The following is a 57,671-nucleotide window of genomic DNA, read 5'->3' as shown; positions in this document are numbered from 1 at the left end:
CAACATGCCGAAATGGTGGCTGCCTGCCATCAGCGCCATCAACAATAGCAATACCAGCATCAGATGCAGAACCAGCATCCAGGCAAAGCGCCGCTGAAAAGATGGCTTGGCTATTTTATGCCGCAGCAGCCGGTGCGCCAGCCATGCGCCCGGCCAGCCGCCCAGCAGACTCAACAGCAGCAAGCGGCGCTCACTGATCCGGTACTGGCGCCGGACAGCAGCGCGTTTATCGATGACATACGCCAGAAAGCAGTATGTGCTGATCACGCCGTACCAGCCCAGGAGCAGCAACCAGCCGGGAAACATCTGCATCAGCGCCTCAATCACTCCAAATATACTCCCCTCCAGTATTTATAAAAACCCATTATTGACGCGGGCATCAGCTCATTTTTATAAAAATTGAGGGGGAGTATGTTTAAAAACAGCGTGACAAACTCAGAGCATACGCGCCAGCAACGCCTTTTCATATTTTGCATCCAGCGGGATGCGAACTTTGTGACCGGCGCCACCGATGATATTCAGTGCCTGATTATCGGTATTACGCATTTCGGCGAGCGTCACGATCTCATTGCCGTTCGGGGAGATGATTTCAATCCGGTCGCCAACGGCAAAGCGGTTTTTGACTTCCACTTCAGCCCAGCCGTCGGCAACGTTCAACACTTGCCCGACGTACTGGCTGCGATGCGCCTGCGATACGCCTTCCATGTAATTCTGATGATCCTGTGTGTGATGGCGCTGGTAGAAACCATCGGTGTAACCACGATTCGCCAAACCGTTTAACTCACCCAGCAATTGCGGGTTAAACGGACGACCAGCTACCGCGTCGTCGATGGCACGGCGATACACTTGCGCAGTGCGCGCCACGTAGTACAGAGATTTGGTGCGGCCTTCCACCTTCAGCGAATCGACGCCGATTTTGGCAAGTCGTTCGACGTGTTCGACCGCACGCAAATCCTTGGAATTCATGATGTAAGTGCCGTGCTCATCTTCCAGAATCGGCATGAACTGACCGGGTTTGCCGCTTTCTTCAATCAGGTACGGGCGGTCGGCCAGCGGATGCCGCGGCATATCGCCCATTGCCGAGAATGACTGGTTCGCCTCTTCCAGCGCTTTATTGAAATCAAACTTGATGGTTTCGACCGGAATGCGCTGCAGGTCGCCGGTTTCATTTTCGGCCGCATTTTCAACCTTGTAATCCCAGCGGCAGGAATTGGTGCAGGTACCCTGATTCGGGTCACGGTGATTGAAATAGCCGGACAACAGACAGCGACCGGAATAGGCGATGCACAAAGCACCATGGACGAAGACTTCGAGTTCCATGTCCGGACATTCCTGACGGATTTCCTCAATTTCATCCAGTGACAGTTCGCGCGACAAAATCACACGGGTCAGACCCATTTTTCTCCAGAATTTCACGTCGGCCCAGTTCACTGCATTGGCCTGTACCGACAGATGTACCGGCACTTCCGGCCATTTTTCGCGCACCATCATGATGAGACCAGGGTCGGCCATGATCAGCGCATCCGGTTTCATGGCGATCACCGGCTCCATATCGCGCAGATAGGTTTTCAGCTTGGCGTTATGCGGAAAAATATTGGAGGCAACAAAAAACAGCTTGCCGCGCGCATGCGCGCCATCTATCCCCTGCTGCAGAACGTCCAGCGTGGAAAATTCATTATTCCGGGCGCGCAGACTGTAGCGTGGCTGGCCGGCATACACTGCATCCGCGCCGAAATCGAACGCAGCATGCATTTTTTCCAGCGATCCGGCTGGTAACAGGAGTTCGGGAGATCGAAGGGAGGAAGTACTCATGGCAAGGCAATCTATAAAGAAAAATGTTCGCGATTCTATAATTTACGAAGAGATACTGCAAATGTTCCGCTGCTGATTTTTGCGCCAGATCAAGAATGGGGGCGCGCTTTCCGCTCCATGCTCAACTCATTGAATATCAAAGAAATTAACACGATAGCGCCGCCCGTCAATGTCGCTCCGCCAGGTACCTCACCCGCGCCCAGCCAGGCCCAGACTGGCGCCAGCAGCACCTCCAGCAAAGACAGCAAGGCGATTTCCGGCGCGCTCAGGCTGGCAGATGCCCTGACCAGCATCGAGCACGGCAACCCCAGCTGAAAAAATCCGAGGATCGCCAGAATCGCCATATCATGCCAGGACGCCTGAAACGGAAATGCAAACGGCAGCATGACCAGAGCGGAAATTGCTCCGCCCACCAGCACCGCCGGAATCAGATCCACCGTATGCGCACGCTTCTTGAGCACAATGGTGTTGATTGAGGAGGCAACCGGTACACCCAGCCCGATCAGCATTCCCAATAACCCGCGACTATCAACCGCAGACAGGCTGCCCGCAAACATCCATCCCATGCCAACTGCTGCAGCAGCAATTGCCCACCAGGTGCGCACTGCAATCCGTTCGCGCAACACCAGCCAGGCGAGAAATGCAGTGAATAAAGGTGACAGACTTTCCATGATCGAGGTATTGGCAACGGTCGTCATCGTCAGCGAGATCATGAAACAGCTGTACATGGTGGCCCACATGCAGCCGGACACAAAACCCAGCCGCCCGAGGAGGCGCAGACGTGGCACAAAAGCACGGCCATACTGCCTGAGCATCACACCGGCGACGAAAACGGCGGCAAAAAAACTGCGCCAGAACGTAATCTCAAAGCCGCGCGCGCTGTCCAGATGACGCGTGAATACCCCGGCGATACTCCATAAACTGGCAGCACAAATCATCCATATCACGGCGTGGCGGTGACTTAATTTATTCGACATAGAAAATCCGGTAGCGCTGTACCTTCTGGCAGAGGCCTGCTCCGAAAGCCAGTACTGAATTCTCCGGAAAATAAACATCCGGCGAAATGAACAACAGAAAAATAAAAAACCCGTTTGACTCCCGCCTGGCGGCAAGAACGAAACGGGTCGTTTTCATGCGCCGCAGCGCATGAATCATGCAGGCGATTACGCTTCGCGGGAAGCTTTCTTACGCTCATGCTCCTTCAGGAAGCGCTTGCGCAGACGGATGCTCTTCGGTGTGACTTCAACCAGTTCGTCGTCCTCAATGAATTCGACTGCGTATTCCAGCGACAATTGAATCGGCGGAACCAGACGCACTGCTTCGTCAGTACCGGAAGCACGCACGTTGGTCAATTGCTTGCCTTTTACCGGGTTCACGACCAGATCGTTGTCACGGGAGTGAATGCCGATGATCATGCCTTCATAGACAGGATCATTGTGGCTGACGAACATACGACCGCGGTCCTGCAGCTTCCAGATTGCATACGCCACCGCTGCGCCGTCTTCCTGGGAAATCAGTACGCCATTACGACGGCCAGCCATTTCACCCTTGCTGTTATCGACGGGTGCATAGTCATCAAACACGTGACTCATCAGACCGGTACCACGAGTCAGGGTCATGAATTCACCCTGGAAGCCGATCAGACCACGCGCAGGAATGCGGTATTCGAGACGTACGCGGCCTTTGCCGTCCGGTTCCATATTTTGCAGATCACCACGGCGGCGACCCAGCTCTTCCATCACGCCGCCCTGGTTGGTTTCTTCCACGTCGACAGTCAGATTTTCATACGGTTCGTGGCGCACGCCGTCAACCATCTTGAATACTACGCGCGGACGGGAAACCGCCAGCTCGAAACCTTCGCGGCGCATGTTTTCAATCAGAATCGTCAGATGCAATTCGCCGCGACCAGATACTTCGTAGCAGGAGTCATCACCTTCAGCCTGCACTACACGCAATGCCATATTGGATTTCAGTTCGCGTTCCAGACGGTCACGGATCTGACGGGTGGTCACAAACTTACCTTCACGGCCGGCCAGCGGCGAGCTGTTGACCATAAAGTTCATGGTCAGTGTCGGCTCGTCGATCTTCAACATCGGCAAAGCCTCTGGCGCATCCGGTGCGCAAATGGTGGAGCCGATGCCGATTTCTTCGATACCGTTGATCAGAACGATATCGCCAGCCTGTGCTTCTTCAACCTGTACGCGGTCCAGACCTTTGAACGTCAGCACCTGGTTGATACGCGCCTTGGTTGGTTTGTCTTCCGGACCGTTCATCCAGACAACATCCTGCAGGCCGCGGACACGACCGCGCAGGATACGACCAACGCCGATCTTACCAACGTAGGAAGAATACTCAAGGGATGTGATCTGCAATTGCAGCGGGCCATTCGGATCATCTTCACGTGCCGGAACGTGCTTCAGAATCGCATCAAACAGCGGCTCCATATTACCTTCGCGGACGGTGTCTTCCAGACCTGCATAGCCCTTGAAGCCGGATGCGTACACGATAGGGAAATCGAGCTGCTCATCCGTTGCACCAAGTTTGTCGAACAATTCAAAAGTAGCATTCACCGCTTTTTGCGGATCAGCGTTTTCGCGGTCAATCTTGTTGACGACAACGATCGGCTTCAGACCCAGTGCCAGGGCTTTACGTGTCACGAAACGCGTTTGCGGCATCGGACCTTCCTGCGCATCGACCAGCAGCAAAACACTGTCCACCATCGACAATACGCGCTCAACTTCACCGCCAAAGTCAGCATGGCCCGGTGTATCAACGATGTTGATATGCGTGCCCTTGTATTCGACTGCGCAGTTTTTGGAGAGAATCGTGATACCGCGTTCTTTTTCGATGTCGTTGGAATCCATCACGCGGGTATCGACCTGCTGGTTTTCACGGAAAGTACCGGACTGGCGCAGCAATTGATCAACCAGCGTGGTTTTGCCGTGATCAACGTGAGCGATAATGGCGATGTTGCGTATAGCGCGTTTTGTATTGGACATGGTAACGTTTGTTTTTGGGGTAAATCGGATAACCTGCGATTATAGCATGCTGCAACGCAAAAGCAGAAAACTCCTATTATTTCAAGGAGTTGCTACGGCTTGATGACGTTCTGCAGCGAAACGTCATCCTGAATTTTTATAGAGGGGACTGCAATAGGCCATCAGAGCGTACTGGCAATCACCCGCTCCGGCGCCAGCAAGCCCGTTTCCTGCATCTGCCCAGTTCCGAGCAGATTATGGTCTGTGCCATATACCCGGACCCTGCCCGCTGCAGGAGCACTGATCCCGAATTTATACAAAGGCAGGCGCTGCCCCTGTAAAAAACGCTGCGTCAGCTCCTGCGTGAGCTGCACCGGCGGGAAGGTGGAAAGCAGGCTGTCAACCGGTGCCAGCAAACTGGCGCGCTCTGCTTCCGGCAATGCTTCCAGCGTTTCCAGCGTACAGGTATGCTGCAAATCCAGATGCGCCACTCCCGTTCTGCGCAAGGCATTCAAATGCGCTCCGCATCCAAGTGCCGCGCCAATATCCTGCCCCAGTACCCGGATGTAAGTTCCTTTACTACAACGCACGTCCAGAGTGAGGTAAGGCGCCTGATAATCCAGCAACTCCAGCGATGCAATGCGCACCTGCCGCGCCTCGCGCTCCAGCGTGATTCCCTGACGGGCATATTCATACAGCGGTTTGCCATCACGCTTCAGCGCAGAATACATCGGCGGAACCTGCTGTATCTCACCCCGGAATTGTGCCAGAACGGCATGAATCTGCTCCAGCGTACAATGCACTGGCTGAGTACTGACTACCTGCCCTTCGGTGTCTCCGGTATCGGTCGTGATACCCAGATGGACGACGGTGGTGTATGTTTTATCAGCTTCCAGCAAATCCTGAGAAAATTTGGTGGCCTCACCAAAGCACAATGGCAACAACCCTGTTGCAAACGGATCAAGCGTTCCCGTATGTCCGGCTTTCATGGCATTCAGCAAACGCTTGGCCTTGATCAGCGCATCATTGCTGGACCAGCCAACCGGCTTATCCAGCAACAGCACTCCGTGCACCGGGACACGGATTTTTTTTACACGTGGAATATTCATCGGCTTCATGCATGCAGTGCATGCTCATGCGGCAGTTGCGCTACCTGGTCAGACAGGTTCTTCGTCGTCTTTCGCACGGGTTGCATTGGCTTCGTCAATCAGTTTCGACATCGCCATACCCCGCATCGTGGATGTATCATGCACAAAGTGCAATTGCGGCAAAGTGTGAATGCGCAGGCGCAAACCCAGCTGAGAACGCAGAAAGCCCGCTGCTTTGGTCAGACCATCCAGTGTTGCCTGAATTGCCTGCATATCATCAGCCAAAGTAGTGAAATACACTTTGGCATGGGCGTAATCAGGCGTGAGCTGGACTTCTGTCAGCGTCACCATACCAACCCGGGGATCTTTCAGTTCGGACCAGATAATCTCGGCCAGATCTTTCTGAATCTGATCTGCTACACGCAAACCGCGACCGGGAATGTTTTTACTATGTTTTGCCATAAATCCTTTTGCCCTCTATAAATCAGAACCCCGGCCATGGCCGGGGTTGGCTTGCATTACAGAGTACGGGCAATTTCCTGAACTTCAAATATTTCAAGGTTGTCGCCAACCTGAATGTCGTTGTAGCCTTTGAGCGATAAGCCGCACTCCATACCGGCGCGCACTTCTTTCGCATCATCTTTGTAGCGCTTGAGCGAATCCAGCTCACCGGTCCAGGTCACGACATTATTACGCAGCAGACGGACAGAAGATGTGCGCTTGACCACGCCATCGGTCACCAGACAGCCGGCAATCGCGCCAACTTTGCTGACCATGAAGACCTGCTTCACTTCAACCATACCGATGATCTGCTCACGCTTCTCTGGTGCCAGCATGCCGGACAAGGCTGCCTTCACTTCATCGACAGCATCATAAATGATGTTGTAGTAACGGATATCCACACCATTTGATTCAGCCAGCTTGCGCGCAGATGCATCCGCACGGGTGTTGAAACCAATAATGACTGCTTTCGAAGCAACCGCCAGATTGACGTCGTTCTCGGAAATACCGCCCACGGCTGCATGCACCACCTGTACGCGCACTTCGCTGGTAGAGAGTTTCTGCAACGACTGCACCAGCGCTTCCTGCGAACCCTGCACATCGGTCTTGACGATGATAGGCAGGTTTTTGACTTCGCCCTCACCCATGTTTTCAAACATGTTTTCGAGTTTGGCAGCTTGCTGCTTGGCCAGTTTGACATCACGGAATTTACCTTGGCGGAACAACGCGATTTCACGCGCCTTGCGTTCATCGGCCATCACCATTACCTCTTCACCGGCAGACGGAACTTCTGTCAGACCTTGAATTTCCACAGGAATAGAAGGACCGGCCTCCGTAATGTTGCTGCCGTTTTCATCCAGCATCGCACGTACACGACCATACGAAGTACCCGCCAGAACAACATCACCACGACGCAATGTACCGGACTGCACCAGAATAGTCGCCACCGTACCGCGACCTTTATCCAGACGCGCCTCAACAACCAGACCTTTCGCCGGCGCATCTTTCGGTGCAGTGAGCTCCAGAATTTCAGCCTGCAGCAGGACGTTTTCCAACAGGGAATCAATACCCTGACCAGTTTTCGCAGAAACAGGAACGAACGGAGAATCACCGCCGTACTCTTCCGGCACAACACTTTCCGCCACCAGCTCTTGCGTCACACGATCAGGATTGGCTGCTGGCTTATCGATTTTATTGATTGCCACGACCAGAGGCACGCCGGCTGCTTTCGCATGCGCAATCGCTTCTTTGGTTTGCGGCATGACACCGTCATCAGCAGCCACCACCAGAATCACAATGTCGGTCGCCTTCGCGCCACGTGCACGCATTGCCGTAAAGGCTTCGTGACCCGGCGTGTCCAGGAAAGTGATCATGCCGCGCGGCGTTTCTACGTGATAGGCGCCGATATGCTGCGTAATTCCGCCCGCTTCACCAGAAGCGACTTTGGCACGGCGGATATAATCGAGCAGCGAAGTCTTACCATGATCAACGTGTCCCATGACTGTAACAACAGGTGCCCGCGGGAAGGACTCATAGTCAGCATGCTCGGCAGTATCCGTCAACAATGCTTCCGGATCATCGAGCTTGGCAGCAAATGCCTTGTGCCCCATTTCCTCCACCAGAATCATCGCCGTTTCCTGATCCAGCACCTGATTGATGGTGCACATCTGCCCCAGCTTCATGAGGTGCTTAATCACTTCCGATGCCTTCACAGACATTTTGTGCGCCAGTTCGGCCACCGTCAGCGTCTCAGGCACATACACATCCTTGACAATCGCCTCTACCGGAACCTGGAAATTGGATTCACGGGCATCGTCGTGATGCGCATTCCGGCGGCCTTTTGGACCACCTTTCCAGCCATCGCGTCCGCCCGATGTATCACCACGTGTTTTCAGGCCGCCACTGCGCTTCTTTGCTGCATCATCCTGCCAGGTTGAGGAGACATTAGCCGATTTAATGGCTTTCTTATCACCAACAACTTTTTTATCATCTTTTTTCTCAGCGGCCGCAGCAGGCTTCTTCTCTGCCAGCTTTTTATCCGCAGGCTTATGCAAAGTTCCTTCCGCCACTTTAGAGGCAGGTGCTGCAGCAGGCGCCGGTGCCGGCTTCGCCGGACGACGGGCTGCATTCATCATCTCTTTGATCTGAGCGACTTCATCTGCAACTGCCTTACGGGCTTTTTCCGTTGCGGCAGCACGCTCTGCCGCTTCCTTCGCATCCTGGGCAGATTTTTTCTTTGCTTCTTCCGCGTCCAGACGCTTCTTATCTTCATCAGACTGAGAAGGTTTAGCTTCGACTGATTTTGCCACCGCTGCAGCCTGTTCAGCCTTCAGTCGCTCTGCTTCCGCCTTTGCTTTGGCAGCCTCAGCTTCAGCTGCCTCACGCATCGCTTGCGCCTGAGCTTCTTTTTCCGCTTCCAGCTTTGCCAGATGCTCCTGCTTTTCACGCAGTTCAGCCTCCTGGCGTGCCATCAGCTCTGCCTCGCGGCGCGCCTCTTCTTCCTGGCGCGCTATTTCAGCTGCATCCACGACTATTGCTGCAGGGCGTCCGGCTGCATCATCCGCCATTGCCTCATCACGTTTGACAAAAGTGCGTTTCTTGCGCACTTCAACCTGAATGGTGCGAGATTTACCCGTAGCATCCGCCTGCTTGATCTCCGTGGTCTCTTTACGAGTCAGAGTGATCTTTTTCTTCTCAGTGTCGACAGAAGATCCGTGGGAACGACGCAGATGTTCCAGCAGCCGGTCTTTATCTTCCTTTGTCAACGAATCTGATGTCGAATTTTTGTTTACACCTGCAGCGCGCAGTTGCGTGAGCAGTAAATCTGCTGACATTTTCAGCTCGGTGGCAAATTGGGCAACGTTGTTACTCGCCATTCAGTCCTCTTTTTCTATGTGCGCGTTATGAATATGAAACCCGTAATTATTCAGCTTCTACGAGTTTCCAGGCTGTGGCTAACAAAGCCTTGGCCTGATCATCATATTTAGCGTCGATGAGTTTCATCTCATCATCGGTCACATCTTCAAATGCTTCTTTAATCAAATGGCGGGAACGTTCGGCTGGTAATGCCAGGATCGCGCCAAATTCGTCGTATGCCAGAGCAGCAAATGCTGCCAGCGTTTTAATACCGGCCAAACCCAGTTTGCCAGCAGTCACGCGTGTCATACCTTCGAGATTGATCAGTTGATCTTCCATGCCTTCCAGTCCTTCTTCGGAAGCAATTGCCTCTGTCAGAAGTGCATCGCGTGCACGGTTACGCAATTCATTTACTGTGTCTTCATCAAATGCTTCAATTTCAAGCATTTCGGTGATAGGCACATAAGCAATTTCTTCCAGGCTGGAGAAACCTTCATCAACGAGGATTTCAGCCACTTCCTGATCGACATCGAGTTTTTCCATGAACAGGGCACGGATACCTGCAGTTTCCTGCTCGGCTTTGCTGGCGGATTCTTCCGCCGTCATGATATTGATCTGCCAGCCAGTCAATTCGGCCGCGAGGCGCACATTCTGACCACTGCGACCAATCGCAATCGCGAGATTTTCCTCATCGACGACTACATCCATGCCATGCTTTTCTTCATCGACCATAATCGATGAGACATTTGCAGGTGCCAAGGCCCCGATCACGAATTGCGCCGGATCTTCAGACCACAACACGATATCCACACGCTCACCACCCAGCTCACCAGTCACAGCCTGTACGCGCGAACCGCGCATACCAACGCAGGTACCGATAGGATCAATCCGTTTGTCATGTGTGTAGACTGCAATTTTTGCACGAATACCAGGGTCGCGGGCAGCAGACTTAATGATCAGGGAGCCCTGCTCAATCTCAGGCACTTCCAGCTCAAACAGTTTCATGATGAATTCCGGCGCAGTGCGGGATAAAATCACCTGCGGCCCGCGGGCATTGCGATCAATCCGAAGAATATAGGCACGCACGCGATCACCAACACGCAGATTCTCTTTCGGAATCATCTGATCGCGGGGCAGACGTGCTTCGATCTTGCCGGATTCGACGATGGCATCACCACGCTCCATGCGTTTGATGGTGCCGGTCACGAGGGAGTCACCACGCGCCAGGAAGTCCGCCAGAATCTGCTCGCGTTCCGCGTCACGGATACGCTGCAAAACCACCTGTTTGGTATCCTGCGCAAAACGGCGGCCAAAATCCATCGACTCAATTTCTTCTTCGATGTAGTCGCCAACCTGAATTTCAGGATCATCCTCGACAGCTTCAAAGTGCAGAATTTCCTGATCCGGCAACTGCAGACCTGCCTCATCCGGAACAACATGCCAGCGACGGAAAGAGCGGAACTCGCCGGTATCCCGGTCAATCTCTACGCGGATATCCACTTCACCGGGAAAACGTTTCTTGGTCGCCTGCGCCAAAGCATGCTCCAGCGCACCGAAAACAACCTCTTCATCGACGTTTTTTTCGCGTGCCAGCACATCCACTAATAACAACAAATCACGACTCATGCTTTGCGACTCCTAAAATCCACTTGCGGCACCAGGCGTGCCTTATCCACATCGGCGAGCGTAAACTCCAGCATGGCCGACCCATCTTTTACTTCAAATTCGAGCTTCAGCGTATCGTTTTCCGGCGCGTGCAAGACACCCTCGAAATTTTTACGGTTTGGTGTTCCTGACATCGGCATACGCAATTTAACGATTACCTTTTCGCCAGTAAAACGCACATAGTCAGCCATTTTTTTCAATGGCCGGTCAAGCCCCGGCGAAGAGACTTCGAGGCGGTTGTAATTAACGTTTTCGACCATCAGCACATGCGACAACTGATGACTGACCTTCTCACAATCCTCGACTGTGATATTGCCCCTCTCCAGATCCGCAGGCAAAAAATCAATGTAAACCCTGAACAAACCGCGTTCGGCCTGCTCAAAGTCGACCAGATCATATCCGGTGCCATTGACGGTCTTTTCAATCAATTCCAACAAAGCCAAACCACTCTCCAATCTCATATTTCACCGCCCGCCACAACCACAAAGATTGCGCACAAGCCTGACAGCAAAACCAAAAAAAAATGGGCACCAAGCCCATCTTTTATCGCATCAATCCTGCAGCCACCAGGAAAATCTGCTAACTACAGGATTATAAACGATTATTTACCCGGTCGCAATGGAAAAGCCGGGAAAAAGGGCAACAATTCAATCCTGAAATTATCCACCGCGAGCACGCCGGCGCGCTGCGATTCCCTGGCCAATAGCCTGCCCGCTGCCACGCACGGTCGCCCCCCGGCGCTGCTGACCGACATCAGGAAAACCGAGCGCCGTTTGCAAAGGATCCGGCTGACGGCTGCGTTTTTTAGCAGCGCCCCCCTGCCCCTGACCATATCCTGCAGACTTATTTCCATTCCCCGCGGCCCGTCCAGCACCAAACTCGGCACGACCACCAGCCATCGGGAAGGAAACTTGCTTCTGGGTAAACGGACTGACAGGCATCGGCGCGCGTCCTTGCGCCGATTTGTTTGCAGACGCCTTGCCACCTTTATCAGCAGCCGCTTTTTCAAGCCCGCTCAACTTCATCAGGCTGCGGACAGCATCTTCATCGAGCTCATCCCAGCGACCACGCCGCAAACTGGCCGGCAGAGTGAGCGCACCATAACGGGTACGGATCAGGCGGGACACAGTCAACCCAACTGCCTCAAACATACGACGGACTTCACGGTTGCGTCCCTCGCCGATTGTCACGCGATACCACTTATTAACCCCCTCACCGCCACCATCCGATATTTTAGAGAATTGCGCCAGACCGTCTTCCAGCTCAACGCCGGCCAGCAAACGCTGTCGCATTCCCTCTTCCAGCTCGCCCAGTGTGCGTACCGCATACTCGCGCTCAATTCCATAGCGCGGATGCATGAGACGGTTTGCCAGATCGCCGGATGTTGTAAACAATAGCAAGCCTTCCGTGTTGTAATCCAGACGACCGACCGCCAGCCACTTACCCACTTTCATATTGGGCAAACTGTCAAACACTGAAGTACGCCCCTCCGGATCATTGGTACTGACGATCTCCCCTGCCGGTTTGTGATAAATCAAAACACGAGGCGGTTTCTTACTGATCTTGCGCTGAATCGGCTTACCGTTAATACGAACCTGGTCGGTCGGCAAAATACGCTGACCGATGTGAGCCGGCTCACCATTAACAGACACCCGTCCGGCAACGATCAGCTCTTCCATATCACGCCGGGAACCCAGCCCGGCTTCAGCCAGCACCTTATGCAATTTAGGCGCATCGTCGTCCGCCGTCAGATCACGGCGCACAGCCTTGTTCGGACGTCCCTTACCCTGAAATTTCGCATCCTCCGGAGCATCGAAGGCATCCGAAGTAACGAAAGAAAATACATCATCAACGACCTGGCCTTCCCGGCGCCCGCCTTTATTCTGCTGAGGACGCTTACTTCCATTGTTGCGCTTTGCATACGGACCCCGTCCACCCCGATCTTGTCCATCTGGAGGCACCACACCCTGAGCAGCATCGCGCTGTGGGTTTTGCTGACGCGGACGCGCCGCCTTCGCCGGACGCCCGACAGCCGCCTCACCTGTCGGTGCTGCAGCGGAAGTCGCAAAATTACCTGACGGAGCTGTACCCGGTTCCGCACCATCCGCCGCCTCCGGCCTTCTGGAGCGGCGCATATTACGCGGACCGCGGACACCACGTTTTACCGGCTTACCGCCATCACCATCGACAGCCACTTTTTTTTGCTCTGTACTTACATCATCAGGATTCATTGGATTCATTCTTCTATTCTATTAAGGCTGCCGATCAGATTCAGCATCCGGATCACTCTCTGACGCAGAGATTTCCGCAGCCAGATGACTTGTTTCTTCCACTACCATTTCTTGCGATACGCCGGCAATCAAGCCCTCATGTTCAGTCTCACTGTCTGCGGAGACATGCACCGGAATGACATCCGTCATCCCGGCGACTTCATTCAATCCCACCAGCTCAGGTCCGCGCTCATCCACATCACCCTTCGTCAATTGCTGCAAGGGAGGCAGCTGATCAAGAGACGCCAGGCCCAGATCACTCAAAAACTGGCGAGTCGTTGCAAACAGCGCAGGCCTGCCGGGAACATCCCTGTGACCGATCGTCTCTATCCACCCCCGGTCTTCAAGGGTTTTAATCATCTGGGAAGCCACAGTCACGCCGCGGATTTCTTCAATATCACCGCGGGTCACCGGCTGACGATATGCGATGATAGCGAGCGTCTCCAGAGTCGCCCTGGAATATCTGGGAGGTTTTTCCGGATTCAGTCGATCAATATAAGCGCGCATTTCCGGCCGGCTCTGAAAACGCCACCCGGTTGATAACCCAACCAGCTCAATTCCCTTGCCAGACCAATCCTGACGAAGCTCTTCCAAAATGACTTTGATAGTATCCGCACCAACCAGCGCGTCTTGATCATCCGCATCCTGGAACAGCTTTTTCATGGTGTGTACCGACAACGGTTCAGTTGCGCACAACAAGGCTGTTTCGAGGACTCGCTTTGCCTCAGCAGTATTCATGCAATAGTAGTTACACGGGTTTAATTGATGTCACAGAGGGAAGAGCCGGGTATGTCCGGCATTTCAGCCCACGCCGTTATGCATATCATTCTGTTGTTCGCCGCATTCTGGCGACAACATCCGCCCGGAAGGCGGGACAAGGCGATTGCGGGCGCAGATTACTGGCCCTGCCTGTCAAATCAGTAGATACCGGATTGTATTCCAGAATATCGGTGACAATCAAAAAAAATTTCCGGACTAATAAAAAAGCCACGTAATAACGTGGCTTTTTTAAAAATCTTGGTTGCGGGGGCAGGATTTGAACCTACGACCTTCGGGTTATGAGCCCGACGAGCTGCCAGACTGCTCCACCCCGCGTCTGAAGAATGAGACTATACACTGTTTTGCTGCCCTGCGCAAATTCTTTCTGTTTCCATAGGAAGGGAAACGCCACCAGCCGCTGATGTTACACTTATCGACTGATCCGATAACCAGCTGATTACCGCCCTGCCCACCATGAAATTCTGCCCCGAATGCGCCGCCCCGGTGATGCTCAAAATTCCTGAAGGCGATACGCGCGAACGCCACGTCTGCACATCATGCGGAACCATTCATTACCACAACCCGAAAATGGTGGTGGGCTCAATACCAGTCTGGGAAACGAACGGTGAAATCAAAGTGCTGCTGTGCCGGCGCGCAATTGAACCGCGCTACGGATACTGGACGCTGCCCGCCGGATTCATGGAAAACAATGAAACCACCTCCGATGCAGCCAAACGGGAAACCGAGGAAGAAGCCGGCGCCCACATTGCCCTGCATGAATTATTCTCCATCCTGAATGTTCCCCACGTTCATCAGGTGCATCTGTTTTACAGGGCAACCCTGCTGGATCTGGATTTTCAGGCCGGAACGGAAAGTCTGGAGGTGCAATTATTCAGTGAACAGGAAATTCCCTGGGATGAGATCGCATTTCCGACCATTAGTCACACGCTGAAATTCTTTTTCGCAGATATCGCCGCAGTCCGTCATGGCGGCCAATTCAACCTGCATGCCCACGACATCATGCACCCCATGCGTCACGGATAAAGCTCGCGCCAGAGCACATGGGAACAACATGCACTGCAAAAAAACGACCGCCAGATATCGCGGTCGTTTTTTATTTTGAAGCCAGTAAAGCAACTACCTCTGACATCTGACCTCGCCCCCCCCTGACATCCATCCGATGCCGGAGACTGCATGGATACGACCTTACCAGCTGGTTTCCCGCTCCGCCGTGGAGGAAATTTTATGAATCGATAAATCGGCTCCCTCAAATTCCTGTTCAGGATCGAGACGGATTCCCACCAGCTTTTTCAGCAAGCCATAAATCACCACACCACCAATAACCGCAATCACGACACCTATTAAAGTGCCAATGAGTTGCGAGGCAAAACTGACACCGCCAACACCGCCCAGGGAACGCAGTCCAAAAATGCCAGCTGCAATGCCTCCCCACGCGCCGCACAAACCATGCAAAGGCCAGACACCCAGCACATCGTCCACCTTCCATTTATTTTGCGTCCAGGTAAACATCTGGACAAAAATAGCGCCTGCCACACCACCCGTCACCAGCGCGCCGAGCGGATGCATCAGGTCCGAGCCGGCGCACACAGCCACCAGTCCTGCCAACGGACCGTTGTAGACAAATCCGGGGTCATTCTTTCCCATCACCAGCGCCACCAGCGTGCCGCCCACCATCGCCATCAGTGAGTTCATTGCCACCAGTCCATTCATTTTGTCCAGCGTCTGCGCACTCATGACATTAAAGCCAAACCAGCCAACCGTCAGCACCCATGCGCCCAGTGCCAGAAAAGGAATACTGGAAGGAGGATGCGCAGCAATGGCACCGTTTTTCATATACCGGCCGCGGCGCGCGCCCAGCAACAATACTGCCGGCAATGCCACCCAGCCCCCAAAAGCATGCACCACCACCGAACCGGCGAAATCATGGAATTCTTCAGAAAATGCCGACTTCAACCAAGCCTGCATACCAAAATGCTGATTCCAGGCCATACCCTCAAACAAGGGATACACCAGACCAACCAGCAAAGCTGTCGCGATCATCTGGGGGTAAAACTTTGCACGCTCCGCAATACCGCCGGAAATAATTGCAGGAATCGCCGCCGCGAAAGTCAGCAGAAAAAAGAATTTGACCAGCTCAAAACCATTTCTGGCCGCCAGCACTTCGGCACCGGAATAAAACTGCACGCCATACGCCACCCAGTAGCCGACAAAAAAGTAAGCAATCGTGGAAACGGCAAAATCGACTAAAATCTTGACCAGTGCATTCACCTGATTTTTCTTGCGGACTGTACCGAGCTCCAGAAAAGCAAATCCGGCATGCATTGCCAGAATCATGATGGCGCCCAGCAAGATGAACAATGCATCCGCGCCACTGTTTTGAACACTCATGACTATTTTCTCCCAATAAAAGTGCAAATCACATCGACAATGCACCAATCAAGCAAAAACCATTCCAATATAGTGCAAACCGGTAAGGCATTGATTTATTGCATGATTTTAAAATCAGAATATGCACTATTTTCGGACAATGCACCAAAAAAGCTCACCTTTTTAGCGCAAACTGGGAGTGCGTCTTGATTCCGTGGCTGGAAGCCGACACACCGTTCCCCGATGTGTCGCAGGCATTAAACGCCGCGCAAGGTGCGGCGGGATTGCTGGCGGCGGGAGCAGATCTGTCTCCCGAACGTCTGCTGATGGCTTATCGGCAAGGAATTTTTCCCTGGTTTTCAGAAGGTCAGCCAATACTCTGGTGGTCCACCGACCCACGTATGGTACTCAATACCCGGGAATTCAAAATCTCTCTCAGCCTGCGAAAGCATCTGCGTCAAATCAGCAATGACCCGCGCTGGCAGATCCGGTTTGATACGGCTTTCGAACGAGTGATGCGCGCCTGCGCTGCGCCACGCAGGGATGGTGGAGGAACCTGGATTTCGGAAGAAATTATTGCAGGATACTGCGGACTGCACCGTATGGGACATGCACACTCCAGCGAAGTCTGGTTCGACGGTGACCTTGTCGGCGGGGCGTACGGCGTGGCAATTGGCCGCATGTTTTATGGCGAATCCATGTTTACCCGGGTCAGTAACGCTTCCAAGGTCGCTCTGGCGCATCTGGTATTTTTCTTGCGTGAGCAACAGGTGGAAATGATAGACTGCCAGCAAGAGACTTCGCATCTGGCGTCACTGGGAGCACATCCGGTTTCCCGTACTGAATTTATACGCCACTTGCGGCTTGCCACACAGATGCCGGCCATCACCGGCTGGCATCCGCTGACTAACCCTGACTTCTGATTGCATGATTCACTCGTGACGCAGCTTAATGACCTTCCTTTTGCCAGCGTGCAGTTTTACGCGACAGCGCCATATCCGTGCAGTTATCTGGATGGTCTGCAGGCGCGCTCCCAGGTTGCCACGCCAGCGCATCTGATTAATGCAGATACGTATTCCGAACTGGTCAAAAGCGGTTTCCGGCGCAGCGGCATTTTCATTTACCGGCCACACTGTGACAGCTGTCGCGCCTGCACGCCGGTCCGCGTGCGGGTTGCTGAATTTCTGCCGAACCGCAGTCAGCGCCGCGCTTTCAGAAAGCATGACGACCTGACAGCGCGCGTGATTCCGCTGGCCTATTCCCATGAGCACTATGAGCTGTATCAACGCTATCAGGCGCACCGGCACGCCGGTGGCGGCATGGATAACGACAGCCGGGAGCAGTATGCCCAATTCCTGCTGCAGAGCCGGGTGAACACCCGGCTGGTGGAGTTCCGCGATGCGCATCTGGCGCTCAGAATGGTCAGCATCATTGACATCCTGACCGATGGCCTGTCATCGGTTTACACCTATTTCGATCCGGATGACGTCACAGCATCTTACGGCACCTATAATGTGCTGTGGCAGATACAACAGACCGCCGCGCTGAATCTGCCCTACCTGTATCTGGGCTACTGGATTGCCGCAAGCCCTAAAATGGCCTATAAAACCAACTTTAAACCGCTGGATGCACTCATGCATGGTCAATGGCAGGCACTGACATCCTGATGGAGCATTAAATATACTCCCCCCCAGTATATAAAAAGCCCCTTGATTTACCTGAACGATCAACGTTTTTTCTTCTATACCCCCTATTTTTACGTTTACCATGACTGATAAATTACTTTATTCACTGGCCCGTCCGCTGCTGTTTTCGATGGAGCCAGAAAAAGCGCACCACTTCGCCCTGCCAGCTTTACAACGTATTGCCAAAATGGGTCTGGGCGGCCTATGCAGCAAGCCTGCGGATGATGTGCGGACAGTCATGGGCATCGCCTTCCCCAACCCGGTCGGACTGGCTGCAGGACTGGATAAAGACGGGGCGTATATCGACGGTCTGGCGACGCTCGGTTTCGGCTCGATCGAAATCGGTACCGTCACACCACGCGCCCAACCCGGCAATCCGCAGCCGCGCATGTTCCGCCTGCCCAAAGCAGATGCCATCATCAACCGGATGGGTTTCAATAATGGCGGAGTGGATGCGTTTGTGCGCAATGTGCAATCCTCCCGCTTTTATCAGGACAAACAAGGGGTATTAGGACTGAACATCGGTAAAAATGCCGATACGCCGATCGAGCGGGCAGCAGACGATTACCTGCATTGTCTGGAAAAAGTGTATCCGTATGCCAGCTATGTCACGGTCAATATTTCTTCTCCGAATACAAAGAACCTGCGCCAGCTGCAAGGCGCCAGCGAACTGGATGCTCTGCTGGCGCAACTGAAAGAGGCGCAGCAAAGGCTGGCAGACCAGCACCGCCGCTATGTTCCGGTGGCGCTCAAAATTGCCCCCGACATCGATGCCGAGCAAATCAAAACGATTGCCGATGCGCTGCTGCGGCACAAAATAGATGGCGTGATTGCCACCAACACCACCATCACCCGCGATGCGGTGCAGGGGCTGCCCCATGCGGAAGAAGCCGGCGGTCTCTCCGGTAAACCTGTATTTGAATTATCGAACCGGGTCATTCGCGCGCTGAAGGCGGAAGTCGGCGATGCGTTGCCGATTATCGGCGTTGGCGGCATCTTCTCCGGGGCAGATGCCGTCACCAAGGTGCAGGCAGGCGCCTCATTGGTGCAACTGTATTCCGGTCTGATTTATCAAGGCCCCGGCCTGGTCAGGGAATGCGGTAACGCTCTGCATAATGTCCGGCCTTACTAGGAGCCAGCCTGATGAAAATCGCCACCACCACACTCGGTAACAGCGGCCTGCAGGTATCGAAAATCTGCCTCGGCACCATGACCTTCGGCGAACAGAATTCCGAAGCCGAGGCACATCAGCAACTCGACTACGCGTTCAGCCGTGGCATTAACTTTATCGACACTGCCGAAATGTATCCCGTCATGCCGCGGGCGGAAACACAGGGACGGACGGAAGCGTATATCGGCAGCTGGCTGCGTCATTCAGGGCAGCGTCAGAACGTGGTACTGGCCAGCAAAGTTGCCGGGCCGTCACGCGGCATGCACTGGATCCGCGGCGGCGACAATGATCTGAATGAAAAAAATATCCGTGCGGCGCTCGACGCCAGCCTGCAACGACTGCAAACGGATTACATCGATCTATACCAGCTGCACTGGCCAAGCCGGAACGTGCCGGTTTTTGGGCAAACCCGTTTCGACCCCGCGCTGGAGCGTCCGTATACGGCGATTGCCGAAACGCTGGAAGTGCTGCAGGCGCTGGTGAAAGAAGGAAAAATACGCGCTTTCGGCGTTTCGAACGAGAGCTCCTGGGGCGTCAGCGAATTTGCGCATCAGGCATCCCGCCTGCAGGCGCCACGCATCGCATCGATCCAGAATCCCTATCACCTGATGAACCGCGCATTTGAACAGGGACTCGATGAAACCTGCTACCGTGAACAGGTCAGCCTGCTCGCCTACAGCCCGCTGGCATTTGGCCAGCTGAGCGGCAAATACGCCGATGACCCTGCTGCGCAGGGTCGCCTGACGATTTTCCCGCCGACCTGGAGTCCACGCTATACCCGCCCTGCCGTACTCGACATCAGCCGCCGCTATGCAGCACTGGCGCGACGATATGGACTGACACCGGCCCAGATGGCGCTGGCGTGGTGCTATTCGCGCTGGTTTGTCGCCAGCACAATCATCGGCGCCACCAACCTGACGCAATTGCAGGAAAATATCGATACCTGGAACATGACGTTAAACGAGGACATCCTGCGGGAAATCGAACTGATCCATGCGGAACATCCCAACCCGGCGCAGTAAATTTCACCGACACCGGTAATCCGGTGACGCCTTCAAAATTTCAAAAAATATCCTCACAAAAAACAACATACGCCTGTAATTTCAATATTAATAAAAACATAAATATTGCAATAAATATTAGAATAATATCTCTTTCTGAAAGGAGAACTCCCCATGAAATTACTGGCTATCACCGCGTTACTCACAGGTATATTGTCTCAATCGGTGGCTGCGGCTCAGGAGACCAGCCCGGTGCCTCAGGCACAGGCGGCTGTCAGCCAGTGGCTGGCTCTGCTGGATAAAGACCAATTTGCTGAAAGCTGGGAACAGTCTGCAACTTTGTTACGACAGTCAGTCCCCCAAAGTAAATGGCAGGAAGCAATGACAGGCATCAGAACCAGCCTCGGCACCGCCGTTTCACGCAAGCTGAAATCGGCTGATTTCAAGTCAAGCCTGCCGGGTGCGCCGGATGGTGAATATGTCGTGATCCAGTATGAAACCCGTTACACCAATAAAGCAGCCGCAATTGAGACCATCACACCGATGAAAGAAAAAGATGGCAGCTGGCATGTATCGGGTTATTACATCCGCTAGGCCAGGTAAACACGGGCTGCCGCCCTCATTCGACATCGCTATTGATCAAAAAAAAACGTAAAGGGCGCAAATGCATGCGCCCTTTTTTCTGACAGCTTTCTCACATGGCAGCGGGCATGACAGTCGGCATCATGCCCCGTAAGAGATCCCTGTTCATTTCTGCGGCCGCACAGGAATCGGGACATTGCACAGATCGATGTACCCTGCCGGCACTTTATACCAGTCGCCGCCACGGTTACGCTGCGCAGCCACCAGCGCTTTGAATGCCGCCGTATCGGTTCTGAACACTTCCAGTTTGCTGCGCTCACTTTCAGGCACATCAGCAGCCAGCCGTACCGATCTGATCGGCATACGCTCTTCGGCTTTTTCATAAAAACCCAGCGCTCCGGTACCACGCGGCAAGGTAGTCAGCAACGTCATGCCATCCACGACACGACCAACCAGAGTGATATTCCGGTCCAACTGGCGCGGCGCATGTCCGGTCACTACATACAGGGAACTGCCATTACCGCTGTTGGATTCTGTACCGCGCGCCACGCCGACGGCGGCATAACAGTGTGCCAGCCAGGCAGTACCTTTTTTCGGATCGCGGCCAGCCGGAAATCCATTGGCATGTCCGACTTCAGGCGCATAGCCATCCATGTCTGGCAAACGCGTGAATGGCAAACGACTGGAATAAGCTACGGTGAATTCACCCTCGATCAGTTTTTTGGCGGTCTTAATTTCCCGCTTTTCATCCGGATCAGCCCATTGCACCACATAATTTTCCTGAGAGCGGACAATCGCCAGGCCGTCGAAATAGTTTTCCCTGACCAGCGCTTTGATATTGGCGATATTCCCTGGTGCAAAATCCGGAGCCAGTTCAATCACAACACGGCCTTTGGGTAATTCCAGATACAGCGTGTTATCCGGATTCAGGCTGCGCCAGTCGGTTGCAGAAGAGGCCTTCAGAATATCGGCCATCATCAGCTTCGACTTGACCGGCAGCTCTTTCGCCATGAGCGGTGAGGACAGCATGATTCCGGCACACAACGCACCACTGCAACAACGCGCGAACAACCGGATCAAAGAACGTGGCACAACAGAAACGGTACGGGACAGCAACATATTCAGACTCCAGATCAGATGTAAAGTAATCACAGAACAGGTGATAAGCAGTTCTGCCCATCAGCGGATGCCCCGATAACAAGGACATATGACCATACGTGATGACTTGTCATTTGTCCATGTTTTTAAAGCATTAGAACTTACGCAAACCAGCCCCGGCGGCATTATGGCTCCTAGCCGTACTTTCGTACTGTCTTCGTCACCATGCCTTGCCGGAGCAACTTTGCGTAAGTCCTAAGCATGAAGAAGGCGGTTGCCAATCTGCTGTTTCAGGTAACAATCAGTTCAGATACCGTTGGCGGTGACGCACTCAGTTTGCGGAAAATGCGTTTATCCGGTCACCAGCGATAAATGTCTGGCACGAACCGGTGCATGAGACCGGCGCCTGACCTGCAGTGCATTTTGCAAAGACGTAATCGCAGCACCAGCCCGGTACTGAAAGCTGACTTCCAGCACATCGCCGGCCCTGACTGCCAGCGGCTCCGCAAGCGGCAACACCATGTAATCATGAAGCCAGTCAATCGTTGAACAGGTTTCCATCAACACCGCCAGAATGCTTTTTGTCACAAAACGCAGGGCATTGAGGGTCGCTGTCTGTTCGATCACGAAGCTCCCCTCCCAATGAATCCGCATCGCATTTGGCTGACTGAAATCAATGACACTGTACAAGGCAGGCTCAGCCAGTTCACGGGTATCGGCCGAAAATACGCCGGCTGGCTGAAACTGGATTACCGGTGCCTGATATCCCAGAAAATCATAAGCCTGCTGCAAAGGCTGCACTGCCATCACCACCGCTTCAGGCACAAAGACAGGTAAAGGAGCGCCAAATTTTTCCAGATAGCGTTGCTTGAAATTCTCAATCAGCTCGACCTGTTTTTCGCGCAGCATCGCCACATGCAGCATTTCACAAATCACCACATCCACCGGCTCCGGCGGCAGATACTCGAAAGCATCCGCATGAATAACCTCAACTCTGTCTCCGTGCCGGTTCATCGCCAGCAGACGCCTTGCTTCGGCGACCATATCGGAATTCCACTCGACGCAATACACTCTGGCGGCGCTCTGCGCTGCAAACCAGGACAACACACCCGTACCGCCACCGAGCTCCAGTACCTTCGCCCCTTCAAACACCTGACGCTGAATGGCTGCCTTAAAGCCATCCATGCGGCTGTTGTTCGCCAGCATATGATGGTGGTACTGCACCGGAAGAAATTGCCCCAGATAACAACTCTCTGCTTCGCGTTCGTTTAACACAGCCTGTCCTTGAATGATCCTGCCTGATCCGCTTACCCCTGCCCGCAGGAGAGTTTCTTGATTGCGATCCACTGAACAGATTTCAGTTAATCGATGTCTGATTATCCTGCCCTGAGGAAAAAATCATGCGGGGAGTAAAACGGCAATTGGCCATCAATTCCGGCTTTTGTCGCCACATCAACGGACACAGGCAACCACAGAGGCTGCGAAAATGTGGAGAACCGTGTCTGCGTTTTTTTGTTCGCTGAGATTGTCAGTTTTTACCTGACGACAATGCGGGATAAGAAACTGCTTTCTTCCGTTTCTGACAATGCGCATCGCTGAACGGCCCCGCCACTTTGTCCCAGGCATCACCGGGAGAGGTCTGGGAGCAGACCTCAGCATCGGAAGTCTGGCTCTTCCAGCGATACCATGCGGCGGGCTCTGCCAGTGCGTTCGTCATCATCAGGCAACTCAGCAAAGAGCCAATAACGTTACGGATCAGAGATGTCAGCATATACAGGGAAATATCGTGTATCGAATAAAACCGATACAATAAAATAACAAATTAGCAAAAATACAGGGATGCAAATTAAACAAGCTCTGTCAAACTATCTGACATCTTTGCCACCTTCCTGGTTCATCCTCGAACATCAATTTTACATATACCAAATACACATATAAGCAAATAAATACTAAGTAGTTTGGAATATAGGGCGATGTCATTACGATTTCATTTACTTAAAGTGAACTGATATGACCCTAACTTATATATTCTCAGGTTTTGCCGTAGGAACACTGGTCGGGCTGACTGGTGTTGGCGGCGGCTCGCTGATGACACCTTTGCTGACAATACTGTTCGGGGTTTCTCCCTCGGTTGCAGTGGGGACGGATCTTGCATTCGCCTCCATCACCAAGGCGACCGGCACCTTCACGCACCGGCTGCGCGGCACTGTCGAATGGCGCGTCGTCCGCTTATTGTGTTACGGGGCTTTGCCTGCGGCGCTGGTGGCAACGCTGGGTCTGAAGTATATCGGCAGTCTCAATAAGGAAATCGGCCAGATCATCCGTTATTCGATTGCGATTTCTGTCATGCTGACAGTGATTGCATTGCTATTCAAAAGTAAAATGCTGGACTGGCTGAACCGGCATCCGGAAAAGCAGTTGCATGGCCGCCAGCTGGACATCGCGACGATTGCTGCCGGACTGTTATTAGGTACTTTAGTCACAATTTCGTCGATCGGTGCCGGAGCAATCGGCGCCACCTTGCTGGTGATGCTGTATCCCCGCATGTCTGCTGCCCACATCGCCGGGACCGATATTGCCTATGCAGTGCCGCTGACCGCGATTGCCGCATTCGGTCACTGGTGGCTGGGTTCCATCGACTGGGCATTGCTGGGGGCGTTATTGCTGGGTTCCATGCCGGGAATCACGCTGGGCTCCATGGCAGCCCGCGCGGTTCCGGAAAAATTTTTACGCGGAATTTTGGCGACCACACTGACACTGGTTGCCACCAAATTGATTCTTTAATTTTTAATCGACTTATCAGTCTGTTCAGCGCCCTGAAAAGCGCTTATTGAGGGTATAAAAGATGTATCGTTACGACCAGCATGATCACCAGATTATTCAGGAGCGGATCGCTCAATTCCGCGATCAGGTGCAGCGCCGTCTGTCAGGTGAATTAAGCGAAGATGAATTCCGCATTCTGCGCCTGCAAAACGGCCTGTACATGCAGCGTCATGCCTACATGCTGCGGGTGGCAGTTCCTTATGGCATGCTGTCTTCCGCCCAGATCCGCAAATTTGCCCATATCGCCCGGCGTTATGACCGGGGTTACGGCCATTTCACCACCCGTCAGAATATCCAGTACAACTGGATCAATCTGGAAGACGCGCCGGACATTCTGGCCGAGCTGGCCACCGTCGAAATGCACGCAGTCCAGACTTCGGGCAACTGCATGCGCAACATCACATCTGACGAATTTGCAGGGGTTGCTGCCGATGAAATCATTGATCCTCGCCCTTATGCAGAAATCCTGCGCCAGTGGACAACTTTTCATCCGGAATTTGCCTATCTGCCGCGCAAATTCAAAATTGCCATCAATGGCGCCAGAGAAGACCGCGCAGCCATCGCCGTCCACGATATCGGCCTGACTGTCGTCCACAATGAGCAGGGAGATGTCGGATTTAAGGTCATGGTCGGCGGAGGCATGGGGCGCACACCAATCCTGGGCAGCGTCATCCGGGAATTTTTGCCCTGGCAGCATGTGATGACATATCTGGAAGCCATTCTGCGCATTTACAACCAGTATGGCCGCCGCGACAACATCTACAAAGCCCGTATCAAAATTCTGGTCAAAGCACTCGGCGCTGAGGAATTTGCCCGGCAGGTCGAAGAAGAATGGCAAGACATTAAAGATGGCCCTGCCACACTGACCGAAGCCGAACTGCAACGCGTTGCCAGCTTCTTCAGCAAGCCTGACTATGTCACCCTGCCTGCCACGGATGCGGCTCATGAACAACACCTGGCTGATAACAAAGCATTCGGAAACTGGGTCAGACGCAACGTCAAGCCGCACAAGGTCAGTGGCTATGCCTCCGTTGTTCTGTCATTGAAAAAACCGGGTGTACCGCCGGGCGATGCCAATGCAGAACAGATGGATTTCATCGCTGCTCTGGCAGATAAATACAGCTTCGGCGAATTGCGCGTCACGCATGAGCAGAACCTGGTGCTGGCCGATGTACGGATCGCCGATTTGTTCACGCTCTGGCAGGAAGCCAAATCACATGGACTGGCGACACCGAACATCGGTTTGCTGACCGACATGATCTGCTGCCCCGGTGGTGATTTCTGCGCACTGGCAAACGCAAAATCAATTCCGATTGCACTGGACATCACAGACCGCTTCAACGATCTGGATTATCTGTACGATATCGGTGACATTGAACTCAATATGTCAGGTTGCATCAATGCCTGCGGCCATCACCATGTCGGCAATATCGGCGTGCTCGGTGTGGACAAAGACGGCAGTGAGTGGTATCAGGTTTCAATTGGCGGCGCTCAGGGTAACAATGCGGCAATAGGCAAAATCATCGGTCCCTCTTTTTCTGCCGGTCAGATGCCGGAAGTGATCGAGCGCATCATCCAGGTGTATGTGCGGGACCGCCACAACGATGAGCGATTCATCGATACCGCGCAACGGATTGGCATTGCTCCATTTAAAGAGTACGTCTACGCCACGCCAATCAAAACGACGGAACATCACGGCGAAGACGCCGGTTCTGCCGTCGCATATTAAGCTAATGACAGAGAAAACATCATGCGGCAAATTATTAAAAATAAAGTGATTGTGCAGGACGACTGGAGCGTACTGCGCCCTTCAGCAGAAGACAATCCGGCAACCGTCACGGTGCCGGCAGGTAAAGTGATTATCCCGCTGAAGGTGTGGCTGGCGCAGCGGGAAACCTTAAAAAGCAGAACCGATCTTGCCGTCTGGTTTGCCAGCGACGAACAGGCGAAAGAGCTGAAAGAAGATATCCGGCACTTTGCTTTGCTGGCTGTCGATTTCCCCAAATTTGCCGATGGCCGCGGCTATTCGATTGCCTACAATCTGCGCAGCCGCTTTGGTTTCACCGGTGAGTTGCGTGCCATTGGTGACGTATTGCGCGATCAGTTGTTTTACATGCAGCGCGTCGGTTTTGATGCCTTTGCAACCCGTGAAGATAAAAGCATCGAAGATGCGCTGAAAGGATTGAGCGTTTTTTCTGAAAAATACCAGACTTCCTGGGATGAAAAAAATCCCCTGTTCCGTCGTGCAGAACGTGCAGGAGCAACTGTATGAGTGATTTCGAGAGCCGCCTGGCAGTAACCCGGTCAACGCTGGCAAAAATCGCCAGCGAATACGCGCCGGCAGTGTTTGCTTCCAGCCTGGCGGCAGAAGATATGGTGCTGACTGACCTGATTCTGAAGAGCCAGTTAAATATTGGTATTTTTTCGCTCGAAACCGGTCGCCTGCACGCAGAAACACTGGGGATGCTGGACAAAATCCGTGCCACCTACGGTACAGAAATCCTGTTGTACAAACCAGACCCGGCAGCAGTCGATACCTATGTGCAGCAGCACGGACTGAATGCTTTTTACGACAGCGTGGAACTGCGCAAAGAATGCTGCCGCATCCGGAAAGTAGAGCCGCTGAAGCGGGCGCTGACCGGAAAAAAGGCCTGGATTACCGGCCAGCGCCGGGCGCAATCCGCCACCAGAACCGAACTGGCCATGCAGGAAGATGACGCTGCACATGGTATGCAAAAATTCAATCCGCTGGCTGACTGGTCCGAAGATGATGTCTGGCACTATCTCCGCAGTAACAATGTGCCCTACAATCCCCTGCACGACAAAGGTTATCCGTCCATCGGCTGCGAACCATGCACCCGTGCCATCCAGCCAGGTGAAGACATCCGTGCTGGCCGCTGGTGGTGGGAAAACCCTGAATCGAAAGAATGTGGTTTGCACGTTGTTGACGGCAAACTGGTACGCATTAAACAAACAGACTGAGCAAATTTATGAACACAGTTGTGGAACATCCCGCGATTGATGCGGCAAGCAATCGCCATCTGGACTGGCTGGAATCGGAAGCGATTCACATCATGCGCGAAGTGGCGGCCGAATGCGGCAATCCGGCACTGCTTTTTTCCGGCGGCAAAGACTCCATCGTCCTGTTGCGTCTGGCAGAAAAAGCCTTCCGTCCGGGTAAATTCCCGTTTCCTCTGGTACACATTGATACTGGTCACAATTTTTCCGAAGTTATCGCTTTCCGCGACAAGCGGGTGGCCGAGCTGGGCGAGCGCCTGATCATTGGCTCGGTGGAAGATTCGATCCGACGCGGCACGGTACGCTTACGTAACCCGGCAACGGATTCCCGCAATGCGGCACAGGCAGTCACCCTTCTGGAGACGATTGCCGAATATCAGTTTGATGCCTGTATCGGTGGCGCCCGGCGCGATGAAGAAAAAGCACGTGCGAAGGAGAGAATATTTTCTTTCCGTGATGAGTTCGGTCAATGGAATCCCAAAGCGCAGCGTCCGGAATTGTGGGATCTCTACAATACCCGTGTTCATCCGGGTGAAAACATGCGGGTGTTCCCGATTTCTAACTGGACCGAGCTGGATGTCTGGCAATACATCGCCCGCGAAAAACTCGAACTGCCATCGATTTACTTTGCTCATCAGCGTCAGGTCATTCCACGCAATGGCTTGCTGGTGCCGCTGACCGATCTGACTCCGCCGCGCGAAGGGGAAACCGTAGAAACGCAGATCGTGCGTTTCCGGACTGTTGGCGATATTTCCTGCACCTGCCCGGTGTCCTCTGATGCGGCAACGGTAGAAGCGATTATCGAGGAAACCGCAATCACGCAGATTACAGAACGCGGCGCGACCCGCATGGATGATCAGACCTCTGAGGCATCGATGGAAAAACGTAAAAAAGAAGGATATTTCTGATGACAGCCGTAGCACAAACCCATACTGGACTCACCCAGGAACGCGGCTTATTGCGCTTTATCACTGCTGGTTCCGTGGATGACGGCAAAAGCACACTGATCGGTCGCCTGCTGTTTGACAGCAAGGGTATTTTTGCAGATCAGCTCGATGCCATCTCACGCGCCAAGCATAAGCGCACCGTCGGGGATACGATTGATCTGTCGCTGCTGACAGACGGACTGGAAGCAGAACGTGAGCAAGGCATCACGATCGACGTGGCCTATCGCTATTTTGCTACCCCCAAACGGAAATTCATCATTGCCGACACACCGGGACATGAGCAATATACCCGCAACATGGTCACCGGTGCCTCCACTGCCGATGCCGTCATTATTCTGATTGATGTCTCCAAGGTCAAACTGAATGACGACGGCAGCGTCGATCTGCTGGTGCAAACCAAACGACATTCCACGATTGCGCATCTGCTGCAAATCGAACATGTGGTAATCGCTGTCAACAAAATGGATCTGGTTGACTATGATCAGACTGTTTATGACCGGATCGTGGCGGAATACCGGAAATTTGCTGCCCAGCTGGGTCTGAAAGATATTCATGCTGTGCCGCTGTCTGCACTGGCAGGCGACAACGTCGTCAGCGCAACGGATAACATGCCGTGGTACCAGGGACCGACACTGATCGATCTGCTCGAATCCCTCAGTGTCTACGACGCCTGTCATGATGAGCCCTTCCGCTTTCCGGTACAGCTGGTCGCACGCCACAATGGTCATGAAGCCAATGATTTCCGCGGTTATATGGGACGCATCGAAGCCGGTAAAGTCAGCAAGGGCGATCAGTTGCTGGTCCAGCCTGGTGGGCAGACCGCGACCGTCAAAGACATTCTCACGCTTGATCGTTCGTTAGACAGCGCAGTCGTTGGCCAGTCCGTCACCATCTTGCTGAACGAGTATCTGGATATTTCCCGTGGCGATATGCTCGTCAGTGCCGAACGGCCTGCCAGCCTGCTGAAAACCGTCAAAGCCGATTTATGCTGGTTGTCAGAAGATGCGCTCGACAGCCGCCGTAAATACTGGCTGAAACACACCACCCGGCAAGTCGCCGCACGGGTGAGCGCAGTCGAATCCCTGCTGGATATCAACACACAGGAACGACGTCCTGCCGATACGCTGAAGCTCAATGATATTGCCACGGTCTCCATCAATGTCCAGCAACCGCTGGCGGCTGATGCTTATGATCAGTTGCGTTCCACTGGTGCATTTATCCTGATTGATGAAGTTACCCATCAGACAGTTGCAGCAGGTATGATCCGGATTGAGACGAACTAAACTGAATCGAGATGAGTGATATCAAGGCACCTTCCGGAAAAGTGTATTTGGTCGGTGCCGGACCCGGAGCCGCCGATCTGATTACCGTACGCGGCGCCCGTTTGTTAGCGCAGGCAGAAGCGGTACTATACGATGCGCTGGTGACGCCGGAAATGCTGGAACTGTGTAGTCAGGCAGTCAGAATTCCGGTGGGGAAACGCAGCGGACAACGTTCCGCAGCGCAGGAGGACATCAATCAGAAGATGATTGAATGTGCGCATCAGTATCGGCTGGTCATCAGGTTAAAAGGTGGTGATCCGATGTTGTTTGGCCGCGCCGATGAGGAAATGTCTGCGCTGGAACGTGCAGGTATTGATTACGACGTCGTGCCAGGTATCACGACGGCACTGGCAGCGGCTTCCAGCGTGCGCCAACCGCTGACAAAGCGCGGCATCGCCCGCAGTGTCGCCTTGTTCACTTCCAGTACCGCACCGGGAGAAAATGCCGATACCCGCATTCCTGACTGCGACACGCTGGTGCAGTATATGGGCGGCCGCGAGGCGATGCTGACGGCACAAAGGATGTTGAATGCCGGTTTTTCTTCTGACCTGCCTGTGATGGTGATTGAAAACTGCAGCCGTACAAATCAGCAATCACGCTCACTCACATTATCTGCACTGGCTCAGGGTCTGCCCGTCAGCGAGGGACCGGTGCTGGTGATGATGGGAGAAGCCATGCGCGCCAGGTCCGGATTTTCAAATTCTCAGTGCTAAATCTCAACTCTTCACGGCGAAAAATACTGCTTACCGGTCACGCGGAACACGGATGCCATATTTGTATGCCAGACGTTGAAAATCCTCCTCAGCAAGCAACTGCTCAAAAAGCTCGTCGTAACGCAGCTGCAATTTTTTGCAGTGATGTGGGCAGTATGCGAGATAACCGTCCTGCATATCAATCACTGGCTCCAGCGGCAACAAACCAGAATAGCGCCCGTTGCTCTTGCGTATGATGGCATCCGTATTCCTCAAATTGGTCGCCAGCAGATCTATATGCTTTGCTTCCAGCATATTGAGGCCATTCAGCAGAGAATTCACCATCTCAGGTTTCAAGGTGTTTTTAGATACCTCAAATTGCGCGCCGTATGCCCACCCGTGAATCACGCCAATTTTTGCATCATGTAAATCAGCATAACTTCCGGTCCAGCGCCGGCTGTCATTTTGCCGGGCATAGAACACCATAAAATCGCGGTAAAACGGTCGTCTCGCAAAAGTGAAGCGCTCTTCGCGTTCCGGATTTTTATATGGCCCGATCAGAATTTGTGCCTGCCCGTGCTCGACCATCCACTGCGCCCGGCTCCAGGGATAGATTCCGAAACTGACCTGATCGCCATTCCGTTTAGCCAGCAGTCTCAGAATCTCCATCGCAAACCCGGTATATTCTCCTTCCCTGGTTTGCTCAAAGATGTTCGCAAACTCTGCACCCACAGCCAGAATCTGTTCCGCGCCGGAAGTCGGCGGAAAACTCAGCAATCCCAAAAGAAGTACAGAAAAAAAGGTTCTCACTGTTTTCATGATCCGCCAGGATAGTGCAGTAAAAACTCAGAAAGAGACCAAAAAAGAGGTCAATAATTTTGTAGCTGTTGCAGGCAATAATTGCTGATGGCGTTGAGCACGCTTTCATCTTCCCCGACTGCCTGCACCTGCCGGATCTGTATGACAGGAAAATCTGTGCGGAGCTGCTCCAGCATCAGGGGCAAGTCACGCAATACATGCCCTCCCTGTCCTAAAAAAACCGGAACAATGCTGATTGTGCTGACACCGTCGGCAACCAGTTGCGCCACCAGTTCAGGCAAAGACGGTGTCATGAATTCAAGAAACGCCAGCCGTACGATGGCTCCCCCCGCATTCTGCTGTGTCATTTCCCGCAAACGCTCAAACGGACTCGCCCAGCGGGGGTCTCTGGCGCCATGCGCAAACAGAATCAGTGCAGATTGCCTCATCAGTGTCTTTCAAAGTAACGAATACCTGCCAGCGCAATTCCTAAAAATAAAATACTTGGCACCAGTGCAGTTACCATCGGTGGCCAGGTATTGAGCAGGCCGAGGTGGGAAAATAAGCGGTTGATCAGGTAAAAAAACATTCCGATCATAATACCGCTGAAAATTTTCAGGCTGATGCCACCGCTTCTGACATGCAGATATCCGAAAGGTAATGCCAAAGCCATCATGACCAGCGTCACGAAAGGATAAGTCATCTTTTTCCAGAAAGCGATTTCATAGCGTTCACTATCCTGTTTATTGTCGTTCAGATGTTGTGTATACGTCGCCAGATCAACGGCAGACATGCGGTCAGGGTCGGCAAAAAGCACCGATAAAATATCCGGCGTGACTTCGGAGATCACATCCAGCCCCGGGACTTTCTGACTTTTCACATTAGCAATGTCTTCGCTGGACAGCGTCTTGGGAAACGAGGTTTCTGACACATCAGAAAGACGCCAGATATTTTTCCCCATATACTCCGCATTTTTCGCGGTGACTTCGCGCGCCAGATGAAAATTTTTATCGAACTCATACATCCGCACATCTTTCAGCTGCCGGTTGGGCAGAATTTCCTTCACGTTCAGGAAGCGTGATCCGGTGATATCGCCGCTCAGTCCGTGTTCACGAATCAGGTCTTTGGTCCACAAACCGGTCCTGAATTCCTGGGTTTCCGAGGCACCCAACGCAGTCAGCTTCATCCGCTCGGCCAATTTACTGGTATTCGGCGCGATCACTTCACCAAATAAAAAAGTGAGTAATACAAATAGCAAACCAATTTTCAACAACATGGCACCTGCCATACCCGTCGACATACTGGCTGCGCGCATAATGGTAAATTCTGAATTGGAGGCGAACTGCGCCAGCACGTAAATGGTACCAATCAGAACGGCGATCGGCATGAATTCATAGATATAACCAGGCATTCCCAGAAATACATATAACATGGCATGCTGCAGGCGATAGCCACCTTTATTTACCGTTTGCAATTCTCCCATCAGATCGAAAAAAGAAAACAGCGCCAGCAAGGCCACCATCACGAACAAGACGGCACGCAAAATCTCGGCCGCAAAATATTTTTGCAAAATTCTCATGCCACTACTTCCTTTTTCCGGAGACCGGCTTTCAGCCTGGACCAGAGAACCAGCGGATGCCAGCGGTGATTCACTTCAAGTCGCCACATAAATAATAAGCCAATCAGAAGCACCACCAGCGCATGCACGGGCCACCATGCCATAGCAAACTGACTGCGCCCCTGCGCCACCAGTGCCTGGGAAATGTTGACGCCATTGAGATAAATGACTACCGACAATAAAGCCACGATCAGATTGGCAGAACGCCCCACCCGGGGATTGACGTATCCCATAGGAATGGCCAGCAACATCAGGGAAACGCTCATGAATGGCAAGGAAATGCGCCATAATAATTCTGCCAGTTTGCCGTTATCCGGACTATCCAGCAGCGACATCAGCGGCATGGACTTGGCAGAGTGATCGCCATCCAGCGGACCGTTCTGGCTCGATACCAGCACACCATATTTTTCAAATTGCATCATCTGAAAATCTGGCGCTGTCGGCAATCCGTCATAACGGCGCCCCTGACTCATGACCAGAAATTTGTCGCCCAGTTTGTCGATTTCTATCATGCCCTCTTTGGCCACCACCACGCTGGATTTCCCGTCGCGGATCGTATTGATGAAAATGTTTTGCACTTTACTGAGATCACCGGCCACTTCCTCGACGAAGAATACCCGGTCGGACGACGAGGATTCCTGAAATTTGCCGGGCGAGACTTTGGCAATATCCGACCGTTTCTCGTAGCGCTCGCGGAATTCAACGCTTTGCTGATTGGCCCATGGTGTCACAACCAGACTCAGAAGACCAGTCAGAATGATCCAGGGCGCCCCAAACCGAAGCACTGGTCCGATCCACTCAGTCAGGCTGAGGCCGGATGCAAACCAGACGACCATTTCAGAGTCCTGATAAGAGCGTGTCACCACCAGCAGCACGGAAATGAACCCGGTCAGGATCAGCAAAATCGGCATGTTAATCAGAGAAGTAAAACCGATTAATGCCACCAGATCCGATGACGCAACCTTACCATCGGCTGCCTGACCAAGTATTTTGATCAGCATCACTGAAATCGTGATGGTGAATAATGTCGTAAAGACTGCGCCTGCTGCACTGAGCAATTCACGTCGTAGCGCGCGTTGAAAAATCATGAGAAGGATTATAATGTCCGTTTTACGAGACTTACCAAGAGGAGTAATACGTGGACTTTAGCATAAAAATAATCGACGCCAAAAGTACATCAACAGCCCACAAGGCTCAGAAGACAGCATGTATCGTCGTCGGCGTGTTTGAAAAAAACAAACTTTCCACCGTTGCCGCAGGTCTGGACAAACAGGGAGCGATTGCCGCCGCATTGAAATCCGGCGATATCTCCGGCAAACCGGGCTCTTCACTGCTACTGCGCGGCATCACGGATATTGCTGCTGAACGTGTTCTCATGGTTGGTCTTGGCGAAGAAAGCGCTTCCGTCTCAGAAAAAAATTATCAGTCTGCAGTGCAGGCTGCCGCCCGCAGCCTGGCAACACTCGGCGCAGGCGACGCGCTGATTGCGCTGCCTGCAGTCAAAGACCGCGATGTATCCTGGTCGATCAGAACAACCGTCATCGCTTTCCGCGAAAGTATTTTCCGTGCAGACGGGCTGAAAAGCAAAAAGGAAACACTGTCGACCGGCGTCAAGAAAGTGGCTATTGCCGTCACTAACGGTGACAGCGCGGTTGCCAAAACAGCTTTAGCGCAAAGCGTGGCGCTGGCCAACGGTATGGACCTCACGAAAGAACTCGGCAATCTGCCTCCGAACGTCTGCACGCCGACCTATCTGGCAAATACTGCAAAGACCATTGCCACCGACTATAAAATGGGCGCGGAAATTCTTGACCGAAAGCAGATACAGGCGCTCAAGATGGGCAGTTTTCTGTCCGTCACCAACGGTACTGCGGAGCCGCCTAAATTTATCGTGTTGAAACACAACGGCGGCAAGGCCAAGGATGCTCCGGTCGTGCTGGTCGGCAAAGGCATCACCTTTGATTCAGGTGGTATCTCACTGAAGCCGGGGGCTGGCATGGATGAAATGAAATACGACATGGGCGGTGCAGCCTCGGTGCTCGGCACCATGCGTGCAATTGGTGAGATGAAACTGAAGCTGAATGTTTACGCGATTATTCCTACCTGTGAAAACATGCCCTCCGGCACAGCAACCCGCCCTGGCGATATTGTGACTTCCATGTCGGGCCAGACCATCGAAATCCTCAATACCGATGCGGAAGGCCGTCTGATTCTGTGCGATGCACTGACTTATGCGGAACGCTTCAATCCTGCCGCAGTAGTGGATGTCGCAACGCTGACCGGTGCATGCGTCACTTCGCTGGGTCATCACAATTCAGGTTTGTTCACACGTCATGACGACGCACATGACAAACTGGCTGCAGAATTACTGGCTGCTGGTAAGCAAACCGGAGACACTGCATGGCGTATGCCGATTGAAGAAGCTTACAATGAGCAGCTGAAATCCAATTTTGCGGATATGGCGAATATCGGTGGTCCGGCTGGCGGCAGCATTACAGCGGCATGTTTCCTGGAACGCTTCACGAAGAAATATACCTGGGCGCATCTGGACATTGCCGGTACTGCCTGGAAATCTGGCGCAGCCAAAGGTTCTACGGGCCGGCCAGTACCTTTGCTGACAACCTTCCTGATCAACCGGGCCGCTTAACACCCGTCAGGAATCTTCACCGGCATGCCGGTGTCTTGATACAACTTGCCGTGCTCTGGTGTTACAGAGTACGGCTTATTTTTTCAACTTGATGCTCGCCTGCCATGAAATTAAGTACCTGGAACGTTAATTCCCTGAAAGTCCGGCTGCCACAAGTGCTGCAATGGCTGGAAACCAATCCGGTCGATGTTTTATGCATCCAGGAAACGAAGCTGACTGATGATAAATTTCCTCAGTCTGAGATTGAAGCCGCCGGTTATCATGTCGCGTTTACCGGTCAGAAAACATATAACGGCGTAGCGATTCTGTCACGCCATCCGATGTCGGATATCCAGAAAAATAATCCGCAGTTTGAAGACGAACAGCAGCGCATCATCGCAGCAACCATCAACGGCATGCGCATCATCTGCGCTTATGTCCCGAATGGCCAATCGCCAGACTCCGAAAAATTTCAATACAAACTGAAATGGCTGGCGTCGCTGGAAAACTGGGTACGCTCAGAGCTGCATCGCCACCCGGAACTGGCATTGCTGGGAGATTACAATATTGCGCCTGAAGACCGCGACGTTCATGATCCGGCGGCGTGGGAAGGTCAGAATCTGGTGTCTCCGGAAGAGCGCAGCGCCCTACAGTCTTTGCTGAATCTGGGCTTATCTGACAGTTTCCGACAATTTGAACAAGCCGAAAAATCTTTCAGCTGGTGGGATTACAGAGCGCTGGGCTTCCGGTTAAACAAAGGTCTGCGCATTGATCACATTCTGCTCTCAGCGCCACTGGCGCAACGCTGCACCGCCTGCATGATTGACCGGGTACCACGCAAGTGGGAGCAACCATCCGATCATGCACCGGTGGTTGCCACCCTGACACCCTGATACTGATTTAATTCTCGTACTCGAGACTGGGAGTACCCTGCGCGGCGGCTGGCTTTTTGACAGCAGCCATCCGTACTGCAGGCTGATGGTGCTCTGTACGGAATGCAGACATAGCGGTTTTTAACAAATTCGCCTGTTCTTCGAGCGATCCGGCAGCGGCGGCAGCCTGCTCTACCAATGCCGCATTTTGCTGTGTCGCCTCATCCATGTGTGCCAGCGCGACATTGACCTGCTGAATACCATCGCTCTGCTCTGCCGATGCCGAAGTAATTTCATTGATGATGGCAGCCACCTGATCGACAGCAGCCACGATCCGCGTCATAGCTGCACCGGCTTTATCGACCAGTTCTGAGCCCTCGTTCACTTTGCTCACAGAGTCTTCAATCAGCGTTTTAATTTCCTGCGCTGCCGCTGCACTGCGCTGCGCCAGCGTACGAACTTCACTGGCAACCACCGCGAAACCTCTGCCCTGTTCTCCGGCCCTGGCTGCTTCGACCGCTGCGTTCAAGGCCAGAATATTGGTCTGAAACGCGATACCTTCTATCACGCTGATGATGTCCACAATTTTGCGGGAGCTATCGGATATTCCCTGCATTGTCGTGACCACCTTACTGACAACATCACCGCCCTGAGTTGCCACATCCGAAGCGTTCACTGCCATTTTATTGGCTTCCCGGGCATTATCAGCATTATTCCTGACGGCCTCAGTCAGCTCCTCCATGCTGGCAGCAGTTTCCTCCAGCGAAGAAGCCTGTTGTTCGGTCCGGCCAGACAAATCCATGTTACCGGTGGCAATCTCGGTCGCCCCGACAGTAATAGAGTCTGTCGCCTTACGCACATCAGTCACCATGACGCGCAACTGCTCCAGAAAGCGGTTAAATGCATCTGCCGTCTGCGCCACCTCGTCCTCGCCTTCCACTTCGATTTTTCTGCTCAAATCTCCGCCGCCGGCAGCAATCTCCGACATCGCATCACGTACACGCTGCAAGCCGGAAAGCATATGTCCAACCAGCCATGTGGATACAGGCACGATGACAGCAAGCAAAACCAGCATGACGGCAGCAGAAATCATCAACAGCTGATCCAGTGCAGCCAACGCTTTGTTTTTATCCACGACCAGCGCCAGATACATGTCTGAACCGGTAATTTGCTGCAGGAACAGGAAGCTCGCCTTGCCATCGATATTTACCTGGGTCGGCTCGGTGTTTTTATCCATCTTGGACAAATTTTCCAGCGCCAGTTCGGCCGCAATTTCTTTTGCCGGCTTCAGTACTTTATTCTGATCGGCATGCGCCAGAACCTGTCCCGATTTATCCAGCAAAAATGCATAGCCGTCGCCTGCCAGCTTGATCGTTAGAATCTGCTCCACAATTTTGGTCAGAAACACATCCGCCGCAACAACACCACCTTCCCCTCCTTTGACCGGAGCCGCAAACGAAATCATGAGTCCGGGCGGATTCACGCCCATATACGCAGAAGTGACGATCGGTTTTTTAGCCTCCATGGCTGCCTTGTACCAGGGACGCACGGTTGGATCATAACCGGCAGGCGGTGGATTGGCCGGGAAATTAGTGAATGTTTTGTCAGGCTGTCCCAAATAGACGCTCAGGAAGTTTCCCCCTTTGCTGATCATTGTCAGGCTGGAGGTCAGATCATTTCCATTGCCCACGGCCTCTGCCAGACTGGCAACCATCGAGGTATTCACTTGTATCCAGTTACTCAGGACCGCATTGTAACTGGCTGCAACACTGCGGATTTCATTACTCAGATCATGTTCAATCTGCGACTTCATCCTCAGATAGCTGCCGATGGTCAGAAAAACCGTGCAAACAGTGACCAGTAATGCAATAACAAAAATCAACCTGCCTTTGAGCGACTTCATCATTTTCTCTCCCGTCCATCTTGAATAATCCGATCAGAGACACCAAAACTGAAGCAAAAAACTGATTTCCAGAAATTGATATTACGCTGGAATTTTGGCAGCGTACAAACAATTTCCACTTTCCTTTTCCACCACAATGTCAAACAATGTGAATCTACTCTGAATTTCCCGATAATCCGCCTATGACCATTCTGTCCACACCCCGTTTAGTGTTGCGAATATTCAACGTTGATGATGCTGAATTTGTGTTTGAACTGATGAATGATCCCAGCTGGATCCGGTATATCGGAGATAAAGGGATCCATGATCTCGACAAAGCCAGAGCGTGGATACTCGAACGACCACTGGAAAGCCAGCGCCAGCATGGCTTCAGTTTTTATGTCGTGACATTAAAGGATACGCAGACACCGGTTGGAATCTGCGGACTCATCAAGCGCGCAACGCTGCAGGATGTCGATATGGGGTACGCATTTTTGCCACAATTCTGTGGGCAGGGATATGCGTATGAGGCGGCTCAGGCGGTAATGCAGTACGCGCAGCAGGAATTTGCTTTTAAAAAGCTGGCTGCCATTACCTCACCGGATAATCAGCCTTCCAATCAGCTATTGCGCAAGTTAGGTTTTACTCTTGAGCAAGTGTTAGTACTGGATGGAGAGGAACAGGAAACCAACCTGTACGCTTATCATTTTCCCGTCTGAATCAGCGTGCTGCCGGTATGGTCCTGAGTCGGCAATAACACTGCTTTTTAAAGGAAACGATCCAGAATCTTCCGGCTATGCCGGTCAATCTCCAACATATCCCGGATCAGAAACTGAATGCCGTGATTGTCCGTAATCAGCAACGAAGTTTTCCCGATGCGCCGGATATCCTCATCTCCTTTCAGCACAAATTCAGTTTCCCCGCGGTCAGTACTGACACTCCAGGTACAAGGCAGGGCAAAGCTGCTGACGCTGTTGATGCGCTGAATCTCAGGCATGAATTCCCGCCCCTCCAGTTCAACGGTCACCAGCTGGCGGGCGGCTTGAGGCAGATCGGTCAAAGCATCGATCCATGCCACTTCACGCCCATCCGTTGTCACCAGAGAAATTCCAGACATCGGAGACTGAATCGGGAATGCCCGTACCGGACTCACTCCCTCAAATACCTCACCATCGGCATTACGCAAAACCAGTTTACCGAAGCTATTCCGATGTAATTCAAACCCGGCTGCGCTCATTATTCTTCTCCCATCAGTTCAGCATGACGCGCCTGTGCCTGATACAGCTCGTAATAAGCACCCTGCTTCGCCATCAGTTCATCATGTCCACCGACCTCAACCACCTGCCCACGATCCAGCACCACCAGACGATCGGCTTTATGCAATGTGGATAGGCGGTGTGCAATGGCAATCGTCGTGCGCCCCTTAACCAGATTATCGAGGGCTTTCTGAATTTCTTTTTCTGTCTGGGAATCAACAGAGGAAGTTGCTTCATCCATAATCAAAATACGTGGATCAATCAGCAGAGCACGGGCAATCGAAATACGTTGCCGCTCACCACCGGACAATCCCTGACCACGTTCACCCACCATCGAATCATAGCCCTGTGACAAGCGCAGGATGAATTCATGTGCATGCGCTGCACGCGCTGCCGCAATGATCTCGTCACGGGTCGCATCTGGTTTGCCGTAAGCGATGTTTTCGGCAATGGTGCCGAAAAACAGGAATGGTTCCTGCAAGACCAGACCGATGTTTTTCCGGTAATCAGCAACGGCAAACGACCGGATATCCACACCATCCAGCAGAATGGCCCCCTCCGATACGTCATAAAAACGGCAAATCAGGTTAACCAGCGTACTTTTGCCCGAGCCGCTATGCCCAACCAGGCCGATCATTTCTCCGGGACGGATATTCAGACTGATGCCGCGATTGACGGCTCGGTTGCCATAACGGAATCCGACTTCACGCAATTCAATCTGGCCTTTGACTTCCTTGATGGCAACCGGCTGCTGCGGATCAGGAACGCTGGAAACATGATCCAGAATATCGAAAATACGCTTGGCCGCAGAAGCTGATTTTTGCGTCACGGAAACGATACGGCTCATAGAATCAATCCGGCCATAGAAATTGCTGATGAAAGCGACCGCAGCTACGAGGGAACCAACCGTGATTTCATTATGCGACACCTGCCAGATTCCAAATCCCCAAACCACCAGAATCCCGAGATCCGTCAGGAAAGATACCGTGGGAGAGAACAAAGACCAGACCTTGTTCAGGCGATCATTGACTGCCAGATTGTGTTTATTCGCGATGCGAAAACGGTTGGCTTCCCGCTGCTCTTGAGCAAAAGCTTTCACCACACGGATACCGGGAATGGTGTCGGCCAGCACGTTGGTAACCTCTCCCCACACCCGGTCAATTTTTTCAAATCCGGTGCGTAATTTATCTCTGACCAGATGAATCATCCAGGCGATGAATGGCAAAGGCAGCAAGGTCACCAGCGCCAGCTTGGTATTAATTTGCAGCAAAGCGACGGCAGTCATCACAAACATCAGCACATCAGTCGCAAAATCCAACAGATGCAAAGACAAATAAACGCAGATCCGGTCACTTTCGCTGCCAATACGGGACATCAGATCACCGGTACGCTTGCCACCAAAATACTCCAGGGACAATTTCAACAGATGCTCATAAGTGGCGGTGCGCAGATCGGCGCCGATCCGCTCCGAAACCAGCGCGAGAATATAAGTTTTCCCCCAGCTCAGCAGCCAGGCAATGACGGCAGACCCCAGCAGTCCGCCAATGTACAAAGCTACCAGATGCGGATCGACATGCTGACTGTTCTGATAGGGAATCAGCACTTCGTCAGTCAGCGGCTTGGTCAGGTAGCGCGGAATCATATGCGCTGCGGTTCCGAGCAGCATCAGGGTAAAGCCAATCAGCAGCTGGATACGATAAGGATGCGCAAACCGCCACAGACGGAATAATGTCCAGGTCGATGGCGGGGTATAAATCACTTTGGTGCAGACCGGACACTCTTCCTGATCCGGCTCGAGTATAGCTTTGCAGCTTGGACAGATATTCTGCTCTGCACGCACCACGGGCTGTCCGGTCAGATGGCTTTGCAATTGCTCATTGAAGTGATCCAGCAAACGGATCGCATGCAGATTCTGCCCTAACGTAAACCGCCAGCCAGACAACAGACCTTGTTCATCCGTCAGCTGCAAATGACCGACACCCGCATGATCATGGTGCGACAGCTGCAAACCGGGCCGGAAATTCCAGCTTTGCCATTCTTTGCCGCCGGCAGGCAGCGATTTGATGCCACAGTCAGTGACGACAACCAGACCTTTGACGAAATGCAGTCTGTTATCGAGGTCAACCTCCAATACACTTAAAACGTTCTCGCCTTCAGCGAGCTGACTGGTAAGAGCAGTCTTCCACGATGCGGAAAGCGATAATAAAGGCTGATCAGAACTGGTCGGTGAGGTGGTCATCGTGAGGCAAACTCCGGCTCAATGGCAAACTCCAGATCAATCCGGAGTCATTTTTTTTGAAAAAAGAGGTAACTTGATTCCCGTCAGAGGCATGTGCCATATCACGGAAGCGGCAATTTACGGTATTCTATAGGAAGAAAAATCATCAGATAAAACTGATCATGGGGGTTCGGCAGTTGCGCATGGCGCAAGTATACCAGCAACGCCGTCTTTCTTTCTGGCGGGATAATGAATAAATAAGCTGGTCTGTGGATCAGCCCTGCCGGTTGAAATTCAATTCACTGGCGAAACCATTCTGAAAACGCAAATTGCACTATATTTGAAAAGATCCGGCATGGACCCGGTTTCAAAAAAGAAATTACTTACATGACAACAAAAAAGAAAGATATCAGCATATTGCGCGTCAGTCATTTACGCGGACCAAATATCTGGACATATCGCCCGGTGATTGAAAGCTGGCTGGATATCGGGGCACTGGAAGATTCACCGTCCGATCAATTGCCCGGTTTGTTTGAACGGCTGACCAGCTGGCTGCCAGGTCTGATCGAACATCGTTGCGGTGTTGGCGAGCGTGGCGGCTTTCTTGAACGTCTGCGTGAAGGCACGTGGGCCGGTCATATCCTGGAACACGTTGTCCTGGAATTACAAAATCTGGCAGGAATGCGTACCGGCTTCGGGCAGACACGCTCCACCAGTCAGACCGGCGTTTACAAGATGGCCTTTCGCACACGGGAAGAAAAAGTTGGCCGTGCGGCTTTAGCGATCGGGCGCGACTTGCTGATGGCCGCCATCAATGACACTCCGTTTGATCTGAACGGAAAGCTGGCCGAACTGCGTGATCTGGTTGACGCCCGCTGTCTGGGACCAAGCACAGCCAGCATTGTTGACGCAGCTACCAACAGACGCATTCCCTCCATTCGCCTCACCGATGGCAATCTGGTGCAGCTGGGGCATGGCGCTGCGCAGCGTCGCATCTGGACAGCAGAAACTGACCGTACCAGTGCAATTGCAGAGAGTATCGCCTGCGACAAAGACCTGACTAAAACCTTGTTAAAATCCTGCGGCGTCCCGGTACCTGAAGGATGCATTGTGCGCAGCCCGGAAGAAGCCTGGGAAGAGGCGCAGGATATCGGCCTGCCAGTCGTCATCAAACCGTATGACGGCAATCACGGCCGTGGCGTATCTCTGAATCTGATGACGCAGGCTGATGTAGAGGCCGCGTATCATCTTGCCGCCCGCAAAGGCGGAAGCAAGAGCGTGATTGTCGAACGCTTTATCACCGGTCATGAACATCGCGTTCTGGTGGTCGGTAACAAAGTCGTGGCAGTCGGCAAGGGTGAATCCCTCTGGGTAACCGGCGATGGTCACTCCACCGTGAAAGAACTGGTTGACAGCCAGATTAATACCGACCCACGACGCGGTACTACAGAAGAATTCCCACTGAATATCATTGACCCAGCAGTTGCCGCCGAAGTGATTCTGGAACTGCAAAGACAGGGTATGCATGCCGGCTCAGTTCCACTCGACAAACAAAAGGTTTTGATCCAGCTCAACGGCAATGTTGCCCTGGACGTCACCGATTCCATTCACCCGGAAGTAGCGGAAGCTGCAACACTGGCGGCACGCATCGTCGGGCTCGATATCGCCGGTGTCGATCTGGTTACGGAAAACATCGCAGAACCGCTCCAGAAACATCAGGGAGCGATCATCGAAGTCAACGCCAGCCCGGGTCTGCTCGCCCATATCAAGCCTGCTAACGGCGAAGGTCGTCATGTCGGCAAAGCGATCATCGATCATTTATTTGGCCCGGAAGAAACCGGACGCATTGATATTGTCGGCGTCGCAGGCACCCGTAACACCAGCCTCATTGCACGTCTGGTCGGCGCCCTGATTCATATCAGCGGCCGACAAACAGGTGTTGCCAGCGCTCAAGGACTTTATCTGAACAAACGCCTGGTCACGGAAGGTCAATGCGCCGACTGGGAATCTGGTCAGCGCCTGCTGATTAACCGTTCGGTGCAGGCTGCCGTTTTTGAGACCAATGCAAGAGCCATTCTGACGGATGGGCTTGCCTATGATAAATGCCGGGTCGGGGTCGTCACGGATCTGGACGGTCACTCTGGTCTGGACGAGTTTTATATCAACGATGCCGATCAGATGTACAAGATCATGCGAACGCAGATTGATGTTGTGCTGCCTGACGGTGTTGCCGTGTTAAATGCCGCTGAGCCATCCGTGGCAGAACTGGCTGAGCTATGCGATGGCAAGGTGATTTTCTACGCGCTGGATGCAGGACTGGAAACCATTGTGAAACATCGGGCACTCGGTGAGCGGGTTGTATTTGTCAGGGATAACCATATCGTCCTGGCCAGCGGCGCTGAAGAAACGGCTCTGCTCCCCCTTTCCTCACTGAAACCGGCTAAAGCGCAGCAGCCTGAAACAATCATGGCAGCAGTCGCTGCGGCCTGGGCGCTGGATATCAGCCCCGAGCTGATTGGCGCCGGTCTCCGGACATTTGATTCAAATCAGAAGGTAACGTACTGATTGACGCACTGATAATTTCAGTTTTATTCGATGCAATCTGACGGCGCCTGACGTGCCTTGCGCGTTGTCCGGACAGATCAGAGAGCATATACCGGACGGGTACTGCACCACCTGCCTCACCGCATTACCCGGTAAAAGCCTTTTTCAACAGGACTAAGTTTTATGGAAGTATCACGCATCCGTGCCTTGCGCGGCCCGAATCTCTGGAGCCATCATACGGCGGTTGAAGCAATCGTCACCTGCAACGAAGCGGAATGCTCAATTGCGGAGATGACCGGGTTTGAAGACCGGCTGCGCGCCCTGTTTCCTGAACTGAGTATTCTGCAACCCACGGGCCACAACGATGCTATTCCGATGGCGCACGTCTATGAGCTGGCAACCCTCGGACTGCAGGCGCAGGCCGGATGTCCGGTCACCTTCAGCCGCACCACGCAGACGCTCGAACCCGGCATCTTTCAGGTCGTCGTGGAATATTCAGAAGAAGCTGTCGGCCGTCTGGCACTGGAGCTGGCAGAAAAACTGATTGCGGCTGCCATGAGCAACAGTAGCTTTGATCTTGCCGCCGCGCTGGAGCAATTGCGCGAACTGGATGAAGACGTTCGTCTCGGACCGTCAACAGGTTCCATCGTCAATGCTGCGGTGGCACGCAATATTCCTTACCGCCGTCTGACCGATGGCAGCCTGGTCGCCTTCGGCTGGGGATCCCGTCAACGCAAAATTCAGGCAGCCGAAATGGATGGCACCAGTGCTATCGCGGAAGCCATCGCTCAGGATAAAGAGCTGACAAAGAAATTACTGCATGCCGCCGGTGTGCCGGTTCCCTTGGGGCGATCCGTTGAAAATCCGGATGATGCCTGGGCTGCTGCGCTTGAAATCGGCCTGCCGGTGGTTGTCAAACCCAAGGATGGCAATCAGGGCAAAGGCGTGACGGTGAATGTCACGACACGCGCGCAGCTTGAAGCAGGATTTCATGCCGCCAGCGAATTCCGTGACGATATTCTGGTGGAACGTTTTTTACCGGGTAACGATTTCCGGTTGCTGGTGATCGGTAACAAACTGATTGCCGCAGCCCGCCGTGATCCGCCGCAAGTTGTCGGTGATGGCAAACAAACCGTGCGTCAGCTGGTTGAGCAGGTCAACAAGGATCCTCGTCGTGGCAGCGGTCACTCCACTTCACTCACCAAAATCCGGTTTGACGACATCGCCCTCGCGAGCCTGGCCAAACAAGGCTTTGAAGCCGACTCGGTTCCACCTAAAGGTCAGCGTGTCATTCTGCGCAATAATGCCAATCTTTCCACCGGCGGTGCCGCCACCGATGTGACAGACGACGTGCATCCGGAAGTAGCGGCAAGAGCCGTGGCAGCCGCACAAATGGTCGGTCTGGATATCTGTGGCGTCGATCTGGTGTGCGACAGCGTATTGAAACCCATCGAAGCGCAAAACGGCGGGATCGTGGAAGTCAATGCGGCTCCCGGCCTGAGGATGCATCTCTCACCTTCGTTCGGCAAAGGCCGTGCCGTTGGTGAAGCCATTATCAATGCCATGTTTGACGAGGGGGAAGACGGCCGTATCCCGATTGTGGCAGTCACCGGCACCAACGGTAAAACTACCACAGTGCGTCTGATTGCCCATTTGATTGCCAGCAGCGGCCTGCGCACTGGCATGACCAACACCGACGGCGTCTACGTCAATGGCCGTCAGATCGACAGCGGTGACTGCAGTGGACCGCGCAGCGCCCGGAATGTGTTGTCCCATCCTGATGTCGATGCCGCGGTATTTGAAACAGCGCGTGGCGGCGTCTTGCGTGAAGGTCTGGCCTATGACCGCTGCCAGGTTGCTGTCGTCACCAATATCGGTTCCGGTGACCACCTCGGGCTGAACTACATCACGACCGTGGAGGATCTGGCCGTATTAAAGCGCGTGATCGTCCAGAACGTCGCTGACGACGGCTATGCCGTGCTGAACGCAGCCGACCCGATCGTCGCGAACATGGCTGCCAACTGCCCTTCTGCCGTTATTTTCTTTGCTGCCGACGTACAACAGTATCCTGTTATGGCCGCGCACAAAGCACAGGGCAAGCGGGTGGTGTACATTGAAAACGGTCATCTGGTTGCTGCCGAGGGTAAATTCCGCGAAACAATCCCGTTGAGCGAAGTGCCGATCACCCGTAACGGAACCATCGGTTTCCAGGTCGAGAACGTCATGGCATCGGTAGCAGCAGCCTGGGCCGTGGAGATCGACTGGCACCATATCCGCGCCGGCCTGAAAAGCTTTGCGAATGAAAATGACAATGCGCCGGGTCGCTTTAATATGTTCAACTTCCGTGGCGCAACGGTGATTGCCGACTATGGCCACAATCCGGATGCCATGCTGGCTCTGGTCAAAGCCGTGGAAACCATGCCCGCCAAACGCCGCTCCGTGGTGATCAGCGGTGCCGGTGACCGGCGGGATCAGGATATCCGTCAGCAGACTGAAATTCTCGGTGAAGCGTTCGATGACGTCATCCTCTACCAGGATCAATGCCAGCGCGGGCGACAGGATGGTGAGGTTATTGCCCTGTTGCGTACTGGCTTGCAAAATGCCAGCAAAACACAACGGATTGATGAAATCACCGGCGAATTCATTGCCATTGATCTGGCGATGGACCGGCTCGCTGAAGGAGACTTGTGTCTGATCCTGATTGATCAGGTCGAAGAAGCTTTGGCACACATCAGCCAACGCGTCGCTGCCGGTTAAGAGTGGTATCGGTACATTGACTGCCTGACAGCGATCAGATGCGCAGGCAGTCAATGCAGCGGGCAAAACCTGACACATCCGTCAGGCCGGGTAGCGAACCCACTGACGCGCTGTAGTCAATCTCCCCATCAGTCTGGCTGTGATTGCCACGGCTCCAGTTACAGGCCAAACACCACACGCTCGGCAGGTAATGCCTGAATCACTGGTCCGAAACTGCCGATTTCAGGCAAAGTCGCATTGTGATGAGCCCTGATATCCACCGCGCTGGCATGCGCTTTGTCGTGTGTGGTATGCGCATCGGACACCAGGATGACCGGATAACCCAACCCGGCTGCCCTGCGGGAGGTGGTGTCGACACAAAACTCCGTCGCATAGCCACAGATGACCAGCTGGTCTGTTTTCCATTTCTGCAACAACTCATGAAGCTCGGTGCGCAGAAAAGAATCCGGCGTGGACTTCCTGAGGATGGTATCACCGTCTTCCAGTATCAGATTCTGCTCCAGTTGCCAGCCCTCGGAACCGAATGCCAGCGCCCCGCCTGTCGTTTCATGCTGAATGAACACAACCGGCACACCGGCATGCCGCGCCCGCTCCGCCAGTCCGTTAATCCGGCTCACCGTGGCATCCGCATCCCATGGACGAGGTTCGTCATCAAACAAACCACGTTGCACATCAATCACGAGGAGCGCAGCTTTCATGGCGGTATCAAGAAAAAAATGGAAAGAATCATCATAACTGAAAACAATTCTCTTCCCCAATCCAGGACCATCTCTTTTTTCATCCGGCGAACTTAGATTAGAGTCGACATTTTCGACATACTGGGAGGGAGTATATTTTCATCTCTTTTATTTCATCACGGTATTCAGCCAGAAAACACTGAATCAGACGGGAGTATATAAAAAATTCATCGCCACAAAGAAAAAATGGAAGAAATGCGCCCGCATAAAAAATGCCGGGCCAACGGCACCCGGCAAATTTGCGCTGCTGCTAACAGACATCAAAATCAAATGAAAAATCGTTGTACTCCGGCATGTGCTTCCCTGACAGCAGCCAGCGGTAGCCGCTTATCAGAAGAAATCGCGCCATCTGCCATCAATGAAGTATAGCGCAGACAACAGACGCGCAGGAATGAACTGAAATTATCTATTTGTCCGCGATAGCTGATCAGTTCATCATACAGCTTGGTAATGAGCTGAATGGTGTTCATGCCATCGCGGGCTGCAATTTCATCCAGCGTTTGCCAAAACAGCTTTTCCAGACGTATCGATGTGACAACACCATGCAGGCGTATAGAGCGCGCCTTGGATTCATACAGGCCAGGATCTGCCTTCACAAAAATTTCACACATGTTTTCCCGCCCATCGTCAAGAAAATTCACTGACGATTATACGGTCATTAGCCGCCTCACAAGTGGATTTTTGTACCCAATAACGCGAGAAATTGCGACAGCCACGCCGGATGTGCCGGCCAGGCGGGTGCCGTCACAAAATTTTTATCCGTCACAGCTTCTGTCACCGCAATGACAGCATAAGTCGCGCCGGCAGCTTCCACTTCCGGCTGGCAGGCCGGATAAGCAGAACAGGAAACGCCGTTCAGCACCTTGGCCGCAGCCAGTATCTGCGCTCCGTGACAGACTGCCGCAACCGGCTTATTGCTCTGCGCAAAATGCTGCACGATCGCCAGCACCCGCGGATTCAAACGCAGATATTCCGGAGCGCGTCCGCCGGGAATCAGCAGGGCATCGTAATCCTGTTCATGCACCTGTGCAAAATCATGTGTGACCGTAAAACGATGACCCGGTTTTTCTGTATAGGTCTGCTGTCCCTCAAAATCATGAATCGCTGTTGCGACATAATCTCCCGCCTTTTTGTCCGGACAGACGGCATGCACCTGATGTCCGACTGCCTGCAAAGTCTGGAACGGTACCATCGCTTCATAGTCTTCCACAAAATCACCGACCAGCATCAATATCTTTTTACCTGTCATGATGTCTCCTGAACATGTTATAAAGGAATGACCATTCTTGACCAGTTTTGAGGAGCCGGGGTAATGACCAGTTACTACATGAGCACCATGTTTTGTTGTAAAACTGAACATGAAGGCACAATATTTAACATCATCATGCTGATACGGCACCGGGACATGCTTACAATTCCCGATAGGCAATCTGTGCAAGAATGATCCCGGATAAAATCATGCAGCCTGTTCCAGTGTGGAACGACAAAGACTGACTGACTCAATTGGACATGGAGTAAGAATGGCGGAAGCAGGTTTATTGTACAAAAATCAGGTCATGCTGCTGACCCAGACTTTTTTCATCAAAGACAATAAAGACGAGTTATTGCTGGCTGCACACAAATACGATTTTGATATCCGCTTTTATGACCAGATGCGGGATTTTGTCCGGGCGGTCGAACTCTCCGGCGAAAGCACCTTGTTTGTGATTGATCTCGATGTTTTGTACAACATGCAGGACGATATGCAGCAACAGCGCCGTCAGACTATGTTCCTGAGTGACCTGCTGCAACGCCTGCCCACACACCGTCAGTACATCTACCTGCAAACTGTCCGGCAGGGGGAACGCTTTCTGTTGCAGCAGAAGCTGGTGGACAGCAATTGCCTGGCATACGCAGAAAAACCCATCAGTAATCCGGTGCTGGTCGAAAAATTATTCAATCTTTTCGGCCGACATCGCCGGGGAGAAAGCAACACCATCATGTATCTGGGCGATACCCTGCCACTGGACATCCCCATGCTCGAAAGCAATACGGTCGAACTGCTGCAGGTGCATGAGCCGCGTGCACTTCACCTGCGGGTCAGAGACACCCGTCCCGATATCGTGCTGATTGATGAGGCCCATTACCTCAATACAGAAGCGCTGGTCCGGGTGCTGAAAAAAAATATTGAATTCGACCCCGGGCAAGAAATTATCATGCTGCAGCGGCACCCCACACCGGCAATGACCCGGCGTGCACTCGACAGCGGTTTTGATGAAGTAGTGACACTTTCTGAGCCGGATATCCTGACCCGGCAACTGCTCAATCGGATAGAAAAAATCAGGACCAGCAAAGACCTGATCAGCAGAGACCGCGCAACCGGTTTGCTGAATAAGATAGGCTTGCAGAAAAAAGCCCAGGAATGGATACGCAAGGCCAGCCAGAGTGATGTTCCGCTTGCTTACGGCATTATCGATATCGATAAATTCAAGACGATTAATGACACATGGGGCCATTACTTTGGCGATATTGTGATCAAGCGCTTATCGCTGGTGCTGTCTGCGCAACTCGGTGAGCAGGATTTACTGAGCCGGTTTGGCGGTGAGGAATTCGTCATGATTTTCTGGAATTGCACTTTGGAACAAGGCCGGCAAAAACTGGATGCCATGCGCGAAAGCTTCACCAAAGTTCCATTTGAGGTCAAACCGGGAGAGCAAAAATATTTCAGCTTCAGCGGCGGGATGGCCAGTTTTCCGGACTATGCATCAGAAAATGATATGTTTTTGCGAGCCGATGCCATGCTGTATGAGGCCAAGCAAAATGGGCGCAATCAGATCTGCAGCCAGCTTCCAGCTGCCTGACATCCCGGCGCGGCACCGTCATCTTTCGTGAGTATGCGGCGTTACCCTGCTATTGACTGATGATGCAATTGCGCCCTGCCCGCTTGGCCTGATACAAAGCATCGTCAGCGCGTTTCAGTGCTTCATTGGAGGATACATCCATCGGCATCAGCTGGCTCAGACCGCCGCTGATTGTTGTACCTTCGCCCAGGACTCCCGTCTGACGCAATGCCTCTGCGATACGCAAACGCAAACGCCCGGCAATCGGCACTGCCTGCACCAGATCGGTATGGGGCATCAGGATCACAAATTCATCTCCGCCAAAACGCGCCGGAATATCCGTACTGCGAAACTCGTTCCTGCAAACTTCGGCAGCGACCTGAATGGCGTGGTCTCCATTCAGATGGCCATATTCATCGTTCACACGCTTGAAGTCATCGATATCAAAGATCAGGAGCGACATTGACGTTCCATAACGCGTAAACATCTCGTATTGATCACTCAGTGCCTCCATCAATTTCCGGCGATTAAATAATCCAGTCAACGGATCTGTTTCGCTCTGAATGCGCAGTCTGACTTCATAGTCATTGCGTACGGTGATATTGCTCGCCACCCACAACACCGCATCCTCTCCCTGAACCTGAAATTCCAGCGCCTGCACCCGTCCCTCGAACCAGATCACACTGGAAGGACCACCGGGCGGTAAGCCACGGACATCCTGGCCGGAAAGACCATATTCCACCACATGAAGATTCCGGGATTCCAGCGCCTTGCCGATTTCCTGCATGAACCATGCAGTTTTCTCATCACTCAGCACATCAGAAATTAACTTTCCGATCAATACACTGCCGTCATGATAGTAGCGGGAATCGGAACCGCCAAAAATAGCCGCATAACGGCCACTGCGCGTCAAAATGAAAGCGGGGTCAGGCAACGCCTTGAGAATCGTCGCCAGTTGTTCGTTTGAAAACCACGGCTCGTCACGCATTTTTTCCGCTCCATGAAGCCAGCATATAGTGCCCCGGACCTTGTATTTTGAACCTGATTTTCATCCACATCATGCGTGCACAACAGAGGATTCAGAGACTGATATTTCGCGATTCTGAAACTTTGTCGCCCCATCCGGTCATCAGATCATGCGGTGTCGTCCTGATTCAGCCGACATCAGGCGGATACCAGCGAATCTGCGCCTCCTGCACCAAACAGCATCTGCTTCAAGTGCGCCAACTGATCACGTACCTGAGCCGCTTTTTCAAACTCCAGATTTTTCGCATGCTCTGTCATGAGTTTTTCCAGGCGCTTAATCTCGCGGCTGATCTGCTTTTCGCTCATGACTTCATATTTAGCCTGCTCCTGTGCAGCAACCAGATTATCACGCGCATCCTGCTGATGATAAACACCGTCAATAATATCTTTAATCTGCTTACGAATGCCGGTCGGCGTGATATTGTTTTCCGTATTAAAAATCAATTGTTTCTGACGGCGACGCTCAGTTTCACCCATTGCCCTGCGCATGGAATCGGTAATTTTATCGGCATACAGAATCGCTTTACCATGCAGATTCCGTGCTGCTCGCCCGATGGTCTGGATCAGGCTGCGCTCCGAACGCAGGAATCCCTCTTTATCCGCATCCAGAATGGCGACCAGCGACACTTCAGGAATATCCAGACCTTCGCGTAACAGATTGATACCGACCAGCACGTCAAAAGTGCCGAGCCGTAAATCCCGGATAATTTCGACCCGCTCCACCGTATCGATATCGCTGTGCAGATAACGGACTTTAATTCCGTTATCCCCCAAAAACTCGGTCAGCTGTTCAGCCATGCGTTTGGTCAGCGTTGTCACCAGCACCCGTTCATTCTTTTTGATCCGCTCCGTGATTTCACCGATCAGATCGTCCACCTGCGTCAATGCAGGACGCACCTCCACTTCGGGATCAACCAGTCCGGTCGGGCGCACCACCTGTTCAACTGTCTGATCGGCATGGGCATGTTCGTAATCACCCGGCGTTGCCGAAACAAAAACCGTCTGGCGCATTTTGCTTTCAAACTCGGCGAATTTCAGTGGCCGGTTGTCCAGCGCGGAAGGTAAACGAAAACCGTAGTCAACCAGATTGGTCTTACGTGCACGGTCGCCGTTATACATTCCATTGAGCTGCCCGGTCAGCACATGGGACTCATCCAGAAACATCAACGCATCCGGCGGCAAATAATCCACCAGAGTCGGCGGCGGCTCGCCCGGCAAGGCACCGCTCAGGTGCCGCGAATAATTTTCAATTCCTTTAGTGAATCCAATCTCGGCCATCATTTCCAGATCAAAGCGGGTACGCTGTTCTATGCGCTGCTCTTCAATCAGTTTGTTCTCGCGACGGAAAAAATCCAGCCGTTCCCGCAGCTCTTCCTTGATGGTTTCGATGGCGCGCAACACCGTTTCTCTGGGGGTCACATAATGAGAGCCAGGATAAACGGTAAAACGCGGGATTTTCTGTTTAACCCGCCCGGTCAGCGGATCGAATAACTGCAGATTTTCGATTTCATCATCAAACATCTCGACCCTGACTGCCAGCTCAGCATGTTCTGCAGGGAAAATGTCAATCGTATCGCCGCGGACTCGAAAAGTACCACGGCCAAAATCGATTTCGTTTCTGGTGTATTGCATCTGAATCAGGCGCGCAATGATGTCGCTCTGACTGACCCTGTCTCTGGCACGCAGAGTCAGAATCATTTGATGATATTCATTCGGATTACCGATACCGTAGATCGCTGAAACCGTTGCGACGATAATCACATCACGGCGCTCCATCAACGATTTGGTACAGGACAAGCGCATCTGTTCAATATGCTCATTGATCGCCGAATCTTTTTCAATAAACAGATCACGCTGCGGCACATAAGCCTCAGGCTGATAATAGTCGTAGTAAGAAACAAAGTATTCAACAGCGTTGCGCGGAAAAAATTCCCTGAATTCACTATACAACTGTGCTGCCAGCGTCTTATTAGGGGCAAACACGATAGCTGGGCGGCCCGTGCGGGCGATCACATTGGCCATGGTGTAGGTTTTTCCTGAACCGGTCACTCCCAGCAGGGTCTGAAAAAATAAGCCATCCCGAATTCCCTCCACCAGTTGTGCAATCGCCGCCGGCTGATCACCTGCTGGCGGAAACATCTGATACAGCTGATAGGGGGAATCCGGAAAAGAAATAAATTTTTCTTCATCCAATTGCTCGGATAAAGGGACTGAATTCACTGGTGCGACTGCCATCGTGCAGAACCTTTGTTAAAATGTGAGGCTGAATAGGATTTACGCAAAACATCAGACTAAAGGCGCAATCATCCGTTACGCCGCCCCGGTACATATCCGTGCTTCACCTAGTCTTGCACAGCATACCTTGCTGAAGTAATTTTACGTAAATCTTATGATTTTTGCATTTCTACTTTATTCCAACCGTAACTGTCGGTGACGACTGTTTAATTTCATATTATCACGATGACTGCTCCAGCCTCCTCCCCCCTGTTTTCCGCCATCGAGATGGCACCGCGCGATCCGATTCTTGGCATCACGGAAGCCTATAATGCCGATCAGAATCCGGCTAAAGTCAATCTTGGCGTCGGCGTCTATTACGACGACAACGGTAAAGTGCCTTTACTTGAATGCGTCAAAAAAGCAGAAGCGATCCTGATCGAAAAATATGCGCCTCGCACCTATCTGCCAATTGAAGGCCTCGCTGCGTACGACCGTGCAGTACAGGATCTGGTATTTGGCGCAGACAGTGCAGTAGTCAAAGAAAAACGGGCTGTCACAGCCCAGGCTATCGGCGGCACAGGAGCATTGAAGCTGGGAGCTGACTTTTTAAAGCGGCTCGCTCCTGATTCCGAAGTCTGGATCAGTGACCCAAGCTGGGAAAACCACCGCGCCCTGTTTGAATCTGCTGGCTTCAAAGTCAATGCTTATCCTTACTACGATGCGGCAACGCGCGGCGTCAATTTTGCCGGCATGCTGAATGCGTTGCAAACTATGCCTGCTGGTTCCATCGTCTTGCTGCATGCCTGCTGCCATAACCCTACCGGTGCAGATCTGACGAACGAACAATGGACACAGGTGATTGAAGCTGTTACAAGCCGGGGACTGATCCCGTTCCTGGATATGGCTTATCAGGGCTTCGGCGACGGCATTGAAGCTGACGGCCAGGTTGTACGGCGCTTTGCCGAAGCTGGCGGTGCGCTATTTGTTTCCAACTCATTTTCCAAATCCTTCTCGTTGTATGGTGAGCGGGTTGGCGCACTGAACATCGCAGCATCCAGCGCAGAAGAGGCATCGCGCGTTATGTCGCAGCTCAAGCGGGTGATTCGCACGAATTACTCGAATCCGCCATCTCATGGCGGCCAAGTGGTCGCAACAGTATTGGCAACACCAGAGTTGCGCCAGTTGTGGGAGGACGAGTTGGCAGGCATGCGTGTTCGTATCCGTGAAATGCGGAATGCCTTTGTCAGCAAACTCAAAACAAAAGCACCGGCACAGAATTTTGATTTTGTGATCCAGCAACGCGGCATGTTCTCCTACTCCGGACTGAGCAAGGAGCAAGTTGGGCAATTGCGTGACAAACATTCCATCTATGCAGTCGATACCGGCCGTATCTGTGTGGCTGCCTTAAACAGTAAAAATATTGACGGCGTCATTGACGCAATCGCCAGTGTCTTGTAATTTTGGTTTCCCAAGTTATTGACAGGCAATGAGGCAAAGCATATAATCTTTGTCTCTGTTCCCTGATAGCTCAGTCGGTAGAGCGACGGACTGTTAATCCGCAGGTCCCTGGTTCGAGTCCAGGTCGGGGAGCCAAGAATTTCAAGTAGGCAGTGAACTTAATTAAAAATCACTGCGAATCAAGTTTTATGAAGATCATCATATCTTCTGTTCCCTGATAGCTCAGTCGGTAGAGCGACGGACTGTTAATCCGCAGGTCCCTGGTTCGAGTCCAGGTCGGGGAGCCAAATGATTACTGTGGACCTTGTTCATAGCTCATTTTACCGGGGTCGTAATCATTACGACCCCGACTACGTTAACGATGATTGAATCTGCTGTCAGTGCGTAAAAACTCTGATGGCAACATGATGAAAATCACCGGTAACCAATTTACGTAATGCCGATGTAGCTGCAGATACATCCCCATTTGTAATCCCTTCGTTTTCTCCATAACAGATCCTCCCGGCTTGTCAGTTTTATTTCACTTATTCTGCTAAGCAGCTGCTTATTCAATCCGCACGGATATTTGACCTTGCGTCAATTTACTCAACTCTTCAAATGTATAAAATTGACATCCAAATACACTCAACGTGACGCACAGATACCCAATCCCTGTGGCTTTCCAGTGCGGCATTCAGCAATGTGACTTCAACCTCCTCACGAATAACGATAAGCGTCATATGCGGGTCACATTAGGAGCATAAAATTTCCACAAACCAAGTTTTTCCTTCCTCTTATATCCCATAATTTATGCGCTCTCTCTTTTCTCCGGCAATCCGCCTGATGCAAAACCTGCGCATCAGTCAGAAAATTGCCTTTATTTCCGCTGGTTTTGCAATTCCTTTGTTCATCGTTCTGGCACTGCTGTTTAGTGAACTTCGTATCGAAGTTGCATCGGCCAAAAACAAACAACATAGCCTGCAGCTGATTCAACAACATCAGGCACTCGCCACCTTAATACGTCAGCATCGCACTTTGCTTCACCTGCAGCTAACGGGCAATAAACAAGTCGCTGACCGCATCAAACCGCTTGAAACCACCATCACTCAAGCAATGGATACTGCAGCGCCAAACAGCGACCTGAAAAAACAATGGAGCAATCTGAGCAGCGCGGTCATGACGATGAAAGCTCCTGACAGCTTTAAAGCCCACACCCAGCTACTGGAATTGATCAACCAAAAAACGACTCAACTGGCAAACAGTTCAAAATTGTCCTTAGACAGTGACTTCACGACGAATGAACTGAGTTCTTTGTATTTAAAATCCCTGCCCGCTCTTGAGGAAAAAATCTCTGTAATGGCATCCCGCGGTGCGGCTTACATTGACACGGGTTTATTCGAGGCCGGTGAAGATGTCATGCTGAACTCATTACAAATGAGCGTGAAAGTTGAACTCGGACAGTTAAGCAATTTAATCAACCAGTACCAAAAAGAAAATACGGAATATAAAACTCCGCTGGAAAACCTGCAGACTGCGCTGACAAACGTACAAAAATATTTTGACCGCGCTCAGGATGAGGTGCTGGCATCTGTCAATCAAAGTTCGGGCAAAGCATTCTCCGAAGGTGGCGATGCCACTATCCAACAACTGAATGCGGCAGGTACCAACGTAGCGCACCTGGTTGATCAGCGTCTGGGAGAATCGATCACCCGGTTAAATCTGAAAATCATCAAAATGTTTTCAGCCATCATCGTCCTGATACTGATTGCCAGTTATTTCCTGATGGCGATTTACCTGACTTTATCTAAGGAAATTCAGGTACTGACAGAAGCAATAGAAAAAACAGCTTCCGGAGATTTTTCCAATATTCATCAGCATGCAGGTAAAGACGAATTTGCCCAGCTGACGAATGCGGTGTCCACAATGAATCAGAGCCTGAGTCAACTCATCGCAGGAATTCGTTCAGATGCCGTCACGGTCAATGACATTGCTCATGAAATTCATGAAGAGACGGTTGATCTGGCGAGCCGTACGGATCACCAGGCTGGCGCATTACAACAGACCGCCAGCTCGGTTGAACAACTGACTGGTACTATTCAGGAAAATGCAGCCAACCTGGCCCAGGCAAGTAGCTTGATTCATAGCTCGGCCACCCATGTGAATCAAGGTCTGGAAGTCATGGAAAAAGCCATCGACAGCATGCAGTCC

Annotated in this window: 48 protein-coding genes and 3 tRNA genes (2 of these 51 cut by a window edge); 23 read left to right on the top strand and 28 right to left on the bottom strand. The window is 52.5% G+C overall.

Features of this window, described 5'->3' with window-relative positions; translation table 11 throughout:
• From H8K27_RS06315 to H8K27_RS06260, 12 genes are all read right to left on the bottom strand, one after another.
• Positions 1-312, bottom strand: the 5' portion of a protein-coding gene (locus H8K27_RS06315) for a DUF1294 domain-containing protein (protein WP_186862328.1). It extends 15 nt beyond the left edge of the window; 312 of the gene's 327 nt are visible here — the first part of the coding sequence; the start codon lies at positions 310-312; its stop codon lies beyond the left edge, outside the window.
• Between the two features lie 123 nt (positions 313-435).
• A complete protein-coding gene (gene trhP / locus H8K27_RS06310) occupies positions 436-1,812 on the bottom strand; it encodes a prephenate-dependent tRNA uridine(34) hydroxylase TrhP (protein WP_186862327.1) in 1,377 nt (458 codons plus the stop codon).
• 89 nt (positions 1,813-1,901) lie between these two features.
• Entirely contained in the window at positions 1,902-2,789 is an 888-nt protein-coding gene (locus tag H8K27_RS06305) for a DMT family transporter (protein ID WP_186862326.1), read from the bottom strand.
• A gap of 186 nt (positions 2,790-2,975) precedes the next feature.
• On the bottom strand, positions 2,976-4,811 hold the full coding sequence (gene typA, locus H8K27_RS06300) for a translational GTPase TypA (protein WP_186862325.1): 1,836 nt from the start codon (positions 4,809-4,811) through the stop codon (positions 2,976-2,978).
• Positions 4,812-4,972: 161 nt separating this feature from the next.
• Entirely contained in the window at positions 4,973-5,899 is a 927-nt protein-coding gene (gene truB / locus H8K27_RS06295) for a tRNA pseudouridine(55) synthase TruB (protein WP_186862324.1), read from the bottom strand.
• Between the two features lie 48 nt (positions 5,900-5,947).
• Positions 5,948-6,340 carry a 30S ribosome-binding factor RbfA gene (gene rbfA, locus H8K27_RS06290; protein ID WP_186862323.1) on the bottom strand — a complete coding sequence of 131 codons (393 nt, stop codon included), beginning with the start codon at positions 6,338-6,340 and terminating at the stop codon, positions 5,948-5,950.
• Between the two features lie 56 nt (positions 6,341-6,396).
• Complete coding sequence (gene infB, locus H8K27_RS06285) at positions 6,397-9,255, bottom strand: translation initiation factor IF-2 (RefSeq protein WP_186862322.1); 2,859 nt, start codon at positions 9,253-9,255, stop codon at positions 6,397-6,399.
• Positions 9,256-9,301: 46 nt separating this feature from the next.
• Complete coding sequence (gene nusA / locus H8K27_RS06280) at positions 9,302-10,861, bottom strand: transcription termination factor NusA (protein ID WP_186862321.1); 1,560 nt, start codon at positions 10,859-10,861, stop codon at positions 9,302-9,304.
• On the bottom strand, positions 10,858-11,343 hold the full coding sequence (rimP, locus tag H8K27_RS06275) for a ribosome maturation factor RimP (RefSeq protein WP_186862320.1): 486 nt from the start codon (positions 11,341-11,343) through the stop codon (positions 10,858-10,860). Before rimP ends, nusA begins: the two co-directional genes overlap by 4 nt.
• A 216-nt stretch (positions 11,344-11,559) precedes the next feature.
• Positions 11,560-13,131 carry a pseudouridine synthase gene (locus H8K27_RS06270; protein ID WP_230419042.1) on the bottom strand — a complete coding sequence of 524 codons (1,572 nt, stop codon included), beginning with the start codon at positions 13,129-13,131 and terminating at the stop codon, positions 11,560-11,562.
• Positions 13,132-13,152: 21 nt separating this feature from the next.
• Entirely contained in the window at positions 13,153-13,908 is a 756-nt protein-coding gene (gene scpB, locus H8K27_RS06265; RefSeq protein ID WP_186862318.1) for an SMC-Scp complex subunit ScpB, read from the bottom strand.
• A gap of 280 nt (positions 13,909-14,188) precedes the next feature.
• A tRNA-Met gene (locus H8K27_RS06260) sits at positions 14,189-14,265 on the bottom strand.
• 138 nt (positions 14,266-14,403) lie between these two features.
• Here H8K27_RS06260 and H8K27_RS06255 point away from each other — a divergent pair.
• Positions 14,404-14,973: an NUDIX hydrolase gene (locus H8K27_RS06255; protein ID WP_186862317.1), complete on the top strand. Its 570-nt coding sequence runs from the start codon at positions 14,404-14,406 to the stop codon at positions 14,971-14,973.
• A gap of 162 nt (positions 14,974-15,135) precedes the next feature.
• Here the strand turns inward: H8K27_RS06255 and H8K27_RS06250 are convergent, their stop codons facing one another.
• Positions 15,136-16,338, bottom strand: coding sequence for an ammonium transporter (locus H8K27_RS06250; RefSeq protein WP_186862316.1), 1,203 nt, complete (start codon positions 16,336-16,338; stop codon positions 15,136-15,138).
• A 185-nt stretch (positions 16,339-16,523) separates the two neighbouring features.
• Here H8K27_RS06250 and aat point away from each other — a divergent pair, with 185 nt between their 5' ends.
• From aat to H8K27_RS06225, 5 genes are all read left to right on the top strand, one after another.
• Positions 16,524-17,240 carry a leucyl/phenylalanyl-tRNA--protein transferase gene (gene aat / locus H8K27_RS06245; RefSeq protein ID WP_186862315.1) on the top strand — a complete coding sequence of 239 codons (717 nt, stop codon included), beginning with the start codon at positions 16,524-16,526 and terminating at the stop codon, positions 17,238-17,240.
• A 15-nt stretch (positions 17,241-17,255) separates the two neighbouring features.
• A complete protein-coding gene (locus H8K27_RS06240) occupies positions 17,256-17,984 on the top strand; it encodes an arginyltransferase (protein WP_186862314.1) in 729 nt (242 codons plus the stop codon).
• 100 nt (positions 17,985-18,084) lie between these two features.
• Positions 18,085-19,134 carry a quinone-dependent dihydroorotate dehydrogenase gene (locus tag H8K27_RS06235; protein ID WP_186862313.1) on the top strand — a complete coding sequence of 350 codons (1,050 nt, stop codon included), beginning with the start codon at positions 18,085-18,087 and terminating at the stop codon, positions 19,132-19,134.
• A 17-nt stretch (positions 19,135-19,151) separates the two neighbouring features.
• The gene (locus H8K27_RS06230; RefSeq protein WP_186862695.1) at positions 19,152-20,195 is read left to right on the top strand and encodes an aldo/keto reductase; all 1,044 of its coding nucleotides are present in this window, start codon (positions 19,152-19,154) and stop codon (positions 20,193-20,195) included.
• 153 nt (positions 20,196-20,348) lie between these two features.
• The gene (locus H8K27_RS06225) at positions 20,349-20,768 is read left to right on the top strand and encodes a DUF4019 domain-containing protein (protein WP_186862312.1); all 420 of its coding nucleotides are present in this window, start codon (positions 20,349-20,351) and stop codon (positions 20,766-20,768) included.
• A gap of 153 nt (positions 20,769-20,921) precedes the next feature.
• Here the strand turns inward: H8K27_RS06225 and H8K27_RS06220 are convergent, their stop codons facing one another.
• The 3 genes from H8K27_RS06220 to H8K27_RS06210 all read right to left on the bottom strand — a co-directional run bounded on the left by H8K27_RS06220 (position 20,922) and on the right by H8K27_RS06210 (position 23,625).
• Positions 20,922-21,875, bottom strand: coding sequence for a peptidylprolyl isomerase (locus H8K27_RS06220; RefSeq protein WP_329604348.1), 954 nt, complete (start codon positions 21,873-21,875; stop codon positions 20,922-20,924).
• Positions 21,876-22,205: 330 nt separating this feature from the next.
• Positions 22,206-23,129 (bottom strand): methyltransferase domain-containing protein, encoded by a 924-nt coding sequence (locus H8K27_RS06215; protein WP_186862311.1) that lies wholly within the window; start codon positions 23,127-23,129, stop codon positions 22,206-22,208.
• A 253-nt stretch (positions 23,130-23,382) separates the two neighbouring features.
• Entirely contained in the window at positions 23,383-23,625 is a 243-nt protein-coding gene (locus H8K27_RS06210) for a hypothetical protein (protein ID WP_222610608.1), read from the bottom strand.
• 239 nt (positions 23,626-23,864) lie between these two features.
• Between H8K27_RS06210 and H8K27_RS06205 the strand changes: the two genes are divergently transcribed.
• From H8K27_RS06205 to cobA, 7 genes are all read left to right on the top strand, one after another.
• The gene (locus tag H8K27_RS06205) at positions 23,865-24,638 is read left to right on the top strand and encodes a sulfite exporter TauE/SafE family protein (RefSeq protein ID WP_186862310.1); all 774 of its coding nucleotides are present in this window, start codon (positions 23,865-23,867) and stop codon (positions 24,636-24,638) included.
• A 61-nt stretch (positions 24,639-24,699) separates the two neighbouring features.
• Positions 24,700-26,406, top strand: coding sequence for a nitrite/sulfite reductase (locus tag H8K27_RS06200; RefSeq protein ID WP_186862309.1), 1,707 nt, complete (start codon positions 24,700-24,702; stop codon positions 26,404-26,406).
• Positions 26,407-26,427: 21 nt separating this feature from the next.
• The gene (locus H8K27_RS06195; RefSeq protein WP_186862308.1) at positions 26,428-26,949 is read left to right on the top strand and encodes a DUF934 domain-containing protein; all 522 of its coding nucleotides are present in this window, start codon (positions 26,428-26,430) and stop codon (positions 26,947-26,949) included.
• The gene (locus H8K27_RS06190; RefSeq protein ID WP_186862307.1) at positions 26,946-27,659 is read left to right on the top strand and encodes a phosphoadenylyl-sulfate reductase; all 714 of its coding nucleotides are present in this window, start codon (positions 26,946-26,948) and stop codon (positions 27,657-27,659) included. Before H8K27_RS06195 ends, H8K27_RS06190 begins: the two co-directional genes overlap by 4 nt.
• A gap of 8 nt (positions 27,660-27,667) precedes the next feature.
• A complete protein-coding gene (gene cysD / locus H8K27_RS06185) occupies positions 27,668-28,603 on the top strand; it encodes a sulfate adenylyltransferase subunit CysD (protein ID WP_186862306.1) in 936 nt (311 codons plus the stop codon).
• Complete coding sequence (locus H8K27_RS06180; RefSeq protein ID WP_186862305.1) at positions 28,603-29,925, top strand: sulfate adenylyltransferase subunit 1; 1,323 nt, start codon at positions 28,603-28,605, stop codon at positions 29,923-29,925. Before cysD ends, H8K27_RS06180 begins: the two co-directional genes overlap by 1 nt.
• A gap of 11 nt (positions 29,926-29,936) precedes the next feature.
• Positions 29,937-30,677: a uroporphyrinogen-III C-methyltransferase gene (gene cobA, locus H8K27_RS06175; RefSeq protein WP_186862304.1), complete on the top strand. Its 741-nt coding sequence runs from the start codon at positions 29,937-29,939 to the stop codon at positions 30,675-30,677.
• A gap of 30 nt (positions 30,678-30,707) precedes the next feature.
• Here cobA and H8K27_RS06170 read toward each other — a convergent pair whose 3' ends face one another.
• The 4 genes from H8K27_RS06170 to lptF are packed head-to-tail and all read right to left on the bottom strand — an operon-like array spanning position 30,708 to position 34,160.
• The gene (locus H8K27_RS06170; protein ID WP_186862303.1) at positions 30,708-31,475 is read right to left on the bottom strand and encodes a substrate-binding periplasmic protein; all 768 of its coding nucleotides are present in this window, start codon (positions 31,473-31,475) and stop codon (positions 30,708-30,710) included.
• A 50-nt stretch (positions 31,476-31,525) separates the two neighbouring features.
• On the bottom strand, positions 31,526-31,903 hold the full coding sequence (locus H8K27_RS06165) for a sirohydrochlorin chelatase (protein ID WP_186862302.1): 378 nt from the start codon (positions 31,901-31,903) through the stop codon (positions 31,526-31,528).
• Positions 31,903-33,033, bottom strand: coding sequence for an LPS export ABC transporter permease LptG (gene lptG, locus H8K27_RS06160; RefSeq protein ID WP_186862301.1), 1,131 nt, complete (start codon positions 33,031-33,033; stop codon positions 31,903-31,905). The genes H8K27_RS06165 and lptG overlap by 1 nt, the downstream gene beginning before the upstream one ends.
• Positions 33,030-34,160, bottom strand: coding sequence for an LPS export ABC transporter permease LptF (gene lptF, locus H8K27_RS06155; protein WP_186862300.1), 1,131 nt, complete (start codon positions 34,158-34,160; stop codon positions 33,030-33,032). Before lptF ends, lptG begins: the two co-directional genes overlap by 4 nt.
• Before the next feature lie 50 nt (positions 34,161-34,210).
• Here lptF and H8K27_RS06150 point away from each other — a divergent pair, with 50 nt between their 5' ends.
• Together H8K27_RS06150 and xth are read left to right on the top strand one after the other, a co-directional pair.
• Entirely contained in the window at positions 34,211-35,719 is a 1,509-nt protein-coding gene (locus tag H8K27_RS06150) for a leucyl aminopeptidase (protein WP_186862299.1), read from the top strand.
• 104 nt (positions 35,720-35,823) lie between these two features.
• On the top strand, positions 35,824-36,591 hold the full coding sequence (gene xth, locus H8K27_RS06145; RefSeq protein WP_186862298.1) for an exodeoxyribonuclease III: 768 nt from the start codon (positions 35,824-35,826) through the stop codon (positions 36,589-36,591).
• 7 nt (positions 36,592-36,598) lie between these two features.
• Here xth and H8K27_RS16665 read toward each other — a convergent pair whose 3' ends face one another.
• Positions 36,599-38,476 carry a methyl-accepting chemotaxis protein gene (locus H8K27_RS16665; RefSeq protein ID WP_186862297.1) on the bottom strand — a complete coding sequence of 626 codons (1,878 nt, stop codon included), beginning with the start codon at positions 38,474-38,476 and terminating at the stop codon, positions 36,599-36,601.
• A gap of 179 nt (positions 38,477-38,655) precedes the next feature.
• Between H8K27_RS16665 and H8K27_RS06135 the strand changes: the two genes are divergently transcribed.
• Complete coding sequence (locus H8K27_RS06135) at positions 38,656-39,171, top strand: GNAT family N-acetyltransferase (protein WP_186862296.1); 516 nt, start codon at positions 38,656-38,658, stop codon at positions 39,169-39,171.
• 47 nt (positions 39,172-39,218) lie between these two features.
• Here the strand turns inward: H8K27_RS06135 and H8K27_RS06130 are convergent, their stop codons facing one another.
• Both H8K27_RS06130 and H8K27_RS06125 read right to left on the bottom strand, forming a co-directional pair.
• Entirely contained in the window at positions 39,219-39,689 is a 471-nt protein-coding gene (locus H8K27_RS06130; RefSeq protein ID WP_186862295.1) for a cyanophycin metabolism-associated DUF1854 family protein, read from the bottom strand.
• The gene (locus H8K27_RS06125) at positions 39,689-41,947 is read right to left on the bottom strand and encodes a cyanophycin metabolism-associated ABC transporter (RefSeq protein ID WP_186862294.1); all 2,259 of its coding nucleotides are present in this window, start codon (positions 41,945-41,947) and stop codon (positions 39,689-39,691) included. The genes H8K27_RS06130 and H8K27_RS06125 overlap by 1 nt, the downstream gene beginning before the upstream one ends.
• A gap of 366 nt (positions 41,948-42,313) precedes the next feature.
• Between H8K27_RS06125 and H8K27_RS06120 the strand changes: the two genes are divergently transcribed.
• Together H8K27_RS06120 and cphA are read left to right on the top strand one after the other, a co-directional pair.
• Entirely contained in the window at positions 42,314-44,491 is a 2,178-nt protein-coding gene (locus tag H8K27_RS06120; protein WP_186862293.1) for a cyanophycin synthetase, read from the top strand.
• 162 nt (positions 44,492-44,653) lie between these two features.
• Positions 44,654-47,227 carry a cyanophycin synthetase gene (cphA, locus tag H8K27_RS06115; protein WP_186862292.1) on the top strand — a complete coding sequence of 858 codons (2,574 nt, stop codon included), beginning with the start codon at positions 44,654-44,656 and terminating at the stop codon, positions 47,225-47,227.
• A gap of 158 nt (positions 47,228-47,385) precedes the next feature.
• Here the strand turns inward: cphA and H8K27_RS06110 are convergent, their stop codons facing one another.
• The 3 genes from H8K27_RS06110 to H8K27_RS06100 form a co-directional block, all read right to left on the bottom strand.
• Positions 47,386-47,925, bottom strand: coding sequence for a cysteine hydrolase family protein (locus H8K27_RS06110; protein WP_186862291.1), 540 nt, complete (start codon positions 47,923-47,925; stop codon positions 47,386-47,388).
• Between the two features lie 305 nt (positions 47,926-48,230).
• Positions 48,231-48,575 carry a ribbon-helix-helix domain-containing protein gene (locus H8K27_RS06105; protein WP_186862290.1) on the bottom strand — a complete coding sequence of 115 codons (345 nt, stop codon included), beginning with the start codon at positions 48,573-48,575 and terminating at the stop codon, positions 48,231-48,233.
• A 56-nt stretch (positions 48,576-48,631) separates the two neighbouring features.
• Positions 48,632-49,213: a DJ-1/PfpI family protein gene (locus H8K27_RS06100; protein ID WP_186862289.1), complete on the bottom strand. Its 582-nt coding sequence runs from the start codon at positions 49,211-49,213 to the stop codon at positions 48,632-48,634.
• Positions 49,214-49,484: 271 nt separating this feature from the next.
• On the opposite strand from H8K27_RS06100, the gene H8K27_RS06095 reads away from it, so the two are divergent.
• A complete protein-coding gene (locus H8K27_RS06095) occupies positions 49,485-50,804 on the top strand; it encodes a GGDEF domain-containing protein (protein ID WP_186862288.1) in 1,320 nt (439 codons plus the stop codon).
• Between the two features lie 49 nt (positions 50,805-50,853).
• Here the strand turns inward: H8K27_RS06095 and H8K27_RS06090 are convergent, their stop codons facing one another.
• Both H8K27_RS06090 and uvrB read right to left on the bottom strand, forming a co-directional pair.
• A complete protein-coding gene (locus H8K27_RS06090) occupies positions 50,854-51,771 on the bottom strand; it encodes a sensor domain-containing diguanylate cyclase (RefSeq protein WP_186862287.1) in 918 nt (305 codons plus the stop codon).
• A gap of 176 nt (positions 51,772-51,947) precedes the next feature.
• Positions 51,948-54,044 carry an excinuclease ABC subunit UvrB gene (gene uvrB, locus H8K27_RS06085; protein ID WP_186862286.1) on the bottom strand — a complete coding sequence of 699 codons (2,097 nt, stop codon included), beginning with the start codon at positions 54,042-54,044 and terminating at the stop codon, positions 51,948-51,950.
• A 225-nt stretch (positions 54,045-54,269) separates the two neighbouring features.
• On the opposite strand from uvrB, the gene H8K27_RS06080 reads away from it, so the two are divergent.
• From H8K27_RS06080 to H8K27_RS06065, 4 genes are all read left to right on the top strand, one after another.
• A complete protein-coding gene (locus H8K27_RS06080) occupies positions 54,270-55,484 on the top strand; it encodes an amino acid aminotransferase (protein ID WP_186862285.1) in 1,215 nt (404 codons plus the stop codon).
• 59 nt (positions 55,485-55,543) lie between these two features.
• A tRNA-Asn gene (locus tag H8K27_RS06075) sits at positions 55,544-55,619 on the top strand.
• A gap of 76 nt (positions 55,620-55,695) precedes the next feature.
• A tRNA-Asn gene (locus H8K27_RS06070) sits at positions 55,696-55,771 on the top strand.
• 502 nt (positions 55,772-56,273) lie between these two features.
• Positions 56,274-57,671, top strand: the 5' portion of a protein-coding gene (locus H8K27_RS06065) for a methyl-accepting chemotaxis protein (protein ID WP_186862284.1). The gene runs 612 nt beyond the window's last position; the window shows 1,398 of its 2,010 coding nt (coding positions 1-1,398); it begins with the start codon at positions 56,274-56,276; the stop codon falls past the right edge of the window.

The organism is Cognatundibacterium griseum, assembly GCF_014284195.1.
Lineage (GTDB): Bacteria > Pseudomonadota > Gammaproteobacteria > Burkholderiales > Burkholderiaceae_D > Undibacterium > Undibacterium griseum.
The sequence above is the reverse complement of the archived record's forward strand: the minus strand, read 5'-3'. Positions and strand labels throughout refer to the sequence as shown.

What these genes read in the sequence shown, in the direction of transcription:
- trhP (WP_186862327.1), bottom strand. Translation starts at nt 1,812, where the DNA reads ATGAGTACTTCCTCCCTTCGATCTCCCGAACTCCTGTTACCAGCCGGA.
- H8K27_RS06305 (WP_186862326.1), bottom strand. Translation starts at nt 2,789, where the DNA reads ATGTCGAATAAATTAAGTCACCGCCACGCCGTGATATGGATGATTTGT.
- typA (WP_186862325.1), bottom strand. Translation starts at nt 4,811, where the DNA reads ATGTCCAATACAAAACGCGCTATACGCAACATCGCCATTATCGCTCAC.
- truB (WP_186862324.1), bottom strand. Translation starts at nt 5,899, where the DNA reads ATGAATATTCCACGTGTAAAAAAAATCCGTGTCCCGGTGCACGGAGTG.
- rbfA (WP_186862323.1), bottom strand. Translation starts at nt 6,340, where the DNA reads ATGGCAAAACATAGTAAAAACATTCCCGGTCGCGGTTTGCGTGTAGCA.
- infB (WP_186862322.1), bottom strand. Translation starts at nt 9,255, where the DNA reads ATGGCGAGTAACAACGTTGCCCAATTTGCCACCGAGCTGAAAATGTCA.
- nusA (WP_186862321.1), bottom strand. Translation starts at nt 10,861, where the DNA reads ATGAGTCGTGATTTGTTGTTATTAGTGGATGTGCTGGCACGCGAAAAA.
- H8K27_RS06270 (WP_230419042.1), bottom strand. Translation starts at nt 13,131, where the DNA reads ATGAATCCTGATGATGTAAGTACAGAGCAAAAAAAAGTGGCTGTCGAT.
- scpB (WP_186862318.1), bottom strand. Translation starts at nt 13,908, where the DNA reads ATGAATACTGCTGAGGCAAAGCGAGTCCTCGAAACAGCCTTGTTGTGC.
- H8K27_RS06255 (WP_186862317.1), top strand. Translation starts at nt 14,404, where the DNA reads ATGAAATTCTGCCCCGAATGCGCCGCCCCGGTGATGCTCAAAATTCCT.
- H8K27_RS06250 (WP_186862316.1), bottom strand. Translation starts at nt 16,338, where the DNA reads ATGAGTGTTCAAAACAGTGGCGCGGATGCATTGTTCATCTTGCTGGGC.
- H8K27_RS06235 (WP_186862313.1), top strand. Translation starts at nt 18,085, where the DNA reads ATGACTGATAAATTACTTTATTCACTGGCCCGTCCGCTGCTGTTTTCG.
- H8K27_RS06225 (WP_186862312.1), top strand. Translation starts at nt 20,349, where the DNA reads ATGAAATTACTGGCTATCACCGCGTTACTCACAGGTATATTGTCTCAA.
- H8K27_RS06220 (WP_329604348.1), bottom strand. Translation starts at nt 21,875, where the DNA reads ATGTTGCTGTCCCGTACCGTTTCTGTTGTGCCACGTTCTTTGATCCGG.
- H8K27_RS06210 (WP_222610608.1), bottom strand. Translation starts at nt 23,625, where the DNA reads ATGCTGACATCTCTGATCCGTAACGTTATTGGCTCTTTGCTGAGTTGC.
- H8K27_RS06205 (WP_186862310.1), top strand. Translation starts at nt 23,865, where the DNA reads ATGACCCTAACTTATATATTCTCAGGTTTTGCCGTAGGAACACTGGTC.
- H8K27_RS06200 (WP_186862309.1), top strand. Translation starts at nt 24,700, where the DNA reads ATGTATCGTTACGACCAGCATGATCACCAGATTATTCAGGAGCGGATC.
- H8K27_RS06195 (WP_186862308.1), top strand. Translation starts at nt 26,428, where the DNA reads ATGCGGCAAATTATTAAAAATAAAGTGATTGTGCAGGACGACTGGAGC.
- H8K27_RS06190 (WP_186862307.1), top strand. Translation starts at nt 26,946, where the DNA reads ATGAGTGATTTCGAGAGCCGCCTGGCAGTAACCCGGTCAACGCTGGCA.
- cysD (WP_186862306.1), top strand. Translation starts at nt 27,668, where the DNA reads ATGAACACAGTTGTGGAACATCCCGCGATTGATGCGGCAAGCAATCGC.
- H8K27_RS06180 (WP_186862305.1), top strand. Translation starts at nt 28,603, where the DNA reads ATGACAGCCGTAGCACAAACCCATACTGGACTCACCCAGGAACGCGGC.
- cobA (WP_186862304.1), top strand. Translation starts at nt 29,937, where the DNA reads ATGAGTGATATCAAGGCACCTTCCGGAAAAGTGTATTTGGTCGGTGCC.
- H8K27_RS06170 (WP_186862303.1), bottom strand. Translation starts at nt 31,475, where the DNA reads ATGAAAACAGTGAGAACCTTTTTTTCTGTACTTCTTTTGGGATTGCTG.
- H8K27_RS06165 (WP_186862302.1), bottom strand. Translation starts at nt 31,903, where the DNA reads ATGAGGCAATCTGCACTGATTCTGTTTGCGCATGGCGCCAGAGACCCC.
- lptG (WP_186862301.1), bottom strand. Translation starts at nt 33,033, where the DNA reads ATGAGAATTTTGCAAAAATATTTTGCGGCCGAGATTTTGCGTGCCGTC.
- lptF (WP_186862300.1), bottom strand. Translation starts at nt 34,160, where the DNA reads ATGATTTTTCAACGCGCGCTACGACGTGAATTGCTCAGTGCAGCAGGC.
- xth (WP_186862298.1), top strand. Translation starts at nt 35,824, where the DNA reads ATGAAATTAAGTACCTGGAACGTTAATTCCCTGAAAGTCCGGCTGCCA.
- H8K27_RS16665 (WP_186862297.1), bottom strand. Translation starts at nt 38,476, where the DNA reads ATGATGAAGTCGCTCAAAGGCAGGTTGATTTTTGTTATTGCATTACTG.
- H8K27_RS06135 (WP_186862296.1), top strand. Translation starts at nt 38,656, where the DNA reads ATGACCATTCTGTCCACACCCCGTTTAGTGTTGCGAATATTCAACGTT.
- H8K27_RS06130 (WP_186862295.1), bottom strand. Translation starts at nt 39,689, where the DNA reads ATGAGCGCAGCCGGGTTTGAATTACATCGGAATAGCTTCGGTAAACTG.
- H8K27_RS06125 (WP_186862294.1), bottom strand. Translation starts at nt 41,947, where the DNA reads ATGACCACCTCACCGACCAGTTCTGATCAGCCTTTATTATCGCTTTCC.
- H8K27_RS06120 (WP_186862293.1), top strand. Translation starts at nt 42,314, where the DNA reads ATGACAACAAAAAAGAAAGATATCAGCATATTGCGCGTCAGTCATTTA.
- cphA (WP_186862292.1), top strand. Translation starts at nt 44,654, where the DNA reads ATGGAAGTATCACGCATCCGTGCCTTGCGCGGCCCGAATCTCTGGAGC.
- H8K27_RS06110 (WP_186862291.1), bottom strand. Translation starts at nt 47,925, where the DNA reads ATGAAAGCTGCGCTCCTCGTGATTGATGTGCAACGTGGTTTGTTTGAT.
- H8K27_RS06105 (WP_186862290.1), bottom strand. Translation starts at nt 48,575, where the DNA reads ATGTGTGAAATTTTTGTGAAGGCAGATCCTGGCCTGTATGAATCCAAG.
- H8K27_RS06100 (WP_186862289.1), bottom strand. Translation starts at nt 49,213, where the DNA reads ATGACAGGTAAAAAGATATTGATGCTGGTCGGTGATTTTGTGGAAGAC.
- H8K27_RS06095 (WP_186862288.1), top strand. Translation starts at nt 49,485, where the DNA reads ATGGCGGAAGCAGGTTTATTGTACAAAAATCAGGTCATGCTGCTGACC.
- H8K27_RS06090 (WP_186862287.1), bottom strand. Translation starts at nt 51,771, where the DNA reads ATGCGTGACGAGCCGTGGTTTTCAAACGAACAACTGGCGACGATTCTC.
- uvrB (WP_186862286.1), bottom strand. Translation starts at nt 54,044, where the DNA reads ATGGCAGTCGCACCAGTGAATTCAGTCCCTTTATCCGAGCAATTGGAT.
- H8K27_RS06080 (WP_186862285.1), top strand. Translation starts at nt 54,270, where the DNA reads ATGACTGCTCCAGCCTCCTCCCCCCTGTTTTCCGCCATCGAGATGGCA.